At 58.8% G+C, this 54896-nt stretch carries 58 protein-coding genes and 3 tRNA genes (1 of these 61 running past the window's edge); 43 read left to right on the top strand and 18 right to left on the bottom strand.

The features are described 5' to 3' along the window. Window positions 1–178 carry the 3' portion of a 2-C-methyl-D-erythritol 4-phosphate cytidylyltransferase gene (gene ispD / locus KGB03_RS18090; RefSeq protein WP_111451000.1) on the top strand. The gene continues 530 nt to the left of window position 1, outside the view, so 178 of the gene's 708 nt are visible here — the last part of the coding sequence; its start codon lies off the left edge, out of view; it ends in the stop codon at window positions 176–178. Window positions 179–335: 157 nt separating this feature from the next. On the opposite strand, the gene KGB03_RS18085 is transcribed toward ispD, so the two are convergent. Then, entirely contained in the window at window positions 336–1232 is an 897-nt protein-coding gene (locus KGB03_RS18085; RefSeq protein ID WP_111450999.1) for a LysR substrate-binding domain-containing protein, read from the bottom strand. A 107-nt stretch (window positions 1233–1339) separates the two neighbouring features. On the opposite strand from KGB03_RS18085, the gene KGB03_RS18080 reads away from it, so the two are divergent. From KGB03_RS18080 to rpoS, 8 genes are all read left to right on the top strand, one after another. Next, window positions 1340–2452: an S-(hydroxymethyl)glutathione dehydrogenase/class III alcohol dehydrogenase gene (locus tag KGB03_RS18080; protein ID WP_008154027.1), complete on the top strand. Its 1113-nt coding sequence runs from the start codon at window positions 1340–1342 to the stop codon at window positions 2450–2452. 8 nt (window positions 2453–2460) lie between these two features. Next, window positions 2461–3306 carry an S-formylglutathione hydrolase gene (gene fghA / locus KGB03_RS18075; RefSeq protein ID WP_008154025.1) on the top strand — a complete coding sequence of 282 codons (846 nt, stop codon included), beginning with the start codon at window positions 2461–2463 and terminating at the stop codon, window positions 3304–3306. A gap of 43 nt (window positions 3307–3349) precedes the next feature. Then, complete coding sequence (gene ispF, locus KGB03_RS18070; RefSeq protein WP_008154023.1) at window positions 3350–3823, top strand: 2-C-methyl-D-erythritol 2,4-cyclodiphosphate synthase; 474 nt, start codon at window positions 3350–3352, stop codon at window positions 3821–3823. Next, a complete protein-coding gene (gene truD / locus KGB03_RS18065) occupies window positions 3820–4878 on the top strand; it encodes a tRNA pseudouridine(13) synthase TruD (protein ID WP_223527986.1) in 1059 nt (352 codons plus the stop codon). Before ispF ends, truD begins: the two co-directional genes overlap by 4 nt. Next, a complete protein-coding gene (surE, locus tag KGB03_RS18060; protein WP_008154019.1) occupies window positions 4866–5615 on the top strand; it encodes a 5'/3'-nucleotidase SurE in 750 nt (249 codons plus the stop codon). Before truD ends, surE begins: the two co-directional genes overlap by 13 nt. Before the next feature lie 41 nt (window positions 5616–5656). Beyond that, entirely contained in the window at window positions 5657–6292 is a 636-nt protein-coding gene (locus KGB03_RS18055; protein WP_177327881.1) for a protein-L-isoaspartate(D-aspartate) O-methyltransferase, read from the top strand. A gap of 211 nt (window positions 6293–6503) precedes the next feature. Continuing rightward, entirely contained in the window at window positions 6504–7361 is an 858-nt protein-coding gene (locus tag KGB03_RS18050) for a peptidoglycan DD-metalloendopeptidase family protein (RefSeq protein WP_192406403.1), read from the top strand. A gap of 105 nt (window positions 7362–7466) precedes the next feature. Next, window positions 7467–8474, top strand: a complete 1008-nt coding sequence (rpoS, locus tag KGB03_RS18045; RefSeq protein WP_008154012.1) for an RNA polymerase sigma factor RpoS — start codon at window positions 7467–7469, stop codon at window positions 8472–8474. 482 nt (window positions 8475–8956) lie between these two features. Here rpoS and fdxA read toward each other — a convergent pair whose 3' ends face one another. Together fdxA and mutS are read right to left on the bottom strand one after the other, a co-directional pair. Continuing rightward, entirely contained in the window at window positions 8957–9280 is a 324-nt protein-coding gene (fdxA, locus tag KGB03_RS18040) for a ferredoxin FdxA (RefSeq protein WP_008154011.1), read from the bottom strand. Between the two features lie 142 nt (window positions 9281–9422). After that, window positions 9423–12002 carry a DNA mismatch repair protein MutS gene (gene mutS, locus KGB03_RS18035; RefSeq protein ID WP_218536294.1) on the bottom strand — a complete coding sequence of 860 codons (2580 nt, stop codon included), beginning with the start codon at window positions 12000–12002 and terminating at the stop codon, window positions 9423–9425. A 211-nt stretch (window positions 12003–12213) separates the two neighbouring features. Between mutS and KGB03_RS18030 the strand changes: the two genes are divergently transcribed. The 25 genes from KGB03_RS18030 to recX all read left to right on the top strand — a co-directional run bounded on the left by KGB03_RS18030 (window position 12214) and on the right by recX (window position 31738). Next, window positions 12214–12948 (top strand): helix-turn-helix transcriptional regulator, encoded by a 735-nt coding sequence (locus tag KGB03_RS18030; RefSeq protein WP_033053549.1) that lies wholly within the window; start codon window positions 12214–12216, stop codon window positions 12946–12948. A 504-nt stretch (window positions 12949–13452) separates the two neighbouring features. Further along, window positions 13453–13800, top strand: a complete 348-nt coding sequence (locus KGB03_RS18025) for a phage holin family protein (protein WP_046046281.1) — start codon at window positions 13453–13455, stop codon at window positions 13798–13800. Between the two features lie 134 nt (window positions 13801–13934). Further along, on the top strand, window positions 13935–14519 hold the full coding sequence (locus KGB03_RS18020) for a hypothetical protein (RefSeq protein WP_192406407.1): 585 nt from the start codon (window positions 13935–13937) through the stop codon (window positions 14517–14519). Further along, window positions 14516–14698, top strand: coding sequence for a DUF2635 domain-containing protein (locus KGB03_RS18015; RefSeq protein WP_003198311.1), 183 nt, complete (start codon window positions 14516–14518; stop codon window positions 14696–14698). The genes KGB03_RS18020 and KGB03_RS18015 overlap by 4 nt, the downstream gene beginning before the upstream one ends. Next, window positions 14698–16194: a phage tail sheath subtilisin-like domain-containing protein gene (locus tag KGB03_RS18010; RefSeq protein ID WP_192406409.1), complete on the top strand. Its 1497-nt coding sequence runs from the start codon at window positions 14698–14700 to the stop codon at window positions 16192–16194. Before KGB03_RS18015 ends, KGB03_RS18010 begins: the two co-directional genes overlap by 1 nt. Before the next feature lie 67 nt (window positions 16195–16261). After that, entirely contained in the window at window positions 16262–16609 is a 348-nt protein-coding gene (locus KGB03_RS18005) for a phage tail tube protein (protein WP_056739184.1), read from the top strand. Further along, complete coding sequence (locus tag KGB03_RS18000) at window positions 16606–16902, top strand: phage tail assembly protein (protein ID WP_192406411.1); 297 nt, start codon at window positions 16606–16608, stop codon at window positions 16900–16902. Before KGB03_RS18005 ends, KGB03_RS18000 begins: the two co-directional genes overlap by 4 nt. 130 nt (window positions 16903–17032) lie before the next feature. Then, window positions 17033–18595, top strand: coding sequence for a phage tail protein (locus KGB03_RS17995; protein WP_223527982.1), 1563 nt, complete (start codon window positions 17033–17035; stop codon window positions 18593–18595). After that, entirely contained in the window at window positions 18582–19820 is a 1239-nt protein-coding gene (locus tag KGB03_RS17990; RefSeq protein ID WP_223527979.1) for a DNA circularization protein, read from the top strand. The genes KGB03_RS17995 and KGB03_RS17990 overlap by 14 nt, the downstream gene beginning before the upstream one ends. 3 nt (window positions 19821–19823) lie before the next feature. Next, entirely contained in the window at window positions 19824–20867 is a 1044-nt protein-coding gene (locus KGB03_RS17985; protein ID WP_223527975.1) for a phage baseplate assembly protein, read from the top strand. Between the two features lie 154 nt (window positions 20868–21021). Continuing rightward, window positions 21022–21531, top strand: a complete 510-nt coding sequence (locus KGB03_RS17980; RefSeq protein ID WP_223527973.1) for a phage baseplate assembly protein V — start codon at window positions 21022–21024, stop codon at window positions 21529–21531. After that, the gene (locus tag KGB03_RS17975) at window positions 21531–21929 is read left to right on the top strand and encodes a phage GP46 family protein (RefSeq protein ID WP_038979177.1); all 399 of its coding nucleotides are present in this window, start codon (window positions 21531–21533) and stop codon (window positions 21927–21929) included. The genes KGB03_RS17980 and KGB03_RS17975 overlap by 1 nt, the downstream gene beginning before the upstream one ends. Next, complete coding sequence (locus KGB03_RS17970) at window positions 21919–22959, top strand: baseplate J/gp47 family protein (RefSeq protein WP_223527970.1); 1041 nt, start codon at window positions 21919–21921, stop codon at window positions 22957–22959. Before KGB03_RS17975 ends, KGB03_RS17970 begins: the two co-directional genes overlap by 11 nt. After that, a complete protein-coding gene (locus KGB03_RS17965) occupies window positions 22950–23549 on the top strand; it encodes a YmfQ family protein (RefSeq protein ID WP_218536301.1) in 600 nt (199 codons plus the stop codon). The genes KGB03_RS17970 and KGB03_RS17965 overlap by 10 nt, the downstream gene beginning before the upstream one ends. A gap of 11 nt (window positions 23550–23560) precedes the next feature. Then, window positions 23561–24415 (top strand): hypothetical protein, encoded by an 855-nt coding sequence (locus KGB03_RS17960; RefSeq protein ID WP_218536302.1) that lies wholly within the window; start codon window positions 23561–23563, stop codon window positions 24413–24415. A 4-nt stretch (window positions 24416–24419) separates the two neighbouring features. Further along, on the top strand, window positions 24420–25070 hold the full coding sequence (locus tag KGB03_RS17955; RefSeq protein WP_218536303.1) for a hypothetical protein: 651 nt from the start codon (window positions 24420–24422) through the stop codon (window positions 25068–25070). Window positions 25071–25197: 127 nt separating this feature from the next. Next, on the top strand, window positions 25198–26220 hold the full coding sequence (locus KGB03_RS17950) for a phage tail protein (protein ID WP_223527968.1): 1023 nt from the start codon (window positions 25198–25200) through the stop codon (window positions 26218–26220). A 7-nt stretch (window positions 26221–26227) separates the two neighbouring features. Then, a complete protein-coding gene (locus KGB03_RS17945; RefSeq protein ID WP_218536304.1) occupies window positions 26228–26788 on the top strand; it encodes a tail fiber assembly protein in 561 nt (186 codons plus the stop codon). A 42-nt stretch (window positions 26789–26830) separates the two neighbouring features. Next, on the top strand, window positions 26831–28042 hold the full coding sequence (locus tag KGB03_RS17940) for a carbohydrate-binding protein CenC (RefSeq protein ID WP_223527965.1): 1212 nt from the start codon (window positions 26831–26833) through the stop codon (window positions 28040–28042). A gap of 13 nt (window positions 28043–28055) precedes the next feature. After that, a complete protein-coding gene (locus KGB03_RS17935) occupies window positions 28056–28460 on the top strand; it encodes a phage tail assembly chaperone (protein ID WP_223527961.1) in 405 nt (134 codons plus the stop codon). A gap of 3 nt (window positions 28461–28463) precedes the next feature. Continuing rightward, window positions 28464–29027 (top strand): glycoside hydrolase family 19 protein, encoded by a 564-nt coding sequence (locus KGB03_RS17930; RefSeq protein WP_223527958.1) that lies wholly within the window; start codon window positions 28464–28466, stop codon window positions 29025–29027. Next, entirely contained in the window at window positions 29009–29545 is a 537-nt protein-coding gene (locus KGB03_RS17925; protein WP_223527955.1) for a lysis system i-spanin subunit Rz, read from the top strand. The genes KGB03_RS17930 and KGB03_RS17925 overlap by 19 nt, the downstream gene beginning before the upstream one ends. Window positions 29546–29625: 80 nt before the next feature. Next, window positions 29626–30126: a CinA family protein gene (locus tag KGB03_RS17920; protein ID WP_223527952.1), complete on the top strand. Its 501-nt coding sequence runs from the start codon at window positions 29626–29628 to the stop codon at window positions 30124–30126. Window positions 30127–30209: 83 nt separating this feature from the next. Continuing rightward, entirely contained in the window at window positions 30210–31262 is a 1053-nt protein-coding gene (recA, locus tag KGB03_RS17915) for a recombinase RecA (protein WP_007907270.1), read from the top strand. Window positions 31263–31270: 8 nt separating this feature from the next. Then, on the top strand, window positions 31271–31738 hold the full coding sequence (gene recX / locus KGB03_RS17910) for a recombination regulator RecX (protein WP_046046277.1): 468 nt from the start codon (window positions 31271–31273) through the stop codon (window positions 31736–31738). 43 nt (window positions 31739–31781) lie between these two features. Here recX and KGB03_RS17905 read toward each other — a convergent pair whose 3' ends face one another. Beyond that, window positions 31782–32900: a TIGR00730 family Rossman fold protein gene (locus KGB03_RS17905; protein ID WP_111450984.1), complete on the bottom strand. Its 1119-nt coding sequence runs from the start codon at window positions 32898–32900 to the stop codon at window positions 31782–31784. 366 nt (window positions 32901–33266) lie between these two features. On the opposite strand from KGB03_RS17905, the gene KGB03_RS17900 reads away from it, so the two are divergent. Continuing rightward, on the top strand, window positions 33267–33461 hold the full coding sequence (locus tag KGB03_RS17900; protein WP_192406438.1) for a hypothetical protein: 195 nt from the start codon (window positions 33267–33269) through the stop codon (window positions 33459–33461). On the opposite strand, the gene KGB03_RS17895 is transcribed toward KGB03_RS17900, so the two are convergent. Beyond that, entirely contained in the window at window positions 33462–33887 is a 426-nt protein-coding gene (locus KGB03_RS17895) for a PA3611 family quorum-sensing-regulated virulence factor (protein WP_111450982.1), read from the bottom strand. Window positions 33888–34076: 189 nt separating this feature from the next. On the opposite strand from KGB03_RS17895, the gene KGB03_RS17890 reads away from it, so the two are divergent. The 3 genes from KGB03_RS17890 to KGB03_RS17880 all read left to right on the top strand — a co-directional run bounded on the left by KGB03_RS17890 (window position 34077) and on the right by KGB03_RS17880 (window position 36135). Beyond that, the gene (locus tag KGB03_RS17890) at window positions 34077–34811 is read left to right on the top strand and encodes a tRNA-uridine aminocarboxypropyltransferase (protein WP_223527949.1); all 735 of its coding nucleotides are present in this window, start codon (window positions 34077–34079) and stop codon (window positions 34809–34811) included. Between the two features lie 234 nt (window positions 34812–35045). Then, window positions 35046–35693 carry a response regulator transcription factor ErdR gene (gene erdR, locus KGB03_RS17885; protein ID WP_033053926.1) on the top strand — a complete coding sequence of 216 codons (648 nt, stop codon included), beginning with the start codon at window positions 35046–35048 and terminating at the stop codon, window positions 35691–35693. Between the two features lie 79 nt (window positions 35694–35772). Continuing rightward, window positions 35773–36135 (top strand): diacylglycerol kinase, encoded by a 363-nt coding sequence (locus KGB03_RS17880; RefSeq protein ID WP_008153979.1) that lies wholly within the window; start codon window positions 35773–35775, stop codon window positions 36133–36135. Here the strand turns inward: KGB03_RS17880 and KGB03_RS17875 are convergent. Continuing rightward, a complete protein-coding gene (locus KGB03_RS17875; RefSeq protein WP_008153977.1) occupies window positions 36132–37058 on the bottom strand; it encodes a LysR family transcriptional regulator in 927 nt (308 codons plus the stop codon). The genes KGB03_RS17880 and KGB03_RS17875 overlap by 4 nt on opposite strands. Before the next feature lie 150 nt (window positions 37059–37208). On the opposite strand from KGB03_RS17875, the gene fpr reads away from it, so the two are divergent. Continuing rightward, the gene (gene fpr, locus KGB03_RS17870; RefSeq protein WP_003443014.1) at window positions 37209–37988 is read left to right on the top strand and encodes a ferredoxin-NADP reductase; all 780 of its coding nucleotides are present in this window, start codon (window positions 37209–37211) and stop codon (window positions 37986–37988) included. A gap of 183 nt (window positions 37989–38171) precedes the next feature. Here the strand turns inward: fpr and tsaA are convergent, their stop codons facing one another. The 6 genes from tsaA to rimO all read right to left on the bottom strand — a co-directional run bounded on the left by tsaA (window position 38172) and on the right by rimO (window position 43385). Beyond that, window positions 38172–38870 (bottom strand): tRNA (N6-threonylcarbamoyladenosine(37)-N6)-methyltransferase TrmO, encoded by a 699-nt coding sequence (gene tsaA / locus KGB03_RS17865; protein WP_218536524.1) that lies wholly within the window; start codon window positions 38868–38870, stop codon window positions 38172–38174. 184 nt (window positions 38871–39054) lie between these two features. Beyond that, window positions 39055–39825, bottom strand: a complete 771-nt coding sequence (locus KGB03_RS17860; RefSeq protein WP_218536310.1) for an SDR family oxidoreductase — start codon at window positions 39823–39825, stop codon at window positions 39055–39057. 192 nt (window positions 39826–40017) lie between these two features. After that, a complete protein-coding gene (locus tag KGB03_RS17855; protein WP_008153972.1) occupies window positions 40018–40488 on the bottom strand; it encodes a DUF1456 family protein in 471 nt (156 codons plus the stop codon). 75 nt (window positions 40489–40563) lie between these two features. After that, on the bottom strand, window positions 40564–41274 hold the full coding sequence (locus tag KGB03_RS17850) for an rRNA pseudouridine synthase (RefSeq protein ID WP_218536311.1): 711 nt from the start codon (window positions 41272–41274) through the stop codon (window positions 40564–40566). A 187-nt stretch (window positions 41275–41461) separates the two neighbouring features. Then, entirely contained in the window at window positions 41462–41935 is a 474-nt protein-coding gene (locus KGB03_RS17845; protein WP_134101705.1) for a GNAT family N-acetyltransferase, read from the bottom strand. Between the two features lie 112 nt (window positions 41936–42047). Further along, a complete protein-coding gene (gene rimO / locus KGB03_RS17840) occupies window positions 42048–43385 on the bottom strand; it encodes a 30S ribosomal protein S12 methylthiotransferase RimO (protein ID WP_008153968.1) in 1338 nt (445 codons plus the stop codon). A gap of 288 nt (window positions 43386–43673) precedes the next feature. Between rimO and KGB03_RS17835 the strand changes: the two genes are divergently transcribed. Continuing rightward, a complete protein-coding gene (locus tag KGB03_RS17835) occupies window positions 43674–45575 on the top strand; it encodes a potassium transporter Kup (protein ID WP_218536312.1) in 1902 nt (633 codons plus the stop codon). Window positions 45576–45665: 90 nt separating this feature from the next. Here the strand turns inward: KGB03_RS17835 and KGB03_RS17830 are convergent, their stop codons facing one another. Beyond that, window positions 45666–45980, bottom strand: a complete 315-nt coding sequence (locus KGB03_RS17830; protein WP_218536313.1) for a DUF3077 domain-containing protein — start codon at window positions 45978–45980, stop codon at window positions 45666–45668. 484 nt (window positions 45981–46464) lie between these two features. Here KGB03_RS17830 and KGB03_RS17825 point away from each other — a divergent pair, with 484 nt between their 5' ends. Both KGB03_RS17825 and KGB03_RS17820 read left to right on the top strand, forming a co-directional pair. Then, window positions 46465–47232, top strand: coding sequence for a MarR family transcriptional regulator (locus KGB03_RS17825; RefSeq protein ID WP_223527945.1), 768 nt, complete (start codon window positions 46465–46467; stop codon window positions 47230–47232). A 1-nt stretch (window position 47233) separates the two neighbouring features. After that, window positions 47234–47932 carry a hypothetical protein gene (locus KGB03_RS17820; protein ID WP_008153959.1) on the top strand — a complete coding sequence of 233 codons (699 nt, stop codon included), beginning with the start codon at window positions 47234–47236 and terminating at the stop codon, window positions 47930–47932. A 789-nt stretch (window positions 47933–48721) separates the two neighbouring features. On the opposite strand, the gene KGB03_RS17815 is transcribed toward KGB03_RS17820, so the two are convergent. The 5 genes from KGB03_RS17815 to KGB03_RS17795 all read right to left on the bottom strand — a co-directional run bounded on the left by KGB03_RS17815 (window position 48722) and on the right by KGB03_RS17795 (window position 53633). Then, the gene (locus KGB03_RS17815) at window positions 48722–50017 is read right to left on the bottom strand and encodes a virulence factor family protein (protein WP_111450973.1); all 1296 of its coding nucleotides are present in this window, start codon (window positions 50015–50017) and stop codon (window positions 48722–48724) included. Continuing rightward, window positions 50017–52659, bottom strand: coding sequence for a bifunctional lysylphosphatidylglycerol flippase/synthetase MprF (mprF, locus tag KGB03_RS17810; RefSeq protein ID WP_223527942.1), 2643 nt, complete (start codon window positions 52657–52659; stop codon window positions 50017–50019). The genes KGB03_RS17815 and mprF overlap by 1 nt, the downstream gene beginning before the upstream one ends. Window positions 52660–52939: 280 nt before the next feature. Further along, window positions 52940–53016 (bottom strand) — tRNA-Met (locus KGB03_RS17805). A gap of 232 nt (window positions 53017–53248) precedes the next feature. Further along, a tRNA-Met gene (locus KGB03_RS17800) sits at window positions 53249–53325 on the bottom strand. Between the two features lie 231 nt (window positions 53326–53556). After that, a tRNA-Met gene (locus KGB03_RS17795) sits at window positions 53557–53633 on the bottom strand. 300 nt (window positions 53634–53933) lie between these two features. On the opposite strand from KGB03_RS17795, the gene dinB reads away from it, so the two are divergent. Further along, window positions 53934–54896 (top strand): DNA polymerase IV (gene dinB, locus KGB03_RS17790; protein WP_223527939.1); only part of this gene is annotated, 963 nt, incomplete at its 3' end.

The raw sequence follows: 54896 nt of genomic DNA, 5'->3' as shown, positions 1-54896 counted from the left end.
GTTGCATCGGGCGTTGGCCGACAGTCTGGTGGCCGATGCGGTCATCACTGACGAAGCTTCGGCGATGGAGTGGGCGGGTCTGGCGCCGCGCCTGATCGAAGGCCGGTCCGACAACCTCAAGGTTACGCGCCCCGAAGACCTGGAATGGTTGCGCCAGCGTTGGGCTAATCGCCGCTGAATGATTCGTTGACTGTTCTGCCGCCATCGCGAGCAGGCTCGCTCCCACAGTGTTTTGCGTTGCCCGGCTTTTCGGTGTTCGCCAGCGCCCCCTGTGGGAGCGGGCTTGCTCGCGAAAGCGGTATCTCAGCCAATAAAACTGGCACTGAAAACATACTTTAGCTCCGATACTCCGGCCGCTCAGCCAATCCTTCCTTCAAATAATCCACCAGCTTGCGCACCTTCGGCGACAAATGTCGCTGCTGTGGATAAAGCGCCCACACGGCGGTGTTCGGCGGTTGGTGAGCTTCCAGCAGCGAAATCAATTCGCCGTTTTTCAGATGCTCCAGCACGTAGTAGTCCGGCAGCTGACACAAGCCCACCCCCTGTAACGCCGCATCCAGCACCGCTTGCCCACTGTTGCAGCGCCAGTTTCCCTGTACTCGCTGGGAAAATTCCCGCCCGTTCTGTTCCAGTTGCCAGATGTCCGAGCTACCGATGAGGCAGTTGTGGCGGCTCAGTTCCGACAAACTATGCGGGCGACCATACCGTTCCAGGTAAGACGGCGATGCGCACAGGTACATGCGTCGTGGCGCCAGGCGTGTCGCTACCAGCCGCGAGTCCTGCAGGCGACCGAGACGGATCGCCAGGTCCAGCCCTTCGTGCACGAGGTCGAGTTGACGATTGCTCAGTTCGATGTCGATGCGCAGTTGCGGATAGAGCCCCATGAAACGGGTTACCAGCGGCACGATGAATCGTTCGCCGTACGCCACGGCGCAGGTCATGCGCAGCATGCCTTTGGGTTCACTGGTCAGGTCACCCACCGCTCGCAGTGCTTCTTCGCGTCCATCCTGCAGGCGCTGGCAATGTTGCAGAAAGGTTTGCCCGGCTTCGGTCAGAGTGACCCGGCGGGTGCTGCGATAAAGCAGTCGCGTCTGAAGGCGCTCTTCGAGGCGTACTATTTGTCGACTGATGTGGGAGGAAGAAACCCCGAGGCGTTCCGCGGCAGCCGTGAACTGACTGCACTCGGCCACGGCGACGAACTCGTCGATACCTTCCCAGCGGTTTTCGGACATCAAGGATTATCCCTGTATGGCAATAATGTTTTGCTTTTGTCCGGATTATTCACCGTCAGGCGGTGTATTACACTCACTGTCTCGTTTTAATTCACTGGAGAATCCACATGATCAAGTCGCGCGCTGCCGTTGCCTTCGAGGCCAAGAAACCCCTCGAGATCGTTGAAGTCGATGTCGCCATGCCCAAGGCCGGCGAAGTCCTGCTGCGTGTGGTTGCCTCCGGTGTCTGCCATACCGACGCCTACACGCTGTCGGGGGCGGACCCGGAAGGTATCTTCCCGTCGATCCTCGGTCACGAAGGTGGCGCGGTGGTCGAGGCTATCGGTGAGGGCGTGACCTCCGTCGCAGTCGGCGATCATGTGATCCCGCTGTACACCCCGGAATGTCGCCAGTGCAAATTCTGTCTGTCGGGTAAAACCAACCTGTGCCAGGCGATTCGCGCGACTCAGGGTAAAGGCCTGATGCCGGATGGCACTTCGCGTTTTTCCTACAAAGGCCAACCCATTTTCCACTACATGGGGACGTCGACGTTCTCCGAGTACACCGTGCTGCCGGAAATCTCCGTCGCCAAAATTCAAAAAGAAGCGCCGCTGGAAAAAGTCTGCCTGCTGGGCTGCGGTGTCACCACCGGCATCGGTGCCGTTCTTAATACCGCCAAGGTAAAACCAGGTGATACCGTCGCCATTTTCGGCCTCGGCGGCATCGGTCTGTCGGCAGTGATAGGCGCCGTCAAAGCCAAGGCTGCGCGGATCATCGCCATCGACATCAACCCGGCCAAGTTCGAGATCGCCAAGCAGTTGGGTGCAACCGATTGTGTGAACCCGAAAGATTTCGATCGTCCGATCCAGGAAGTCATCGTCGACATGACCGATGGCGGCGTCGACTTTTCCTTTGAATGCATCGGTAATGTGCAATTGATGCGTGCCGCACTCGAGTGCTGCCACAAGGGGTGGGGCGAGTCGGTAATCATCGGCGTCGCCGGTGCTGGCCAGGAAATCTCCACGCGTCCATTCCAGCTGGTAACCGGTCGCGTCTGGCGCGGTTCGGCGTTCGGCGGCGTGCGTGGCCGTACCGAGTTGCCAAGCTATGTCGAGATGGCTGAAACCGGCGAAATCCCGCTGGATACGTTCATCACCCACACCATGGGCCTGGAAGATATCAACAAGGCGTTCGACCTGATGCATGAAGGCAAGAGCATCCGTTCCGTCATCCATTTCTGAGGTCGGTCATGAGCCTGGAAAATATCTCCTGCCAGAAAAGCTTCGGCGGCTGGCACAAACGCTATCGGCACCGCTCCGATGTGCTCGGCTGCGACATGGTGTTTGCCGTGTACCTGCCGCCGCAAGCGGAGCAGGGCGGCAAGTTGCCGGTGCTGTACTGGTTGTCCGGCCTGACCTGCACCGACGAAAACTTCATGCAAAAGGCCGGCGCCATGCGCATGGCCGCCGAGCTGGGGCTGATCATCGTTGCTCCGGACACCAGCCCTCGCGGTCCTGATGTGCCGGGTGATCCGGATGGCGCCTGGGACTTCGGTCTCGGCGCCGGGTTTTATCTGAATGCCACGCAGGAACCCTGGTCGCGGCATTATCGGATGCATGACTATGTCGTGCAGGAATTGCCCGCATTGGTCGAAGCCCATTTCCCGGCCTCGGACAAGCGCGGCATCAGCGGTCATTCCATGGGCGGCCACGGCGCGCTGGTCTGCGCGTTGCGTAATCCGGGACGCTATCAGTCGGTCTCGGCGTTCTCGCCGATCAACAATCCGATGGACTGCCCTTGGGGGCAGAAAGCCTTTTCCCGCTACCTGGGGGAAGACCGATCGAAATGGCGCGAGTGGGATGCCTGCGTCCTGATTGCCGAGGCGAACGAAAAGCTGCCGCTGCTGGTTGACCAAGGTGATCGCGACGATTTCCTGGCCACCCAGCTCAAGCCTGAAGCCTTGCAACAGGCCGCCAAACTGGCCGGTCATCCGCTGACGTTGCGCCTGCAACCCGGCTACGACCACAGCTATTTCTTCATCGCCAGCTTCATAGACGATCACTTACAGCATCACGCGCGCGCCCTAGGCGTGTAATGCAGGTAGAATCACGCCCTGACAAAAATCGGGGCGTTTTTTTATGCGTATTGGCCACGGCTATGATGTGCACCGTTTCGCTGAAGGCGATTTCATTACTCTGGGCGGCGTGCGCATTGCACACGGCTTCGGGCTGCTCGCTCATTCCGACGGTGACGTCCTGCTGCACGCCTTGAGCGATGCCTTGCTCGGCGCCGCTGCGTTGGGTGATATCGGCAAACATTTTCCGGACACCGACCCGACATACAAGGGCGCCGACAGCCGAGTGCTGTTGCGTCACGTCGTCGCACTGATCCACGCCAAGGGCTGGAAAGTCGGCAACGTCGATAACACCATCGTCGCCCAAGCGCCGAAAATGGCCCCGCATATCGAATCGATGCGCGCGCTGATTGCCGCGGATCTTCAAGTTGAGTTGGATCAAGTGAACGTGAAAGCTACCACCACCGAAAAGCTCGGCTTTGTCGGTCGCGAAGAGGGCATAGCCGTGCACTCCGTTGCCTTGTTGCTGCGCGCATGAACGAACTGCAATTGCTCGGCCCGCGGGCCTATGGCGAAGCCCTCGGCACCGCAGTACTGAAAGCCACGGCGGAAGATTTTCAGGTCGATGAAGTCCTCAACATTCCCCTCAGTGGCGACGGCGAGCACTTGTGGATCTGGGTGGAAAAACGCGGTCTGAATACCGAAGAAGCGGCACGACGGATCGCCAAGGCGGCGGGCGTGCCGTTGCGCACCGTCAGTTATGCGGGCCTCAAGGATCGTCAGGCGCTGACTCGCCAGTGGTTCAGCGTGCAGCTGCCGGGCAAGGCTGATCCTGATCTGTCGGTGGCGGAAAACGATACGCTGAAGATCCTCAAGACCGGCCGGCACAAACGCAAGCTGCAACGCGGTGCTCACTCGGCCAATGGCTTCACGTTGCGACTGACGCAATTCGCTGGCGACAAAGCGGCGATCGACGAGCGTCTGCAACTGATCGCCAAGCAAGGTATTCCCAATTATTTCGGCGCCCAGCGTTTTGGGTTTGACGGCGGTAACGTGGTCGATGCCCGTGCCTGGGCGGCGCGTAAAGCGTTGCCGGAGCAGCGCAACGTGCGTTCGCGTCTGCTCTCCACGGCGCGCAGTTTTCTGTTTAATCAGGTGTTGGCGGCACGTGTCGCCGATGGCAGCTGGCAGCGTGCCCTGGTTGGCGATCTGCTGGCCTTCACCGACAGTCGCAGCTTCTTTCCGGCAGGTGAGGCCGAGTGCAGCGACCCGCGTCTGGCGATTCTCGATCTGCACCCGACCGGTCCGCAGTGGGGCGAAGGTGACTCGCCGACCACTGGCGCTGTCCATGAACTGGAGCAGGCAATCGCCACTCGCGAAGCGGACTTGCGCGATTGGTTGATTAACGCCGGTATGAGCCACGAACGTCGCATCCTGCGGCTGCCCATTAGTGGGTTGACGTGGCATTATCCCGAGCCTGACATTCTGCAACTGGAATTCGTCCTCCCGGCCGGATGCTTCGCCACCGTTTTGGTGCGCGAGCTTGTTGATCTGGTGCCGGTGGGGCAGACGGACAGCCCATGCGTATTCTGATTTCTAACGACGATGGGGTAACCGCACCCGGTCTCGCCGCGCTTTATGCTGCGCTGGCGGATTACACCGAGTGCGTGGTTATCGCCCCGGACCAAGACAAAAGCGGCGCCAGCAGCTCGCTGACGCTCGACCGTCCGTTACACCCGCAAACCCTGGCCAACGGCTTTATCAGCCTCAATGGCACACCGACCGATTGCGTGCACCTGGGCCTCAATGGCTTGCTGGAACGCGAGGCGGACATGGTGGTTTCAGGCATCAACCTGGGCGCCAACCTGGGTGATGACGTGTTGTATTCCGGCACCGTGGCGGCGGCCCTTGAGGGACGTTTCCTGGCGCGTCCTTCGTTTGCCTTTTCGTTGGTCTCACGGCAAGTGGAGAACCTTCCCACAGCCGCGTACTTTGCGCGCAAACTGGTAGAGGCTCACGCGGACCTTGAACTGCCACCGCGTACGGTACTGAACGTGAACATTCCCAATTTGCCGCTGGACCACATCCGCGGTATTCAGCTGACCCGCCTCGGACATCGCGCACGTGCTGCGGCGCCGATGAAAGTGGTCGATCCGCGCGGTAAATCCGGTTACTGGATTGCGGCGGCGGGGGATGCCGAAGACGGCGGCCCGGGCACCGATTTTCATGCGGTGATGCAAGGCTATGTTTCAATCACCCCACTGCAACTGGATCGCACCTTTAATGATGCCTTCAGAAGTCTCGATGGCTGGCTGGAGGGGCTGAACTAATGGCTCGTGAACAAGACGATATTCTGCGTCGTGGCATCGGGATGACCTCACAACGGACCCGTGAGCGCCTTATTCAGCGCCTGTATGAAGAGGGGATTTGCAACGCCAAGGTGCTGGAAGTCATTCGCCGTACACCGCGTCACCTGTTCGTCGACGAGGCGCTGGCTCACCGTGCCTACGAAGACACGGCGTTGCCAATCGGCAATAACCAGACCATCTCCCAGCCTTATATGGTGGCTCGCATGAGCGAGCTGCTGCTGGAGGCAGGTCCTCTCGACAAGGTGATGGAAATCGGCACCGGCTCGGGCTATCAGACGGCGGTGTTGTCGCAATTGGTCGAGCGGGTATTTTCCGTCGAGCGCATCAAGGTTCTGCAAGACCGGGCCAAGGAACGCCTGGTGGAACTGAACCTGCGCAACGTGGTGTTCCGTTGGGGCGATGGTTGGGAAGGCTGGCCGGCGCTGGCGCCTTACAACGGCATTATCGTGACCGCGGTGGCGACCGATGTACCTCAGGCGCTGCTTGATCAATTGGCACCGGGAGGGCGGCTGGTGATCCCGGTCGGATCGGGTGAGGTTCAACAATTGATGCTGATCATCCGGGAAGAACAGGGCTTTTCCAGGCGTGTTCTGGGGGCTGTACGCTTCGTCCCGTTACTCAATGGGCCACTTGCCTGAGCATTTGTTTCAGGGCGCTGAATTCTCTTCGATCGCTCCTGTCTTACAGCGGCATCGATCAGTTAAACGGGATTCATCGTCAGGCAGCAAACGTGTGCGCGAAGCCATTTCGCTTCATTAAAGGTAAAGGCTGCACGGCCCGTTATACTTGCGACATTTTATGCCGGAACACGGCAATCCACATTTTCAGCCACCACAAAGGGAGCGGCGGGTGAGTCTCACAGTCATTGCGCAGCGAATGGGTAAAACGAGCTTTCAGCGCCTGGTGACTGGCCTTGTCTTGAGCACCTTGCTGGTCGGTTGCTCCAGCAACAAGTCGAGTGATGCACGCGTCGTCGATCGCAACAACGCCGTCGCCCAGCGTCCGGCAGTGACCACGGGTCAATACGTCGTCCGACCTAAAGACACCTTGTTCTCCATTGCCTTTCGCTACGGTTGGGACTACAAAGCCCTCGCGGCACGCAACAACATTCCTACGCCTTATACGATCCATCCGGGTCAGACGATTCGCTTTGACGGTCGCACCGGTTCAACGCCGACGCCGGTGGCCAGCACCACCGATTCAACGCCTTCTTCGTCGCTGAAAACCACGGTTATCCGGCGCCAGGCGAATGGCGCAACCACCAGCACAGCGGTGGTTACACCGTCCGTCGGCAGCAAGCCGACCCCGGCTCCGATGCCTCCTGCCGGTCCGGCCCCGACCGGCTGGGGGTGGCCATCTAATGGCATTCTTATTGGAAAATTCTCTTCAAACGGGAGTTTGAATAAAGGAATTGATATCGCCGGGGATTTGGGACAGCCTGTTTTAGCTGCGTCTGATGGGACGGTGGTATACGCCGGGAGTGGCTTAAGGGGCTACGGCGAATTAGTCATCATCAAACACAGCGATACCTACGTTAGCGCCTACGGACATAACCGCAGGCTGTTGGTTCGGGAGGGGCAGCAGGTCAAGGTCGGACAGACAATTGCCGAAATGGGGTCAACGGGTACAGACCGGGTGAAGCTGCATTTTGAGATTCGCCGACAAGGTAAACCAGTAGATCCGCTGCAATTCCTGCCGCGTCGTTGATCGCTTTCCAGCCTGTTCCGTCGCGTAGAGGGAACAGGTTCCAGCGTTGCCAAGGATAAAGGCGCCGCTTGAGCCTGAGGTCGAACTCACCAAAGGACTATAACAATGGCTCTCAGTAAAGAAGTGCCGGAGTTTGACATCGACGATGAGGTTCTCCTTATGGAGACCGGCATCGGTACGGATTCGATGTCGAATGATGAAGGGGCTGCTCCACCTTCCGTTCGTGCCAAATCCAAACACTCCGCCTCGTTAAAGCAACACAAGTACATTGACTACACGCGTGCGCTCGATGCCACGCAGCTGTACCTCAATGAGATTGGTTTTTCCCCTCTGCTATCCCCCGAAGAAGAAGTTCATTTTGCGCGCTTGTCGCAAAGTGGAGATCCGGCCGGGCGCAAACGCATGATTGAAAGTAACCTGCGGCTGGTGGTGAAAATCGCCCGGCGTTACGTCAATCGTGGTCTGTCGCTACTTGACCTGATCGAAGAGGGCAACCTCGGTCTTATCCGGGCGGTAGAGAAGTTCGACCCCGAACGCGGCTTCCGCTTTTCGACCTACGCGACCTGGTGGATTCGTCAGACCATCGAGCGCGCGATCATGAATCAGACCCGTACCATCCGGTTGCCGATTCATGTGGTCAAAGAGCTCAACGTGTACCTGCGGGCTGCACGGGAGCTGACGCAAAAACTCGATCACGAACCCTCACCCGAAGAAATTGCCAACCTGCTGGAAAAACCAGTGGGCGAGGTCAAGCGCATGCTCGGCCTGAACGAGCGGGTTTCTTCGGTCGACGTCTCGCTGGGTCCGGATTCGGATAAAACCCTGCTGGACACCCTTACCGATGACCGTCCAACCGATCCATGTGAACTGTTGCAGGATGACGACCTGTCCCAGAGCATCGATCAATGGCTCTCGGAGCTGACCGACAAGCAACGTGAAGTGGTGATACGCCGCTTCGGCCTGCGCGGTCACGAGAGCAGCACGCTTGAAGATGTGGGCCTGGAGATTGGCCTGACCCGTGAGCGGGTCAGACAGATTCAGGTTGAAGGCTTGAAGCGTCTTCGGGAAATTCTCGAGAAGAATGGCCTGTCGAGCGAGTCGCTGTTTCAATAAGTAATTTGCTGGCTGGCATAAAAAACCCCCGACTGGTTCGGGGTTTTTTATTGCCCGGGAAACAGGCTGGGAGTTCCCTCCGTCATCCCTCTGGTTTGTAGTCTCTCGCTGTAAGTTTTTGCTTACTCTTTCGTAAGTGTTCGCTAATTCAATGGGTAGCAGTCGTACATATTCTTACGTGAGATAGAATTAACTAATTGATTTATATGATTATTTTTTCAGGTTAATAACTTGTGACAGGTCATTTCAGCTGTCGGGGGCGATTGCTCTTGGTAGGGAATTCTCTAGTATCTGAACTGTGTCGACGGACAGACACACCCTTCAAGGATGGGGGGGAAGGACATCGCAGGAAGCGATTCATCAGGACGATGAAAAGGAACACAGGGAATAGGGAAAAATGTGGGCGGGTCAAACCGCCCCTTTTTTTGCCTGCAGAAAAGCAAAAAGGCCCGCGAGGGGCCTTTTCGAGAACGCGGGGGTAATCAGCGTTCGAGGTCTTTGATCTTGCCTTTGACGCCATCCCACTCTTCGGCATCGGGCAACGATTCTTTCTTCTCGGTGATGTTGGGCCAGATTTCCGCCAGCTCAACGTTCAGCTGAATGAATTGCTGCATGTCTTCCGGGACTTCATCTTCGGAGAAGATGGCCACGGCAGGGCATTCTGGTTCGCACAGTGCGCAGTCGATGCACTCATCCGGGTGAATCACCAGGAAGTTCGGGCCTTCGTAAAAGCAGTCCACCGGACACACTTCTACGCAGTCGGTGTACTTGCACTTGATGCAGTTGTCGGTGACGACGAAGGTCATTTCTATTTTTCTCCTCAGGCGGCGGCAGCGGAGCCCCTTCACGTTGGGGTCGCCAGGTTTGGGAGCGATAGTCTGCTGGTCAGGCTATAAGCCAGCAGCATCCCAAACCGCGCGAGATTCTAACAGCTTGCAGGCAAGTGCGTTAGATCCGTGTCTTTAGTGTATAGAGCATTTCGAGTGCACGACGCGGTGTCATGTCGTCCAGATCAAGTTTTGCCAGATCATCCAGCACCGGATGCGGCAGGCTGGCGAACATGTCGCTTTGCTGCGGTGCAGCCGGTTTGCCTTTGGCGGTCTTGGGAACCTCATGAGGCAGGGCGGTCGCTTCCAGCCGGCCCAGGTGTTCGCGAGCGCGCACGATCACTTCGCTCGGCACACCGGCCAACTGCGCAACCGCAAGGCCGTAGCTCTGGCTGGCAGGCCCTGGCAGCACGTGGTGCAGGAACACGATGCGTTCGTTGTGCTCGGTGGCGTTAAGGTGAACGTTGGCCACCAGCGGCTGGGCTTCCGGCAACACGGTCAGTTCAAAGTAGTGGGTAGCAAACAGCGTATAAGCCCGCAGATGTGCCAGGCGTTCGGCTGCAGCCCACGCCAGGGAGAGACCGTCAAAGGTGCTGGTGCCGCGACCGACTTCGTCCATCAGTACCAGGCTGCGCTCGGTGGCGTTGTGCAGGATGTTCGCGGTTTCGCTCATTTCGACCATGAAGGTCGAGCGCCCGCCGGCCAGGTCATCGCTGGAGCCTATCCGGGTAAAGATCCGGTCCACCAGAGACAGCTCGCAACTGGCTGCCGGCACGAAGCTGCCGATGTGTGCCAGCAGCACGATCAGAGCGGTCTGGCGCATGTAGGTGGATTTACCGCCCATGTTCGGACCGGTGATCACCAGCATGCGGGTGTTGTCGTCGAGGCTCAGGTCGTTGGCCACGAACGGCGTGGTCAGTACTTGCTCGACCACCGGGTGACGACCCTGGCTGATGCGCATGCACGGCTCACTGACGAAGCGAGGGCAGTTCAGATCGAGGTTCAGCGCGCGTTCGGCAAGGTTGCTCAGCACGTCCAGCTCGGCCAGTGCCGCCGCGGTGTCCTGCAACGGCGGCAACTGGGCGATCAAATCTTCGAGCAGTGCTTCGTAGAGCATCTTCTCGCGCGCCAGGGCGCGGCTCTTCGCCGACAGGGCCTTGTCTTCGAACGCCTTCAGTTCCGGCGTAATGAAGCGCTCGGCACCTTTTAACGTCTGGCGACGGATATAGTCTGCCGGCGCCGATTCGGCCTGCTTGCTTGGCAACTCGATGAAGTAGCCATGAATGCGGTTGTAACCGACTTTCAGGTGCGACAGACCGGTACGGGCTTTCTCGCGTGCTTCGAGGTCGATCAGGAACTGCCCGGCGTTTTCGCTGAGCGATTGCAAGTCGTCCAACTCGGCGTCGTAACCGGTTTTCAACACGCCGCCGTCACGGATCACGGCGGGCGGGTTGTCGATGATAGCTTTTGCCAGCAGCGCCGCCAGTTCCGGGTAGGTGCTGGTGGTCTTCGCCAGTTGGATGATGTGCGGAGCTTCCAGCTCAGTCATCGCCACTTGCAACTCAGGCAATGCACCGAGCGCATCGCGCAGGCGAGCCAGGTCGCGAGGGCGGGCATTACGCAGGCCGATCCGCGCCAGGATTCGCTCGATGTCGCCAATTTCCTTGAGCTGCGGTTGCAGCTTTTCGAAACGGTAACCGTCGAGCAGGCAGGTAATCGAGGTCTGGCGCGCCAGCAATACGGTCAGATCCCGCAGCGGACGGTTCAGCCAACGGGTCAGCAGGCGGCTGCCCATGGCGGTCTGGCAGCGATCGACCACCGATTGCAACGTGTTGTCGCGACCGCCGGCCAGGTTGGTGTCCAGTTCCAGGTTGCGACGGCTCGCGCCGTCCAGCACCACGGTGTCGTCCAGGCGTTCGTGGCGCAGGCTGCGCAAATGGGGCAGGGCGGTGCGCTGGGTTTCCTTGGCGTAGCTGAGCAGGCAACCGGCGGCGCCGATGGCCAGGGTCAGGTTCTCGCAGCCGAAACCTTTCAGGTCCTGGGTGGAAAACTGCTGGCAAAGACTTTTCAGCGCCGAATCACGTTCGAAATCCCACGGCGCACGGCGACGAACCCCACGACGTTTTTCCGCCGGCAGGTCTTTCGGCCAATCATCCGGGATCATCAGCTCCACTGGATTGACGCGCTCCAGTTCTGCCAGCAGGTTTTCCCAGCCCTTGATCTCCAGCACGGTGAAGTTGCCGCTGGTGATATCCAGCACCGCCAGGCCAAACAGACGTTCGTCACCCAGCACCGCTGCGATCAGGTTGTCCCGACGCTCATCCAGCAGCGCTTCGTCACTGACCGTACCCGGCGTGATGATCCGCACCACCTGACGATCCACCGGCCCTTTGCTGGTCGCCGGGTCGCCGACCTGCTCGCAGATCACCACCGACTCGCCGAGCTTGACCAGTTTCGCCAGGTAACCTTCCGCGGCGTGGTAAGGAATCCCACACATCGGAATCGCCTGACCCGCCGACTGCCCACGGGCGGTCAGGGTGATGTCCAGCAATTTGGCGGCCTTCTTCGCGTCTTCATAGAAGATTTCGTAGAAGTCGCCCATGCGGTAGAACATCAGCTGGTCAGGGTGCTGGTTTTTCAGGCGCCAGTACTGCTGCATCATTGGCGTGTGGGAGGACAGATCAGAGAGCGCTTTATTCATCGGATAATCAGGCAAATTCGTTGAAAGGTGTAGGGCAAAGGAGGGGCATCGGCCCGGCTTTTCCGCGATGGGCGCAAGGTTAACATGGGCGGTCCACTCGACGCAGGCATGAAAGCCCCGCGATACATTTCTTCTGTCTATGCACGACATATGCGCCATTTATGCAATTTGGCATTTGTCTTCCGCGAAAAGAACAAGCACTATGCGCTTTATGCAAAAACGCAATGTTTCTACCGTCTTAAGAGCGCTGCTCGATCAGCACGGGATCTCCCCCACGGAGCTTCACCGTCGCACCGGCGTGCCTCAATCCACTCTCTCGCGGATCCTCAGCGGGAAGATCGTCGATCCCTCGGATAAACACATCTCGAAGATTGCCGAGTACTTCGCCGTGAGCACCGACCAGTTGCGGGGCCGTGCGGATGTCGCGCCGGCAGCCAGCACCGGGCGCGATCAATTGCATTCGGAACTCAAGGACATAAGTCTGTGGGATGACGATACGCCCGTCGATGATGACGAGGTATCGGTCCCCTTTCTTCGCGAGGTTGAATTGGCTGCAGGATCAGGAAGGTTCGTCATCGAAGAGAGCGAGCGCTCTAGCCTGCGCTTCGGCAAGCGGAGTCTGCGCCACAACGGCGTTCAGTTCGACCAGGCCAAATGCGTGACGGTGCGCGGCAACAGTATGTTGCCGGTACTGCGCGACGGCGCCACCGTCGGCGTTAATGCCGGCAAGTGCGGGATCGGTGATATCGTGGATGGCGACCTTTATGCCATCAACCATAACGGCCAGCTGCGGGTGAAACAGCTTTATCGCCTGCCTACCGGGATACGTCTGCGCAGCTTCAATCGCGATGAACATCCGGACGAGGACTACACCTTCCAGGAAATCCAGGAGGAGCAGATTGTCATCCTCGGTCATGTCTTCTGGTGGGGCATGTACGCCCGTTAACTTCACCGCTGTCAGATAAAACCCGCCATCGAGCGGGTTTTTTTTCGCCTGCCAAAAACCACCAGCGCCTTTGTCTGCGGGGCTTTCATGCGTCTGTGCATTTCTAATGCATAAATAAATGCATCAATGCATTGACTGTATATGCATCCATGCATATTCTTTGTCTCAAGCAGCTCAAAAGCAGCTCGAAGCAAAGCTCTTTAGTTCCACCACAAAGGCAGCGATGAACCGGCCTCAACGGTTCAGAGGGTTGGCAACTGACCCGGGTGTGCAGCGTAAAGCACCACAAGCAGTTATCCGGCGGGCAGGGACCGCGGTCGGAAAAACAATATGAATGGACCCGTACCGCGCCAGTAGCGCCGAAAGGTCAATGCGAAGGATCGCATTCTGAAAAGCCCGGTTAGCGCCGGGCTTTTTGGAATGCCTACCTACCGTCAGGCAACTCACGAGACACCGTTTGAAAGACACACACATCACTCATCAATCACCCCCAGGAGGCGTGACATGACAAACGAGCAACAAGCGTTGCTGGACATGCCGATCTGGCTCGTCATCGTCCTCGCCCTGGTGGGCGGGGTGTCCGGCGAAATGTGGCGCGCCGATAAGGAGGGCGCCCGCGGCTGGTCATTGCTGCGGCGCCTGGCCTTGCGATCCGGGGCCTGCATGGTCTGCGGGGTCTCGGCCATCATGCTGCTGTATGCCGCCGGCGTGTCGATATGGACGGCTTGCGCGTTCGGTTGCCTGACGGCGATGGCCGGGGCAGACGTTGCCATTGGCCTTTATGAGCGCTGGGCGGCCAAGCGGATTGGCGTTTGCGAAGTGCCGCCGCGAGATCCTCGCCAGGATCACTGATCACAAAGCCCAATGGAATGGCGAGCAGCGGTGCCGACCGGCATCCGACCCACAAGGACGCGGGTTTCCCAAGGCCAGTACCTTTCACTCAAACCCGCCAACAAGCGGGTTTTTTATTGCCCGGTGAAAACACCATGAAGATCAGCCCCCTGATTGCCCAACTGCGCGATCACTGCCCAACCCTCGCCGGTCGCGTGGCTGCCGGCATCGACCTCGAAACGCTGCAAGCCAATACCCCGCTTTCAACTCCTTGTGCCTACGTGGTGCCGATGGCCGATCCGGCGGGCGCAAACGTGGCGCAAAACGTTACGAGGCAGACCATTCGCGACCGCTTCGAAGTGACCCTGGTGCTCGACACCACCGACGCTACAAAAGCGCTGGATCTGTTGCACGACCTGCGGGCCGAACTGTGGCGGGCGCTGGTGGGGTTCAAGCCCGGCAGTGATTACGACGCCATCACCTACGACGGCGGCGAATTGGTTTCCATCAACAGCAGCCGTGCGCTGTATCGCCTGCGTTTTTATGCCGAGTTCCAGCTCGGCCGCAATCTGCCTGGTCAGCCTGCGGAGAGCTGGCACGAACGTGAACTGGACGGTTTGTCGTCCTTTACCGGGGTCACCGTGCGGGTCGATGCGATCGATCCGGCGGACCCCAATCTGCAACGGCCAGGCCCCGACGGACGCCTGGAACTGACTTTCTCTGGAGACGTAACCCCATGAGCAAACGCATCACCGTGCTGCCGGCCCCAGGCCGTGCCGTGCCCGACCCGGAAGCGGGCGATCTGTTGCCCCTCGAGGGCCGTGAAGTGCCGGACAACGCCTGGTGGCGTCGACGTCTGGCCGATGGCGATATCACTACCAAAGCCGTGAAAGCGGCAAAACCACAGGGAGCCAAATAATGGCGATCGGATTCAGCAACATCCCCGCGGACATTCGTGTGCCGTTGTTTTACGCCGAGATGGACAATTCGGCTGCCAATAGTGCGTCGTCGGCCATGCGTCGTTTGATCGTCGCTCAGGTCAACGACAACATTGCGCCGGCCGAGGTTGGCAAACTGGTGTTGGTGTCCAGCGTGGCGCTGGCCAAAAGCATTGGCGGCCAGGGCTCGATGCTCGCTTCGATGTATGAAACCTGGCGCAAGACCGACCCGATCGGCGAAATCTGGTGCCTACCGCTGCATAACACCGAAGGCAGCATCGCCAAAGGCGTGTTGACCCTGACCGGGGCGGCCACTCAAAGCGGTGTGCTCAACCTGTACGTTGGCGGCGTTCGTGTTCAAGCAGCCATCGTCAATGGCGTCACGGCAGCTCAGGCCGCCACCGCGCTGGCGCTGAAAATCAACGCCTCGGCAGATCTGCCGGTCAGCGCGGCAGCCGTTGAAGGCATCGTGACCCTGAGCGCCAAATGGACGGGCGACAGCGGTAACGACATCAGCCTGCAATTCAATCGCCTGGGCAAGAGCAATGGCGAAGAAACCCCGGCCGGCCTGACCACGGCCATCACCGCCATGACCGGCGGTGCCGGTGTGCCGGATCAGGTCGCTGCGGTAGCGGCGCTGGGCGATGAACCGTTCGAGTTCATCTGCATGCCATTCTCGGACCTGTCGACCCTCAACACCTGGCAAGCCGTCATGGATGACAGCACCGGTCGTTGGTCGTGGGCCAAGCAATTGTTCGGTCATGTCTACAGCGCCAAGCGCGGCACCATCGGTACTTTGGTGGCGGCCGGTCAGATGCGTAACGACCAGCACATGACCCTCCAGGCACTGGAACCGGGCGTACCGCAACCGTTCTGGGTTCAGGCCGCTGCACTCGCTGCGCGCACATCGGTGTTCATCTCCGCCGATGCCAGCCGTCCGACCCAAAGCGGCAGCCTGCCAGGCCTAGACCCGGCGCCGGCCAGCGAGCGTTTCACCCTGACCGAGCGTCAGTCGCTGCTCAATTACGGCATCGCCACCGCGTACTACGAAGGCGGCTACGTGCGCATTCAGCGTTCGATTACCACCTATCAGAAGAACGCCTACGGCCAGGCAGACAATTCCTACCTGGACAGCGAAACCATGCACCAGTCGGCGTTTATCGTGCGTCGTCTGCAAAGCGTGATCACCAGCAAATACGGTCGCCACAAACTGGCTTCTGACGGCACCCGTTTCGGCGCCGGCCAGCCGATCGTGACCCCGAGCACTATTCGCGGTGAGCTGATTGCCCAGTACGCCAAGCTCGAACTGGAAGGCCACGTCGAAAACGCCGAGCTGTTCGCCGAACACCTGATTGTCGAGCGGGATGTGCAGGACCCGAGCCGGGTCAACGTGCTGTTCCCGCCGGATTACATCAACGGCCTGCGCGTGTTCGCGCTGCTCAACCAATTCCGTCTGCAGTACGACGACGCAGCCTGATCGCTGCCTTTGACTGTGTGATTTCAGCCCACTTCGCGTGGGCTTTTTATTTGAAGGGAGAAACACCATGGGTCAACTGATTGCGGGCACCTGCTACGTCAAAGTGGACGGCGCTCAACTGACTATCAATGGCGGCTGCGAAGCGCCGTTGCTGGCTGTGAAACGGGAAACCGTCGTACCGGGTTTCTACAAGGAAACCGACATCGCCCCGTCGTTCAAAGTGACAGCGCTGCACACCGCTGACTTCCCGCTCAAGCAACTGATCGCAGGCACCGACATGACCGTCACCTGCGAATTCAGCAACGGCAAAGTCTACGTACTGGCCGGCGCTTACCTGGTGGAAGAGCCTGTCTCCAAGGGCGACGACGCCACCATCGAATTGAAATTCGAAGGCATCAAGGGGACCTGGCAATGACTGGCGCCGTGAAGCTTCACGTTGCGATCGAAGCTCACGGCGAGCCCTTGACCGAACTCAACCTGCGCCGCCCGACGGTGCAGGAAGTTCGAGCGATCAAGGCGCTGCCGTACAAGATCGACAAGAGCGAAGAAGTCAGCCTCGACATGGACGTCGCGGCCAAATACATCGCGGTGTGCGCCGGCATCCCGCCGTCGTCGGTCAATCAGTTGGATCTGGCTGACCTCAACGCGCTGAGCTGGGCCGTCGCGAGTTTTTTCATGAGTGCGGCGTCGGAGCCATCACCGACCTGATTTCAGTCGCCTATGACCTGGCCTGGTTCTGGAAGGTTGACCCCGAACAGATGATGGCCAGGCCTTTGGATGTGCTCCGCGAATCGCTGGAGCACGCGCAACGGATCAATGCGATGCAGCAGGTGCAGTGATGGCAGACATGGAAAAGGAAGATAAAACACCGGTCCAGCTGACGGGGGGCGATGAAGTGCCCTCCAAGCTGGCCCGCCTTCGAGCGAAGGTTGAGGGCTTCAGAACACACCTTGAACAGACGGGGCTGGGCAAGCTGGACATCAGCGGTCTGTTCAAGGGTGGCAGCGTGATCACGCCCTTCGTGGACGGGATCAAGGCGTCCGCTGCGTTCAAGGGCGAATTGACCGAGGTCAATGAGGCCGCCAAAGGTGTCGATGTGCCGAGCGTACCGACCAGCGCCGCGCAAACCCTGAATGTGTTCAGTCGGTCGATGGAGCAGGTGTCGGTTGCCGCAAACACCGCGTTACAACCTGCCGTCGCGACCGTCACGGCAGGGATTCAGCCGCTGCTCATTGGCTTTGGCAGTCTGCTCAATGACAACCCGAAGCTGGTCGAGGGACTTGCGGCCGGTGCCATTGCGTTTTCGGCAATGCAAACCGCCGTGACCGGCGCGACCCAGGTTTTCGATCTGATGAACATGGTGCTCAAGACCCATCCCATCGTGTTGATTGCTACGGGCATCGCCCTGGCAGCCGGTTTGATTGTGGCCAACTGGAAACCCATATCGGCGTTCTTCGCCGGGCTCTGGCAAAAGATTGCTCCGGTCGTGATGCCCATGGTCGAGTTCTTCAAGACGATGTTCGCCTTCACGCCGCTGGGACAAATCATCAGCCATTGGGGACCGATCACCGCCGTGTTCGCGGCGATCTGGGACGTCATCAAAGCGGTGGCGACACCGATCATTGGTTTTTTCCAGACGCTTTTTTCCTGGTCACCACTGGGTTTGATCATCAGCAACTGGACGCCGTTGACGGGCCTGTTTTCGGCGATCTGGGATTTGCTCAGAGCGCTGTCGGTGCCGGTCATGGACTTTCTGCACGGCTTGTTCGACTGGTCGCCGCGGGAGTTGATCATCGCCGGCTGGGGCGCGGTCACCGAACTGTTTTCCGGGATCTGGGACGGCATCAAGGCCCCTGCTCTGGTGATGTACGGCACGTTGCGCAGCCTGTTTGACTGGTTTCCGCTGGAAGAGATCAAACAGCGTTGGGAGCCGATCACCGAATGGTTCAGCCAATGGTGGGACAAGCTGCAAGGCGTCGTCGCGCCGATCAAGGAATTCTTTGCCGGTGGTTTCGGCAGCCTTGTCACCCGTGTGACCGGCAAGGTCGAAGGCTTGACCGAGGCTCAAGAAAAAACCAATGCCGAAGGCCAAGGTAAGTTTGCGCCGGCGTTTTTTGGCGCCGATACCGAGCAACCACAAAGCCTGTCAGTGCTGCCCGGCAATCTGCCGCACAAACCCTCGATGCAGCCTGGTTCCCTGACACAAAACTCCAGCGCCCTGATTCAACAAAGCGCCGCCAACAGCCGCACGCAACTCGAAGGCGGCCTGACCGTGCGCTTCGAAAATGCGCCGGCCGGCATGCGCACCGATCAGCCGCAAACCAATCAACCGGCGCTGGCGCTCAATTCGCGCATCGGCTACCGCACACTGTCCCTTGGAGGTTCCAATGAGCTGGCGTGATCGTTTGATGCCGGCATCGTTTCGCGGCGTCCAGTTCTGGGTCGATCAGGCGAAAAACCCGGTCGGCCAAAAAGGCCAGTTGCACGAGTATCCGCAGCGGGATCTGCCGTATTTCGAGGGCCTTGGCCTGCAGGCGAAGATTCACGATTTGACCGCATTTATCGTCGGCCCCGACTGCCTGGAGCAGCGCGACAAACTGCTCAAGGCGCTGGAGCAGGGCAGTGGTGAGCTGGTTCACCCTTGGCTGGGGCGTCTGCAGGTCAAGGTCGGCGAATGCGACATGACCCACACCCGCCAGGACGGCGGGCTGGTGACCTTTACCCTGAAGTTTTACCCCGATCAACCGGTGCCGTTTCCCACGGCGGCGGTCAGCACGCAGACGCTATTGCTGGTGTCGGCCGACAGCTTGCTGGGCTCTGCAGTGAAGCGTTTCGAAGACGCGATGACTTTGATCAAGGCTGCGCGGATCGGCATTGCCAACCTGCGCAACAGCATCAAGGAGGCTTACGAGGTGATTGAGCAGCACCTTCAGCCGTTGATTGATGAGTACCAGCAGATCAGCGATCTGGTCAAAGCCGTCAAGGAACTGCCCAAGGATGTGGCAGCGCAATTCAAGGGATTGATCGGCGACATCAACGAACTGAAGGACTTCGCCCGTGAAGGTTATCGTGGCGTGATTGCCAACGTCTCCCAGCAGGTCGAAGCCATCAAGAAGGCTGATGCGCCGAAGCTCACCACCGGCAAGGACACCAACGCTGCGGCCCAGGCGCTGACCAACCTGGTGCAGGACACTTTGATTGTGCAAGTGGCCCAGTGGGTCGCGTCAATGCCGGTGGCTTCGCAGGCCGTCAAGCGGGTCACCAACCTGCCGGTCGGGCATCAGGCTGTGCGACCGACCACGCACCAGGACGTTCCGGTGGTCGACGATTTGGAGGCCTTGCGTGCGGCACTTGAGGAAGTGTTCAAGCTGCCCGAGGCCAAGGCGGACCCCGCGCACTATCTGGCGATGAGCAATCTGCGTCAGGCCCTCCGGGCGCATTTGAAGGCGGTCGCGTCGTCGGGCGTTCGACTGGTCAGCAAGTCTTTCAAGCAAAGCCTTCCAGGGCTGGTCGTGATCTATCAGCAAAGTGGAGACGCCACGCGAATCGCTGAAGTGCTACAGCGCAACGGCATTATTCATCCGGGGTTTCTCCCGCTGGACGACGTAAAAGTCCTGGGGGAATAGACCATGAATGAACTCGATAACAGCGTGTTGCTGACCGTTGACGGTCTGGAGTACGGCGGCTGGAAAAGCGTTGAAATCACTGCGGACCTGGAGCGTCAGTTCCGCACCTTCAAACTCGACATCACCTGGCAATGGCCGGGGCAGACGGTCGACCGACCCATCCGCCCGGGTGCGCCCTGCCAAGTGCGAATCGGCTGCGATCTGGTGCTCAGTGGGTATGTGTTCAAGGCGCCGATCAGCTATGACGGGCGGCAGATCAGCCTGAGTATCGAAGGCAGTTCAAAGACTCAGGACCTGGTGGACTGTGCGGCGATCAACACGCCCAACCAATGGCATCAGCAATCGTTGCTCAGCATCGTTCAGGCGTTGGCCTCGCCTTATGCCGGGAAAGTGGTCAGTGAAATCCCCGACACCGCGCGACTCGGCAGTCACACGATCGTGCCGGGGGAAACGGTCTTTCAGTCGATCGACCGCTTGCTCACGCTGTTTCGGGTGTTTTCCACCGATGATGCCGAAGGTCGGGTGGTACTGGCCCGACCGGGTAGCGGTGGGCGAGCCAGTGACGTGCTTGAGCTGGGCAAGAACATTCTGTCGGCCAACGCGCCGATGGACTTCAGCCAGGTGTTCTCCGAGTACCGGGTGATCGGTCAGCACAAGGGCGGCGACGAGAAGAGCGGTGCGGCCGTGAGCGAAGTGTCCGGGGTTTCCACCGACCCGATTATCGGGCGCAAGCGGATCACCGTGATCAACGAAAGCGCGCAATTGACCCCGGAACTGGCGCAGCAACGTGCCGATTGGGAAAGCGGTACTCGCGTCGGCAAGGCTGGCACCACGACCTATCGGGTACAAGGCTGGCGGCAGTCCAACGGTGATTTGTGGAAGCACAACACCTTGGTGCGGGTGATCGACAAGGTGTTGGGTTTCGACCACGACATGCTGATCTCCAAGGTGACTTACTCGCTGTCCGAACAGGGCTCGGTCACCACGCTGCAAGTGGCGCCGCCTTACACCTTCGATGCGAATCCGGTGCCTCCCAAGAAAACCTGAGGTTGACACTAAAACTGTGGGAGCGGGCTTGCCCGCGAAGACGGCGGTTGATTCGACATCTATCTGACAGATCCACCGCCATCGTCGGAACGCCGCCCGGGGCAAGCCCGCTTCCACAGTGTTCTGTGTTCGGCCCGACTCCAGAGGAAAACCAATGAGCTTACTGACACGCCTCCTGGCGCGCGGCACTGTCGTGCTCGCCAACTCGGCCACCAAGCTTCAATCGCTGCAAATGCGCCTCACCGCCGGCGAAGTGAACGACGACATGGAGCACTTCGAACCCTACGGTTTCACCAGCAATCCGCTGGCTGGCGCTGAAGGCATCGCCACGTTTCTGGGCGGTGATCGTTCTCACGCCGTCGTGCTGGTGGTCGCCGACCGCCGCTATCGCCTCAAGGCACTGGCCCAGGGCGAAGTCGCGATCTACACCGACGAAGGCGACAAGATCCACTTCAAGCGTGGACGGATCATCGACATCGAAACCGCCACCCTGAACATCCGCGCCAGCACCGCCGTGAACATCGACACCCCGGCCCTGACCCAGACCGGCAAGATCGTCTCTCAGGGCGATCAGATTGCCGCTGGCATCAGCCAGATCAAGCACGTGCACGTCGGCGTGCAGGTGGGCAACGGCCAGACCGGCGTGCCGGCGGGAGGCCAGTGATGTTTATCAGCCAGAACCTCCACGCCGCACTGACCCGTTCAGTGCTGATCAGCCTGTTCACCTGGCGCCGCGCCGCCGATGACGATGCCCTCGATGACGAAGAACGTTTCGGCTGGTGGGGCGACACCTTTCCTACGGTCGCGGACGACCGTATCGGCTCACGCCTGTGGCTGCTGCGCCGGGTCAAGCTGACCCGACAGACCCAGATGGACGCCGAGTTCTATGCCCGCGAAGCCTTGCAATGGCTGATCGACGACGGTCATTGCAGCGCCATCGACATCATCAGCGAACGCCTCGACGCCCAGCGCCTGAACCTGCGCACGGTCCTGACCCTGGCCGATGGCGAGCGCCTGGACATCAATCCTGATAACAGTTGGCAGGTGATCTATGCCGTTTGAAACCCCTTCGCTGCCGGTGCTGATCAAACGCACCCAAAGCGACCTGGCCAGCGATTCGCTGCGCCAGTCCGATGCGCAAGTGCTGGCCCGTACCCTCGGTGGCGCCGCCTATGGCCTGTATGGCTATCTGAACTGGATCGCCGAGCAGATCCTCCCGGACAAGGCCGATGAGTCGACCCTGGAAAGGATCGCCGCACTGCGTCTGAACCAGCCGCGCAAAGCCGCACAATCGGCCAGTGGCAGCGTCGGCTTTACCGCCAGCGCTGGCGCTGTGCTGGATGTCGATACGCTGCTGCAATCGAACGACGGTCGCACCTACAAAGTGACCGCTTCGCGCACCACCAGCAACGGCCTCAACAGCACCACCATCGCCGCCCTCGACGCCGGCAGCCTCGGGAATGCCGACGCCGGCATGACGCTGATTCCGGTGCAGCCGATTCTGGGCATTATCGGCAACAGCTTCACGGTGCTGGCGCCGGGGTTGACCGGCGGAATCGCTCGGGAAAGTCTGGAGTCCCTGCGGTCTCGGGTGATTCGTTCTTACCGGATCATTCCTCACGGCGGTTCGGCACAAGACTACGAAACCTGGGCGCTCGAATGTCCGGGGGTGACCCGTGCCTGGTGTCGCGGCAGCTATCCTGGCCCCGGCATTGTCAGTCTGTACATCATGCGTGACGACGATGCACAACCCGTCCCCAATCCCGAGCAACTGGCTGAAGTCCAGGCCTACATCGAACCTCTGCGGCCAGTCACCGCTGAGTTGCGTGTGCTGCCGCCGGTACAAGTGCCGGTGACCTACCGACTCAGCCTGAAGCCCGACACCACGGCCGTACGCGCCGCCGTTGAGGCGCAACTGCGCGATCTGCATAACCGCGAAGGCGGCCTGGGCGACACTCTGCTGGTGAGTCACATCCGTGAAGCCATCAGCAGCGCGACCGGCGAAAGTGATCACGATCTCAAATCACCTACCGCCGACGTCGAAGCCCAGAGCAACCAGTTGCTGACCTTCGGAGGTTGCGTATGGCAGTGATCAGAACCGCCGCGCAATACCAGGCCCAACTGCGCAGCCTGCTACCCAGCGGTCCGGCGTGGGACCCGGAGCAGGTCCCGGAACTCGAAAAAGTCCTTGAAGGCGTCGCCCAGGAACTGGCCCGACTCGACGCTCGCGCCGCTGACCTGCTCAACGAAATGGACCCGGCTGGCGTCAGTGAACTGGTGCCGGACTGGGAGCGGGTGATGAACCTGCCCGACCCGTGCCTGGGCGCGACGCCACTGTTCGACGACCGCCGACTCGCCGTACGCCGGCGACTGCTCGCTGTTGGCAGCCAGGCCATCAGCTACTACGTCGAGATCGCCAAGAGCCAAGGTTATCCGAACGCCACCATCACCGAGCTTGAAGTCCCGCGAATGGGGCGGGCCCGGTTTGGCCAGGCGCACTTCGGAACATGGCAGGCGCATTTCATGTGGACGCTCAACACCGGTGGCCGCCTGCTGCTGGGCCGACGTTTCGGCGCGAGTTACTGGGGTGAGCGGTTTGGCACGAACCCGGGCTCGGCCCTGGAATGCCTGATCCATCGCAGCGCACCGGCGCATACCAAGGTGCACATCAATTATGACTAGGGGGTAGAGGAATGGATTATCCGAACAGTGTGCCCAGCGCCGGGTTGGTAAATGGGAAGTTTGTCGATGAAAATCCGTTGACTGGGACGCCGGGGTCGTTGATTCCGGCGAGCTGGGGTAATGGTGTCACGAGTGAAGTCCTTGAGGTAATCACCGCTGCCGGCCTGACACCCAGTGAGTTCAATCTGACCCAGCTTTTGGGGGCGATTCGTAGTATCAGTCGTTCGTCTGCGGGTCTCGGCATCCAGCGATTCACTGCAAATGGCAGTTTCACTGTCCCGGCGGGCGTGACGAAGATTTGGCTCAGCGGTTGTGCCGGCGGTGCCGGTGGAGGTGCTTGTCCTGGTGGCACCAGCGCAATTGCTTCAGGAGGAGGTGGCGGCGGTGCCGGTCAACCGGTCATCAAACTATTGGTAGCGGTGACACCTGGACAGGTGATTCCGATTGTTATCGGCGCTGCGGGAGCTGGAGGAAGCGCTGGTGTGGCTGCAACGGCTGGTGGCAATACGCTCGTGGGAGCATCAGGTGCTCTGCTTGTGTTATCCGGCGGTAGTCCAGGCCTTCCAGGTGTCAACGCCGCCGGGTTTGTTCCAGGCCCCGCTGGGGGGCAAGGCTTTCCTGCTGGAGCGGACGCGACAGATAGCGTATCCAGCGTAGCAGCTGGTTATGGGGGATTTGGGGCAAGCGGGCCTTTCGGCACCGGCGGAAGCTCCGCTCGTTCCGGCACGACTTCAGGGTATCCCGGCAAACCGGCCTATGGCTTTGGCGCCGGTGGCGGTGGTGCGGGTGGTTACTACATTCCGGGATTAGGCAGCGCCCAGTCCGGTGCTCAGGGAGCGCCCGGCCTCATGATTGTTGAATGGTGAAAACATGACAAAACAAGTTCTTTATTGCCGTCGCTCAGGCGTGGTAATTGAATGGCAAGACACCGAATTGTTCGCCTTTGCTGCGCCCGCGACGGATGCGGGCGTGTTGAAAATTACCGCTGAGCAATGGGTCAGGAAAGAGTTGCCGCATCTGGTTTATAAGGGCGAGCTGACGAACGTAGTAGTACCTCAACCCTCTCCAGGGCATTGCTGGGATGGAAGTCAGTGGGTACCGGATCCCGCCGATGCGTTGAGGCTGGAATATATGGAGATTGATCAGCTTTGTGCACGGGTGGACGAGGCGGCTGACAATGCTCGCCAGGTCATTGTCGGCGATCCGCTTCGCTTGATGGAGTATGCAAATGCTGCTGCTCAGGCACAGGTTTTCAAGGAGGAGGGCTACCCCAAAAAGTCTGTACCACTGGCCGTGTCCGCCTGGGTTGTTAAAGGTCGGACTGCCCGGCAGGCTGCGGACCAGATTCTCGCTAAAGCCGCTCAATTCAATGAAAGCCTGCTGACACTTCGAACCCTTCGGTTGAAAGCTAAAGAACAAATCAAAGTTCATATCGCCAAAGGCAAAACCGATCTCGCCAATCAAGTCAGTGATGAGGCGATTGCCGCTATCCGTAATGTGGTGAGCGACCTGGCTGGCTAGTTCATTCGAAATATCCGCTGTACCCAACGCCCACTTATCCGTGGGCGTTTTTGTTTTTATTCAAACACAGCCTGCTGCGCTGTTGTGCCAATAGCCATGCAGGGCTTTATTACAGGGAGCACAAACAATGGATTATCCAAAAAGCGTCCCCAGTGTCGGACTGGTCAACGGACGGTTTGTCGATGAAAACCCCGTGGCTGGTACGCCTGGATCGTTGATTCCGGCGGTGTGGGGCAATGCCGTTACGCAGGAGATTTTGAGTGTGGTGGCTGGCGCCGGGATGGCGCCGTTGGAGGCGGACACGGGGCAGTTGTTGAAGGCGATTCAGGCGATTATCGGTGTGAGCAGTCCGATGCGTCCGGTGGTGACCCGGCTAGCGGCATCGAAGCTGCTGGCGCCGGAAGAGCTCGGTCTGGTGCTGATTGATGCAAACCCTGGGGCCATCACCGTTACCCTGCCAGTGGCCAACACCGGTTTGGGGATTCGTGATGTGATCGTGCGACGGGTGGATAACACTGCTAATCGGTTGGTCGTTCGCTGTTCGGACACAGATTCCATCAAGTTTCACACCCATCTGAGAGCGGGTGGCTATCCGTTTTTGGTGTTGATGGGGGCGGGCGATTGGTGGCATCTGCGCAGTGATGCCTCGGGTAATTGGTGGCCTGTTGGGCGGTATGACGGTACGACGCTGGGACGGGTAGTTTTTGAGACCTCTTCGACGGTGATGCCGGGTGGATATGGTGTGCTCAATGGATATCTGTTCAATCGTACCGAGTGGCCGTGGGTTTGGGATCACGCGCAGGCGTCGGGGATGCTCACCACCGAAGCGTTGCGCGCGGGTAAAGAGGGTATGTGGACCTCGGGCGACGGCGCCACGACCTTCCGTAGCCCAGAGGCCCGTGGTGAGTTTGTGCGAGTTCTTGATGAGTTGCGTGCGGTAGATGCAAGCCGTGCGGCGGGTAGCTGGCAGGCCGGCCAAATCGAGTCTCACAACCACTCAACGCCGGGTGCCGGTTCCTTCGGCACACAGATGATGGGCGGCGGCTCCAACAACTACTCACTTTGGCAAGCCGGTGCTACCGGATTTTCCGGCGGATCAGAGACTCGCCCACGCAACATCGCCTTTCCCGGCCGTATCAAACTTATCTGAGGTGTCCATGTTTAATTATCTGATTGATAACTCGGGCGCCTTGTCGGGGCCGGTGGAGTTCTTCGTGACGCCGGGGATCGGCATTCAACTGCCCAGTAATGCTGTTGAACTCTCATTTGAATTACCTCCACCAGAAAGCGGCCGTACATGGGCGCTGGTCAACAACGTTCCGCGCGAAGTGATCGACCGACGCGGTCTGGTGTATCGCAAAGAGGGTGGGGCGCAGCAGATGTGGGGTGAACTTGGGGAATTGCCCGAGACCTTTACTACTGCTCCATGGCCGGGGGAGTTTTATGTCTGGCGTGATAATGCCTGGGAGTTCGACGACCAAGCGCGGTTAGCGGATACCAGGAATCAGGTGCTGACCAAACGAGACGCGCTACTTCGTGACGCCGTCCTGCGTATAGCCCCGCTTCAATACGCCGAAGATATCGGCGACGCCACTCACGATGAGCAATTGGCATTGATGGAGTGGAAGCTCTACAGCGTTGAGTTGAATCGCCTTGAACGGCAAGTAACCTTTCCAGCAGAGATCCACTGGCCTCAGGTTCCAGGCTCGACCGAGTAACTGCATTGCCTGTTTTTATGCCCTTCAACTTGAGTAGGTCAAATGGACTATCCAAAAAGCGTCCCCAGTGCAGGACTGGTCAACGGTAGATTTGCCGATGAAAATCCGATAGCAGGAACTCCCGGCTCCCTGATTCCAGCCAGCTGGGGTAATAGCGTCACCCAGGAAATTCTCAACGCCATCACCGCCGCGGGGCTGATGCCTTCCGAGAATCAAACGGATCAACTGAGCCTGGCCATTAAAGAGTTGGCCAAACTCGACCCGCAACAGAATTTTCCGGTGCAGGTTTATCGCAAGAATCTGATGATTAACGGCAATTTCGATATCTGGCAGCGCGGCGCGGTCAACTTGGGGCCTTACACCGGTGCCTATATCGCTGACCGTTTTCGTTGCGACTGGAACGGAAACGCCGGGGTGAATATTTCCCGGCAGAGCTTTGCGCTGGGGCAGGGCGAGGTGCCCAATGAACCCCGTTACTTTATGCGTTGGCAGCAAATCACCGCGGGCGTTGGCGCCAGCGTGCATAAAATTTCCCAGGCAATCGAGTCGGTCAGGACCTTGGCGGGGAAAACCGCGACGCTGACGTTCTGGGCCAAAGCCGACACGGCGCGTCAGATCAATGTGACTGTCGCGCAGTATTTCGGAGCGGGCGGTAGTGTGGATACAGTGACGCCGGTTGGCAGCTTTCAACTCAAAACTTCCTGGACCCGATACAGCGCGACGATTCAAATACCGTCCCTGGCAGGCAAAACGTTGGGAAGTAGCGGCAATGACTTTCTGCGGCTCTCCTTCGACCTGCCTTTGAATGTTTTGCAGGTGATAGACCTGGCACAGATCCAGTTGGAAGAGGGGCGGGTGTCGACGCCGTTCGAACTCCGTAGTCCTGGCGATGAGTTGATGTTGTGCCAGCGTTATTACGAAAAAACCTATAGCCAGGATCTGCCGCCTGGAAGCGTGACAGGTCCCTACGGTGCACTGTTGTCCACCGTGAGACAGGGCCAGACGGGGTTTGCTTCACAGCCCATGGCTCAGTGGACTTTCAAGGTTGAGAAGAGAACTATTCCAAGTCTCAGTTTGTTTGCCACTACTTCGAAGGGAGTCGCTGGGCAATGGCGTTCGGGGAGCGATGACGTTTCATCGGCTAATGCTCGACCTTTTGGGGTGTCGACTCGCGGCATCTGGGTAGATAACTCCGATATTGGGCTGGTTACTCAGACTTATTACATTCACGCCACTGCCGATGCCGAACTTTAAGGAGGTTTTCCCTATGCACTATCAACTCACTAAAGACCCGGCCACTGTCATTCGTCTGCCTGACGGAGCAACCGTGCCTCGGCATCACCGTTTCTGGGATGAATACCAGCAATGGTTGGCGAGTGGTGGTGTGCCATTGCTCGCCATGCTGGAAGACGATCCGGAGGCAGAACCTGAACCAGCCACAGTAGCCCGAGCCTGGCGGAACCAGGAACTGGCCGCCAGCCAATGGCTGGTCGACCGTGATCGCGATGAGCAAGCTGCCGGCACTCCGTTGACTTTGAGCAGCGATCAATATGATGAGCTGTTGGATTACCGGCAGGATCTGCGCGACTGGCCCTCGCTAGCCAACTTTCCAAAAGACTTCAGCAAACCCCTGGCGCCGGTCTGGTTTAAAAAAACGGCAAATGGAACATGAACCATGTCTCTTACTTCAACGCAGTTGCAACAAATTTTCCCCAACGCCCGCTCTCAAGCGGGCGTTTTCATTTCCGCCCTCAACAGCGCCATGGCCCACCGCAATATCAATTCCCTCAAACGCATCGCCGCTTTCCTCGCCCAAGTCGGCCATGAATCTGGACAATTGCAGTACGTGCGTGAAGTGGGCAATGACCAATACCTGAGCAAATATGACACTGGCACCCTTGCGGCTCGTTTGGGCAACACTCCAAAGGCGGACGGTGACGGCCAGAAGTACCGAGGCCGTGGACTGATCCAGATCACCGGGCGCAACAACTACCGTCAATGCAGCCTCGGGCTATTCGGTGATGATCGTTTACTGTTTTTGCCGGAACTACTGGAACAACCGCAATGGGCCGCCGAGTCAGCCGCGTGGTTCTGGGAGCAAAATGGCTTCAATGAACTGGCCGACCGCGACCAGTTCAACAGCATCACCCGTCGCATCAACGGCGGCCTGAACGGTTTGCAGGATCGCTTGCAACTCTGGGCACGGGCGAGGGCGGTGTTATGCCAGCCTTCGGTTTGATCCCGGTGCCTTACCGCATCATTGGCGTTGTTGTGTTTCTGGCTGTGTTGGCCGGCGGCTCGGCGGCGCTGGCCTGGCGCTTTCAGGATTGGCGTTATGGCCGGCAACTGGCGGAACAGTCCAGAGTGCACGCCGAGGCACTGAATCAACTGACGCTGGCCGCCGCAACCCGGCAACAGACCGAGCAGGACAAGCGTCTGGCCCTGGAGCAGCGTCTTTCGACCAGCGAACAAACCCATTACCGAGCGCTTAGCGATGCCCAACGTGATCAAGGTCGCCTGCGCGATCGTCTTGCCACTGCTGATGTGCGCCTGTCAGTCCTCCTCGATGCCCGTGACGCGGCCTCTGTCTGTGCAGTGCCAACCACCTCCGGAGCCAGCCGCGTGGATCATGGAATCGCGCGCGCCCGACTTGACCCTGCGCATGCTCAGCGAATTATCGCCATCACCGACGCCGGGGATCGCGGATTGATCGCCTTGCAGGCCTGTCAGGCTTATATCAGAGCCCTCGCTCGTTAACATTTTGATCGATCCTGCGCCTTGCAAGCGCGTTACGCTCGTGTACGGTAGTTCTCATTCCGCTTGCTCAGGAGATGACCGTGAAAGAAATCACCCAACTGGCCGCTGAACTTGGCAGGCGTTTGCAGGCTCTCAATGCCCACGTCACCGCCGCAGAGTCCTGCACCGGCGGCGGGATCAGCGAGGCGATCACCCGGGTTCCGGGGAGTTCGGCGTGGTTTGAGGCTGGTTACGTGACGTACTCCAACCGTCAAAAAATCTTGCAACTGAATGTGCCCGAGGCGTTGTTCAAGACGGTGGGAGCGGTCAGTCGCGAGGTCGTCGAGGCCATGGTCCGAGGCGCGCAGGAGAAAAGTCTTGCACATTTTGCCGTCGCGGTCAGCGGTGTTGCAGGGCCGGACGGCGGTACCGCGAGCAAACCGGTGGGCACCGTCTGGCTAGCCTGGGGCGTCGGGGAGGCGGTGTTCAGTGAGGTCCGGCACTTCCCCGGAAACCGCGACGAGGTCCGCCGACAAACGGTCAAGGCCGCGCTAGAGGGGCTGCTGCGCCATACCGCTGGAGAAATCTCAAATCAGGGGTAGGCGATCCTGAAACGCTGTGGAATAATACTGGCTACTTATACAGGTGTTGGCCGTCAGGCCTTATTGATTACGTGAGGACTTTAATGGACGACAACAAGAAGAAAGCCTTGGCTGCGGCCCTGGGTCAGATCGAACGTCAATTCGGCAAGGGTGCCGTAATGCGTATGGGCGATCAGGACCGTCAGGCGATCCCGGCTATCTCCACTGGCTCTCTGGGTCTGGACATCGCGCTCGGCATTGGCGGTCTGCCAAAAGGTCGTATCGTTGAAATCTACGGTCCTGAATCCTCCGGTAAAACCACGCTGACACTGTCGGTGATCGCCCAGGCTCAAAAAGCCGGCGCGACCTGTGCCTTCGTCGATGCTGAACACGCCCTTGACCCTGAATACGCCGGCAAACTGGGCGTCAACGTCGACGACCTGCTGGTTTCGCAGCCGGACACCGGCGAGCAAGCCCTGGAAATCACCGACATGCTGGTGCGTTCCAATGCGGTTGACGTGATCATCGTCGACTCCGTGGCGGCTCTGGTTCCAAAGGCTGAAATCGAAGGCGAAATGGGTGACATGCACGTGGGCCTGCAAGCCCGTCTGATGTCCCAGGCGCTGCGTAAAATCACCGGTAACATCAAGAACGCCAACTGCCTGGTTATCTTCATCAACCAGATCCGTATGAAAATCGGTGTGATGTTCGGCAGCCCGGAAACCACCACCGGTGGTAACGCGCTGAAGTTCTACGCTTCGGTTCGTCTGGACATCCGCCGTACTGGCGCGGTGAAAGAAGGTGATGAAGTCGTCGGTAGCGAAACCCGCGTCAAGGTTGTGAAGAACAAAGTGGCTTCGCCGTTCCGTCAGGCTGAGTTCCAGATTCTTTACGGCAAGGGCATCTACCTCAACGGTGAGATGATCGACCTGGGCGTGCTGCACGGTTTCGTTGAAAAGTCCGGCGCCTGGTATGCCTATGAAGGCACCAAGATCGGTCAGGGCAAGGCTAACTCGGCGAAGTTCCTGGCAGACAATCCGGAAATCGCCGCCAAGCTCGAGAAGCAACTGCGCGACAAGTTGCTGACTCCAGCGCCGGACGTTAAAGCATCGCCAGTCAAAGAGACTGCTGATGACCTGGCTGACGCTGATATCTGATTGATCCGATGACCGCCGTACTCGATACACTCGTCGCGGTGCGGCGAACCGCAATGGACCTGCTCGCGCGACGCGAGCACGGTCGAGTCGAGTTGACGCGTAAACTGCGTCAACGCGGCGCCCTCCCTGAAATGATCGACACGGCACTCGACCGCTTGACGGAAGAAGGCCTGCTGTCCGAATCCCGTTATCTCGAAAGCTTTGTTTCCTACCGTTCCCGTTCCGGTTATGGCCCTTTGCGTATTCGCGAAGAGTTGAGCCAGCGCGGCCTGCAACGTACCGACATCGAACTTGCTTTACGCGAGAGCGGTATCAACTGGCAGGAGCAACTGGAAGACACCTGGCGGCGAAAGTTTTCCGGGCATTTACCGATAGACGCCCGGGAACGTGCCAAACAAGGCAGGTTCCTGAGTTATCGGGGATATTCCATGGAAATGATCAGCCGCTTGTTCAGCGGTCGAGGGATGGACGATTGACTGAAACGGCTCGCTATTTCGATAGCGGGCCGTTTTTTTTTGCTTACGTAACCTTGGATGGTTCCCGCGAGCGCTGTTGCGCCTGGGGTTGGGATTGCGCCAGGTTTTCTGGCAGGTTGATGTAGTCCACCAGTTCCCGCAGGCGTCCATGATCACGGGCGTTGAAGGTGAAAGCGAGTCGCGCCAGGTGGCTGAACTGCGGTTCGTCGTGTTCCTCTCCGCTGTAAGCATGTTGATGGAAATGATCGCTCAGACACAGGTCGGCAAATGCCTCCTGCATGTGTTCGAGCGCCTGGTCGCTGAGCTTGTGATTCATACGGATCACGAATTGATGCTTGAGCCAGCGGCTGGAGTGGAAGTTGCTGTAGAACTGGTTGATCTGCTCCACAGCTTCTTCCACGCTGTAGACCAGACTGACGAGTTTCATATCGGTCGGCAGGATGTAGCGATTTTCCTCCAGTTGATGGTGAATGAAGTCCAATGCGCCTTGCCAGAACTTGCCGCCGGGAGCGTCCAGCAATATCACGGGCACCAGCGGGCTTTTGCCAGTCTGGATCAATGTCAATACTTCCAGCGCTTCATCCAGGGTACCGAAACCGCCAGGGCACAGGACCAGCGCATCGGCTTCCTTGACGAAGAACAGCTTGCGGGTGAAGAAGAAGTGGAAAGGCAGCAGGTTGGTGGTGCCATTCACGGTGGGATTGGCATGCTGCTCGAAGGGCAGGGTGATATTGAATCCCAAGCTGTGTGCCAGGCCAGCACCTTCGTGAGCAGCCGCCATGATGCCACCACCGGCACCGGTGATGACCATCAGGTCTGAGCGCGCCAGCGCCGCGCCTAGCTCTCGGGCCAGACCGTACAGCGGATGTTCTATCGGCGTTCGGGCAGAGCCGAAAACGGTGACTTTGCGCCGCCCCTTGAACTGTTCCAGCACACGGAAAGCATGTTCCAGTTCGCGTAGGGTTTGCAGGGTGATCTTGGCATTCCAGCGGTTGTGATCTTCCTGGGCCATGCGTAGCACGGTCAGGATCATGTCGCGGTAGATCGGGATGTTCGGACTGTTGGGTGAAACCAGGTTGAGTTGCTCTTCGACCTTGCTGATGAGGTCGTGGCCGCTTTCTTCAAAATGACGGCTCAGGAGGTCATTCGGTTGGTAAGGCATCAACTTCTCCTTCCATACAGGCTCTGTTTTTCCCTTGGATGAAGGAAACATTCGCACAACAAGACGCGCAATGGGCAGCCCCTTTCCTGCCCGGAAATGTAAACGTGAACACTATGAATCTAGACCGTCATAGCGTTTTTCGCTGACTTGATCATTGCGCTGCAAAGTCTTTCCTGGCAACCGCTTATTGTCGATTTGCAAGGTGCTTTCACCGCTCGTCTGAACGCAAGGCGAGAGTCCGACAGTCTGATTTACTAAATTACAGGCACGACACGACAACTTTGCGTCAAAGGCAGGACGCACGTTACAAGCGGTTCAAGGAATTTATCGCTCAAGTAAGGGCGAGGTGCAGGGAGGCGGGAAGGTATGGCCAGAGTTATTCTGGAGATCGATACGCAACTGTATCGATTACTGAAATCATCCGCCGAGGCTAATCATTTGAGTCTCGAAGAAGAGTGCTGCCGGCGTTTGGAGGGTGCCGACCGACGCTCGCGTTATTTGCAAGCGCTGTTGGCAGAACTGCGCGCCGAGGATGAACAGCGGCGCGCCAATTCCCGTTGATTACTTCTTCTTGGTCGGAGCCGCTTTCGGGCAGTCCGATTCCTGATAACTGGCGGAGCCGACTGAGCGGTTGGTCTTCACCTCAGTGAAGTCGTAACGCATGACCGCGCCCTTGGCCATCAGTTTGCGGAACGATGGGTTGTTGCATACAGAGGCGCCAAGCTGGAAATACACGGCTTTCGGGTCGGCACGCATCTTGTTGGCGTGGCTGCTTTGCACGCTCAAATGGTTGATCAGCGTGTTGCCTTCGACGGTGTAGCCCTGATCAAGAATGTCTTCGTTGATCGCCCGTGGAGTACCAACACTGCTTTGTATGGCGACGTTTCGCAGCTCTCTGTTGAGATTCTGCTCACTCAAGGAAGCAGCCTGAGCGCTGAAGGACGACGCCAGCAAAATGGCAGCGGTGGGAACGATAAGGCGCAGCATGAAACTCTCCTGGTTCAGTGACTGGTGGTTCGACCCGTCACATGACTGTGCGTTCAGTGGCGGCGAATTATAGGGGACGAGGCCTGGACGGTACAGGCTTGCGCCGGCTGCTCTGATAAACTGCCGCCACTTTCTGCCCTGCCGAGTGTTTTTCGTGTCGATTTTCTTCCCCTGCCGGCGTTGCCTGCGATGAACCCTGCAATCCCACGCTTTGCTGCAAACGCAGTAGCCCGCTTGCGCGATGAGCGAGAGGAAGAGGGCATCAAGCCGATTCAGGCCCGAGGCTGGAGGGCGCCGCGTTGCCGAGCCTGCCGTGTGATCGAGAGCCACTGCCTGTGCGCCTGGCGCCCGCAGGTGGAGGCCCGCTCTGGCGTGTGCCTGATCATGACCAACAAGGAAGTGTTCAAACCGAGCAACACCGGTTGGCTGATCGCCGATGTGGTGCGCGACAACCATGCGTTCATCTGGTCGCGTACGGAAGTTGATGAGCAACTGCGGGCGCTGCTGGCCGATCCGCAATGGCAGCCGTACCTGGTGTTTCCGGGTGAGTACGTCGAACCCGAGCGTGTCACAAACAGCGTTGATGCCGATAGTTCGAAGCGTCCGCTGTTCATTCTGCTGGATGCCACCTGGACAGAAGCCCGGAAGATTTTCCGCAAAAGCCCCTACTTTGATCGGCTGCCGATCCTGAGCCTGTTGCCCGAGAAGTTGTCGCGGTACAGGTTGCGTCGATCGACCCGCAGCGAGCATTTATGCACAGCCGAAGTGGCGGCGCTGTGTCTCGATCTGGCGGGTGATACCGAGGCAGCGTCGGCACTGGACGCTTATTTTGACGTGTTCAGCCAACATTACCTTGATGCCAAACATCAGCTTGAAATGGATGTTTCAACACCGGCACACGCCGAACTGATGCCTTTTGTGTAAAACGGCGCACCTGTCACGCGCTGATTGTCGCCCATACTGCAAAGAACTGTACTGGCCATGCACCTTGACCACCCCGGCTTCGCTGGGCATGCTTGGCGCCGATTAGGGCGCGGCCAAAGTTTGATACGCCGTATTCTTTACGTGGATAGCCACGTGATTGGCGTTGAACGTGCCCTGTTGGTACAGCTCCGTGGCTGTACCTCGAGTTGTTTGAAAAACAGGATCATTTGAAAAATGGCCACATACGAAATCCTGATTGCCGATGACCACCCTCTTTTTCGTAGCGCCCTGCATCAAGCGTTGACCCTGGGCCTGGGCCCGGAAGTCCGTCTGGTGGAAGTGGCAAGCATTGCCGAGCTGGAAACCCGTCTGGACGAGAAGTCCGACTGGGATCTGGTGCTGCTGGACCTGAACATGCCGGGGGCCTACGGTTTTTCAGGGCTAGTGCTGTTGCGCGGTCAGTATCCGCAGATTCCGGTGGTCATGGTATCGGCCCAGGAAGAAGCCTCGATCATGGTGAAGTCCCGTGAATTCGGCGCCAGCGGCTTCATCCCAAAATCCAGTGATCTGAGCGTCATCCAGAAAGCCGTACGCGCGGTGCTCGATGGTGATGTGTTCTGGCCGCCCCAGGCGTTTGAGGCGGTCAGCGTTTCCGCCGAAGCCAAGGCCGCCAGCGAGGGCCTTGCGAGCCTGACGCCGCAGCAGTTTCGTGTTCTGACCATGGTCTGTGAAGGCTTATTGAACAAGCAGATTGCCTACGAGCTGAGCGTTTCCGAAGCGACGATCAAGGCCCACGTGACGGCGATTTTTCGCAAGCTGAATGTGCGGACCCGGACCCAGGCGGCGTTGCTTCTGCAACAACTTGAGTCAATTTCGAACTAACCAGGCGCGACGCGTTCACGCTTTTTTGACTGTGCTTAATCTAGCTTTCCCACTTCCTTTTTGGTCAGTTGCCTACTTTATGTCACCTTTCAAAGGCCAAACCGGCCTCAAACGCATCCTCAACGCTTCCGGTTATTCGCTGGACGGTCTGCGCGCAGCCTTCACCGGCGAAGCGGCCTTTCGGCAACTGGTGCTGCTCAACGTCATATTGATCCCGCTGTCGTTCTTCCTGAACGTCAGTCGCGTCGAGCAGGCGTTGCTGATTGCAGTCTGCCTGTTGGCGTTGATTGTCGAATTGCTCAATTCGGCGGTGGAAGCGGCCATCGACCGTATTTCCCTTGAATTGCACCCATTGTCCAAGAACGCCAAGGACATGGGCAGCGCCGCTCAGCTCGTAGCCTTGAGCATGATCGCGCTGGTCTGGGCGGTCATCCTGCTCTAAGCGATGGTGGGCAGAACGATCTCGTCGCTGCGCTGAACCCCAGCGGTGAAAGCGCGGCACAGGTCGAGGAATTCACGCATCGCCGACGTCTGATATTTCTGTTTGTGCCAGATGAAATAGAACTGCCGCGCCAGGTCCAGATCTGGCGTCTCCACCGGCACCAGGCTGCCGCGACGGAATGCATCGCGCAGTGCCAGGCGAGAAATGCAGCCAATCCCCAACCCGGACTCCACCGCACGCTTGATCGCTTCGGTGTGTTCCAGTTCCAGCCGGATATTCAGCGAGCTGCGATGGTGACGCATGGCCTGGTCAAAGGTCAGTCGCGTGCCGGAGCCCTGTTCCCGCAGAATCCAGGCCTCGTGGGTCAGCTCTTCCATGGTCGCTGTGCCGCGCTTGGCCAGTGGATGCTGGGGCGCACAGAACACCACCAGCTCATCCTCGACCCAGCTCTGCACTTCGATGTCCGGATGACTGCAGTCGCCTTCGATTAGACCCAGATCAATTTCATAGTGGGCAACTTGCTGCACAATGTTGGCAGTGTTCTGTACGTGCAGCTTCACCTGGCTTTCCGGATGGCGCTGCATGAAGCTGCCGATCAGCAAGGTGGCCAGGTAGTTGCCGATGGTCAGGGTCGCGCCGACCGCCAGAGAACCGAATCCTGACTTGCCATTGAGCAAGTCTTCGATTTCTTTGGACTGGTCGAGCAGCGCCACCGCTTGCGGCAACAGCTGTTTGCCGAGGGCGTTGAGGCTCAGCCGTTTGCCGGCGCGATCGAACAGCTGACAGCTGGACTGACGCTCTAGCTCGGTGATCGAGGTGCTCGCCGCCGATTGCGAGAGGTTGAGCAGACCCGCAGCACGGGATACGCTTTCCTGCTGGGCGACGGCGACGAATACTTGAAGTTGACGGAGAGTAAATCGCATATCGATATAACCGATAACCCTTATCTTAATAATCCAGTTAACAGATATTGTCGCTGCCATTAGAATGCGATGCAATTGCGCACAGCAGCTCATTTTTTGCAGAGCAGGCGCAGAGCACGCGCAGACCAAATCTCCAGGAGTCCCACGTACATGAGCAACATGAACCACGAGCGTGTCCTCAGTGTTCATCACTGGAACGACACTCTGTTCAGCTTCAAGTGCACCCGTGATCCGGGCCTGCGCTTCGAGAACGGTCAGTTCGTGATGATCGGCCTGCAACAGCCCAACGGCCGGCCGCTCATGCGCGCTTACTCGATTGCCAGCCCGAACTGGGAAGAGCATCTCGAGTTCTTCAGCATCAAGGTGCCTGATGGCCCGCTGACTTCCCAGCTGCAGCATCTGAAGGAAGGCGACGAGATCATCATCAGCAAGAAGCCTACCGGCACGCTGGTGCTGGATGACTTGAAGCCTGGCAAACATTTGTACCTGCTCAGCACCGGTACCGGTCTGGCGCCGTTCATGAGCGTCATCCAGGACCCGGAAACCTACGAGCGTTTCGAAAAAGTGATCCTGTGCCACGGCGTACGTTACGTCAACGAAGTCGCTTACCGCGAGTTCATCACCGAGCACTTGCCGCAGAACGAGTTCTTCGGCGAGGCCCTGCGTGACAAGTTGATCTACTACCCGACCGTCACCCGCGAGCCGTTCGAGAACGAAGGTCGCCTGACCGACCTGATGCGTAGCGGCAAGCTGTTCAGCGACATCGGTCTGCCACCGATCAACCCGCAAGACGACCGCGCCATGCTGTGCGGCAGCCCGAGCATGCTCGACGAGACCAGCGAAGTGTTGAACAGCTTCGGCCTGAAAGTGTCGCCGCGGATGCGCGAGCCGGGTGATTACCTGATCGAGCGAGCGTTCGTCGAGAAGTAATAAGCCGCTGCACTGCTCTGCCTGTGGGAGTGAGCCTGCTCGCGATAGCGGACCGTCAGTCAACGTCATCGTTGAATGTTACGCCGCCATTGCGAGCAGGCTCGCTCCCACATTGGTTTGGTGGTGACCAAAAAAAGCCCGCGTTGCCTGTAAAGGCAGCGCGGGCTTTTTCGTTATTGGCGTTCAGACGTTCGCGGGAATGACTTCGAGAACGCGGATCAGGTCAGGCGTGGGGTAATGCCATCGCACATCCAGGTCCCAGAACTGCGCGCCGTATTCCCGTTCGGGTGTAGGAATCTGGTACGCCGGACGTGGGTCTTGTGCCAGACATTGCTCGATCAGCTCCACTAACGGTTCTTCGAGGCGCTGAGCATGGCCGTGAGCCTGTTGCAGCGCTGAATCCGCCCACTGCACGGGAATCAGCTGCGGCGCAGCGCTGGCGATGCGGTTGGAGGCTGTATCGATGATATCGGCGTAAGGTACGTAGGGTTTGATGTCGAGAATCGGCGTGCCGTCCAGCAGGTCAATGCCGGATATCCACAGGCGATTGGCTTCAACCTTGTCCAGCTTCACCACGGATTGGCCGATGCCATTGGGTCGATGCGTCGCGCGGGTGGCGAACACACCCATGGATTTGTTACCGCCGAGACGAGGAGGGCGCACTTTCAGTCGTGGCTTTTCTTCCAGGGCCTGGTGAAACAGGAACAGCAGCCACACGTGGCTGACCTGTTCCAGACCTTGCACCGCATCGCCCTGATCGAACGGCGCCACCAGTTCCAGCACGCCGCGAGCGGCCGGGGCCAGTTGTGGCTGGCGCGGAATGGCGAACTTCTCCTTGAAACAGGAGCGCACGAAGCCGATGGGGGAAACGCTGTAGGTCATGGTCTGGGGTCGAGGCGGGGTGAGGGTGGGCATGATACCCGATTGATCCTCGGGTCTGCGGTGACTGACAGGTCGCCTTCGCGAGCAAGCCCGCTCCCACACTGGATTGATGCTGGCCACAAATGGCGCGGCCACAGGAGATCCAGTGTGGGAGCGGGCTTGCTCGCGAAGGCCGCACCACGGATTAAAGGCTGAACCCACCATCCAAAGGAATAATATTCCCAGTCATATACGCCCCAGCCGTACTCGCCAGACTGATCGCCAGCGCCGCCATCTCTTCCTCCCGGCCCCAGCGTTTCATTGGAATCAACGCCGTGTCGTCGGCCAGCGCCTGCTCATCATTGCCGATGTGCTGAGTCATCTTGCTCGGAAAACGCCCCGGCGCGATGACGTTGACGTTGATGTGCTGGCTCACCAGCTCCCGCGCGAGAATCCGCGACAGTTGATGCAGGGCCGCTTTACTCGGCCCGTAGGCATAAGCCTGCTCGCCGAAGGACGAAATGCCCGCCACTGAACCGATATTGATAATTCGCGCAGGATTCGCTGCCGAACCGGCGTTGCGCAGCAGTGGCAAAAACTGCTGAATGCAGTTGAACACCGAGGTCACGTTCAGCTGCATGACCTTTTCCCAGCCCTTGACTGGGTAGCTCTCCAGCGGCGCGCCCCACGTGGTGCCGGCATTGTTCACCAGAATATCCAGATGAGTGATCTGTTCGCCCAGTCGCGTAGCCAGTTGAAGCACGCCTTCTTCGGTGGCCAGGTTGGCCGCCACTGCGTGGCAACGACCGAATGCGCTCAATTCATCAGCCGTTTGCTGACAGGCTTCGGCATCCCGGGCGCAGACGTACACGGTGGCGCCGGCCTCGACATAAGCCTTGGCGATCATTTTGCCGATACCACGGGTGCCGCCGGTCACCAGGGCGGTGCGGCCTTGCAGGGAAAAGTACGGGTGCATGGCGAATCCTGAGAGCTGAGGGTCAATACACCCTAGTCGTCAGCCGCCGGAAGCGGAGCCACTATTTTTGCGAGGAATGAAGCGCTATACAGCTTTGCGACGCCGTCCCTTGTAGGAGCACAGCTTGCTGGCGATGGCGATCTCGAAAACGCTATCGCGAGCAAGCTTTGCTCCTACAGAGGGTGGGACGATTTACTGCGGACGCACGCGCAGGGTCAGGCCCTTGAGGAAGTTGCGCAGCAACTGGTCGCCGCACGGGCGATAGTTGGTGTGGCCGAACTTGCGAAACAGCGCGCTCAGCTCAGGCTTGGACACCGGGAACTCGGAAGCCTTGAGGATGGCGTGCATGTCGTCTTCTTTCAGTTCGAAAGCCACACGCAGTTTCTTCAGGATGATGTTGTTGGTCACCGGTACTTCGATCGGCTGTGGTGGACGGCTTTCGTCCTTGCCACGCTTGAAAATCACCAGGCCATCGAGGAAATGCGCAATGACTTCATCCGGGCAGCGTACGAAGCCTTCCTCGTCTTCCTCTTTCTTGTCGAGGTACGTCACCAGGTCTTCCAGGGCCACGTCCATGCCGCCGAGCTTGATGATCTCGATGACTTTCTTGTCGCTGATGTCGAGCATGTAGCGCACGCTGCGCAGTACGTCGTTATGAATCATGGTGTGCAGTCCTGATATTCAGCAGTGGGCGCCGCATAAACAGCGGCGCCAAAATGTATGGCGGCGTGAAAAGTCTTAGAACTTCTCTTTGCCGGACAGGTAACGCCATTGCCCCAACGGCACTTTGCCAATGGACACGCCGCCAATGCGGATGCGGCGGATGGCGACAACCTTCAGGCCGACGGCCTGGCAGAACAGGGCGATGACGCCCGGTTGTGGGTTCTTCATCGCAAAACGCAGGCGGTTTTCGTTCTGCCAGCTGGCTTTGACCGGCGGCAGTTCCTTGCCCTTATAGGTCAGGCCGTGGTTCAGGCGGTTGAGGCCGTGAGCCACCATGTCGCCTTCAACTTCGACCACATACTCTTGCTCGATCTTGGCGGAGTCGGCCGTGAGTTTGCGCAGGATCTTCCAGTCCTGGGTGAACACCAAAAGACCGCTGGCGTTGGCCTGCAGGTCGGTGCTGGCGGTCAGGCGCAGGAAGTGGCCCTTGAGCGGACGTTTGCTGAAGCGGTGTTCTTCGCTCAAGGTCTCGGCGCTGATCGTTGCCATGGCCGTTTCCGCATCCATGCCCGCAGGTACGTTGAACAGGATGGTCACCGGATCCGGCGCAGTGGCCTTGGCTTCGGGATCAAGCTCGACTTTCTGGTTCTCGACCTTGAACTGCGGCTCGTCGATGACTTCACCGTCCACGGTGACCCAGCCGCCCTCGATGAACAGCTCAGCCTCCCGACGGGAACAGCCGACGAGTTCGATGAGGCGTTTGGAGAGACGAATCGGGTCAGTCATGACAGGGCCGTAACAAAAAAGGGGTGGGCATTGTACCTGCCTGGCGCCGGTTAATCCCGGCTCCATTTGCGCCGTGTGGCTTTTTGTGGGAGCGGGCTTGCTCGCGAAAGCGGTAGATCAGTCAATTTCTCTGCTGAATGACCCACCGCATTCGCGAGCAAGCCCGCTCCCACAGTTGTTCTGTGTGTCAGCCGTTGCGCGTACGTTGTTGTGCCTGACGCAAACGCATATGCAGCAACGGATAAGGCTGCCCCATGCCATCGACTTCCGAACGGCCGATCACCTCGAAGCCCTGTTTGAAGTAAAAGCCCAAGGCCTGCGGATTCTGCTCATTGACGTCCAGTTCATCGGCGTTCAAATGTTCCATCGCATAGCGCAGTAATTGCTTGCCCAGGCCCTGGCCGCGGTGAGCCGGGTCGATGAAGAGCATTTCGATCTTGCCCGCCGCAACCCCGGCGAACCCGGTGATGCGCTGGCGCGGGTCTTTGGTGCAGATCAGCATCACCGCATCGAGGTAGCGCGTCAGCACCAGGTTCTTCAACAATTCGATGTAGCTGTCCGGCAGAAAGTCATGGGTGGCGCGCACCGAGGCTTCCCAGACCTGAGTGAGCTCTTCGTAGTCGCTCTGTTTCGGCGTGTGGATGACCGAATGTTGGCGCATGGCCGGCTGCCCCTTTTCCTGTGAATGTCGAGAATCCTTTCCTCACAAAACGATAGACGTAAAAAAGCCCCGCATCTCGTCAAGAGAGCGGGGCTTTTCGTATTTTTTGCGTTTAGATCTGTTCAGCCCACAGGTCGTATTCGTCGGCGTCAGTCACTTTGCACCAGACTTTATCGCCTGGTTTCAGGTTGCTGCCGTTGTCGATGAACACGTTGCCGTCGATTTCCGGAGCATCGAAGAAGCAGCGGCCAACCGCGCCTTGCTCGTCGACTTCATCGACCAGCACTTCGATTTCACGGCCGACGCGCATTTGCAGGCGTGCCGAGCTGATGGCTTGCTGGTGCGCCATGAAGCGGTCCCAGCGGTCTTGCTTGACGTCGTCCGGCACGATGGCCGCGTCCAGCAGGTTGGCCGGTGCGCCTTCGACCGGCGAATACTGGAAGCAGCCGACGCGATCGAGCTGCGCTTCGGTCAGCCAGTTCAGCAGGTACTGGAAGTCTTCTTCGGTTTCGCCGGGGAAGCCGACGATGAAGGTCGAACGGATGATCAGGTCCGGGCAGATTTCGCGCCAGTTCTTGATACGCGCCAGGGTCTTGTCTTCGAAGGCCGGGCGTTTCATCGCTTTCAGGATTTTCGGGCTGGCGTGCTGGAACGGGATGTCCAGGTACGGCAGGATTTTCCCGGCGGCCATCAGCGGAATCAGCTCGTCGACGTGCGGGTACGGGTAAACGTAGTGCAGACGAACCCAGACGCCGAGGGTGCTCAAGGCTTCACAGAGTTCGGTCATGCGGGTTTTCACCGGCGCGCCGTTCCAGAAACCGGTGCGGTATTTCACGTCGACGCCGTAAGCGCTGGTGTCTTGCGAAATCACCAGCAGCTCTTTGACGCCGGCCTTGACCAGGCGCTGAGCCTCGTCCAGTACATCACCGACCGGGCGGCTGACCAGTTTGCCGCGCATCGACGGGATGATGCAGAAGCTGCAGCTGTGGTTGCAGCCTTCGGAAATCTTCAGGTAGGCGTAGTGGCGCGGGGTCAGCTTGATGCCTTGCGGCGGCACCAGGTCGATCAGTGGGTTGTGATCCTGGCGCGGCGGCACGGCGTCGTGCACGGCGTTGACCACCTGCTCGTACTGCTGCGGACCGGTCACGGCCAACACGCTTGGGTGCACCTTGCGAATGTTGCCTTCTTCGACGCCCATGCAGCCGGTCACGATGACCTTGCCGTTTTCCTTGATGGCTTCGCCGATCACTTCCAAAGATTCAGCCTTGGCCGAGTCGATGAAGCCGCAGGTGTTGACCACCACGACATCGGCGTCCTCGTAAGTGGACACAACGTCATAGCCTTCCATGCGCAGCTGGGTAAGGATGCGCTCGGAGTCGACCAGTGCTTTGGGGCAACCCAGGGATACGAAGCCAACCTTTGGATTGGCCGGCGCAGGAGTGGTGGACATGTCTAACCTCGGTATTTGTGACGCCTCCAGCCGAAGACGGCAAGGCGACAGACGGGCACTTGGCGTGCCTCTGATCAAAAAGTGCGCAATTCTAGCGATGAGAGGCGCACTTGACCAGCTTTATGCAGGGAAATACGACGAGTGCTGCGCTATGCTTCGCGCCGTTACGCTTTACCGAATTTTTACAGTCAATAAATCGTCTGTAACCTTAAGTAAAACGGTGCATGCTGCACGGCAAAGCATAGTGCTTCTTATAAGAAGTCCGGATCTGGGTAGTAGGAGTTTTGGATGGGGCAGGCAAGTAGTCAGGCGGCGGGCGCTGAGCATTCGGCGGCAAAACCGATCGGCATGCTGGTCGCGGCGGTTGGGGTGGTTTATGGCGATATCGGCACGAGCCCGCTGTACACCCTCAAAGAAGTGTTTTCCGGTGGCTATGGCGTGCCTGTCAATCATGACGGCGTGTTGGGCATCCTGGCGCTGATCTTCTGGTCGCTGATCTGGGTTGTGTCGATCAAGTACATGATGTTCGTGTTGCGCGCCGACAACCAGGGCGAAGGCGGGATCATGGCCTTGACCGCCCTCGCTCGGCGGGCGGCGGCGGGGCATCCGAAGTTGCGTAGTTTGCTGGTGGTCTGCGGGCTGATCGGCGCGGCGTTGTTCTACGGCGACAGCATGATCACGCCGGCGATCTCTGTGCTCTCGGCGATTGAGGGCCTGGGACTGGCATTCGAGGGCATTGACCATTGGGTCGTCCCGTTGTCGTTGGTCGTGCTGGTGGCGCTGTTCCTGATTCAGAGTCACGGTACCGCGCGGATCGGCATCCTGTTCGGCCCAATCATGGTCACCTGGTTCTTGGTACTGGGGGCGCTGGGCGCCTACGGCATCATGCAGCACCCGGAAGTGTTGAAAGCGTTGAACCCGGTGTGGGGCGTGCGCTTCTTCACCCAGCATCCGGGCATGGGTGTGGCGATCCTCGGCGCGGTGGTGCTGGCGTTGACCGGTGCCGAAGCGCTGTACGCCGACATGGGCCACTTCGGTCGCAAGCCGATCGCTCGCGCATGGTTCATCCTTGTGCTGCCGGCACTGGTGCTGAACTACTTCGGCCAAGGGGCGCTGCTGCTCGGTGACCCGGAAGCCGCTCGTAACCCGTTCTACCTGTTGGCACCGAGCTGGGCGCTGATTCCATTGGTGGGGTTGTCGACCCTTGCCACCGTGATCGCCTCCCAGGCGGTGATTTCCGGTGCGTTCTCTCTGACCCGTCAGGCGATCCAGCTCGGTTACATTCCGCGCATGCACATTCGCCACACCTCCAGCGCCGAACAAGGCCAGATCTACATCGGCGCGGTGAACTGGGCGCTGATGGTCGGCGTCATCCTGTTGGTGCTGGGCTTCGAGTCCTCCGGCGCGCTGGCCTCGGCCTATGGTGTGGCGGTGACTGGCACCATGCTGATGACCACCATTCTGGTGGCGGCGGTGATATTGCTGCTGTGGAAATGGCCGCCGATCCTCGCGGTTCCATTGCTGTTCGGCTTCCTGTTGGTGGACGGCCTGTACTTCGCCGCCAACGTGCCGAAAATCGTTCAGGGTGGTGCATTCCCGGTGATCGCCGGTATCGTGCTGTTTGTCCTGATGACCACCTGGAAACGCGGCAAGCAACTGCTGGTCGATCGTCTCGACGAAGGTGGATTGCCGCTGCCGATTTTCATCAGCAGCATCGCCGTGCAACCGCCGCATCGCGTTCAGGGCACCGCCGTGTTTCTGACCGCGCGCCCGGACGCTGTACCCCATGCGCTGTTGCACAACCTGCTGCATAACCAGGTGCTGCACGAGCAAGTGGTGCTGCTGACGGTGGTGTACGAAGACATCCCGCGGGTGCCGGCATCACGGCGTTTCGAGGTCGATTCCTACGGCGAAGGTTTCTTCCGGGTAATCCTGCACTTTGGCTTCGTCGACGAGCCGGATGTGCCTCAAGCGCTGAAACTGTGTCATCTCGAAGACCTGGACTTCAGTCCGATGCGCACCACTTACTTCCTCAGCCGCGAGACGGTGATCGCTTCCAAACTCGAAGGCATGGCCCGCTGGCGTGAGGGGTTGTTCGCCTTCATGTTGCAGAACGCCAACGGCAATTTGCGCTTCTTCAATCTGCCGCTGAACCGGGTAATTGAACTGGGGACGCAGGTAGAGATGTAACCCACAACAAAAAGCCCCCGTTGCCATGAAGGCAGCGGGGGCTTTTTTGTGGGCGGCGCATTTCCCTGAAGGCAATGCGCGTTCAGGCCGCTATTTTTTAGATTCAGCTTTTGTCCGGGCAGGTGGCGGTGGCGGCGTCAGTACCTTCACCACATCATCAATCACGGCCTTGCTCATTGCAGTCAGATAATGCGCGGCCCAGGCATGTCGGTCGGTGTCTCGGGCGTAGGCAGCGTCTTTAGTCAGCTCCTTGGCAAGGAACAGAAAATCAGAAGCCATGGCTAGCGCATCGCCGAGGGGAACGCCGTGACTGACATGGAACAGCGCTTTGTTGGAGCAGTAGATGAGGGGGGTGAAGCCGATGGTTTTCAGTTCGTCAGGTTCTGACGGATTTGTTTTGGTCATGGTTTTTCTCCTGGGTTCAAGGAGCTGCCATTTTCGTTACCACACGAAAGGGAGGCAGCTGTACGCAGGGTGGTAAACCGGGAACCAAGGAAACCGGCACGCCCGAGGGCGTCCCACGCACAGCCGCCATAACTCGAAATCGCAGACATAAAAATGCCTGTGTTCGGGATGAAGGCGCTGTTGCGCTGGTTTCGCCGGGTTACCACACCCGATCGCTGAATGGTCAGCGACGGCCGGAGAGTATCCCGTCGAAGAAAAGCGCAACAAGGCATCAAAGTGCCCAAACGCGAGATTCGGAGTTTGCCTACAAGGTCTGCGGGTGTCATCCGATATTGCGACACCTTGAAGTAAACAAAACTAAACGCGGCGGGGCAGGTTTCTCAGTGAAACCTGATATGTATCGGAAGGGCTTGACGGTTCGACATTTTCAATGAGACAAGTGTCCACGTTTTATGGAATGTGGACACTTGGAGTTTCTAGCTTCATGAAGAGTCAAGATGTTTTGCTTTTGTTCAAGATGGCCAGCCTGCACGCCCAGGAAGAAAACCTCTTTGGGAAGATGGAATCTGAGTCGAATTCGAACAGGGTTGAGGAATTGTTGAAGCCCCAGCAGATAAATCGAATGCCGGCAGGGGGGCGAGTGGGGGAGTCGCTAGCCACCTACCTTACTGGTGGTGAAGACGTGGTATTCCACCGCCGGGAGTTCGACTCACCCTTGGGCGAGGAGGATGGATGGGAGGGGTGGTCGGAATCCGTCCCTTCTGCGTCGCTGACGGGCTGGAGTGAAGCTTACTCGTTGCGTGCGTTGTCAGCGTCTCTTGGGCTAAGCAAAAGTGAGATTTCCAACTCCATGGCAAGATGTCGCGAGTCTGGATTGCTGACCAATGACTACGACACCGGGCTTGCGAAAGTTAATCGGCGAGAGCTGCTGAAAATCACCGAGCACGCTCTGAAATACTTTTTCCCCGTGAAGCCGGGCGCAATGGTTCGCGGTATTCCAACCGGCTTCGCCGCACCCGCGCTGTCCAAAAGCATCAAGAGCGCTGGCGGGCTGATTCCGGTTTGGCCTGATGCACTCGGAACTGAGCGTGGTCAGGCGATAGAGCCGCTCTACAAAACTGTGCCGGAAGCGGTGAAGAAGGACAGAATCCTTTATCACTATCTAGCGCTTGTTGATGCGATCCGTCTTGGCGGCCCGCGAGAGTGTGGTGTGGCGGTTGGCATTCTAAAAGCAGGGATGGGGCTGAAATAACATGTCATCAAATGCTGATCACAACTATGAGCTCATAGAGTTTGTTGCAGACGGCTTGGGGGAGGAGTTTCTCGCTGAGGTTGCCTTCGTCGGCGGTTGCACCACGGCCATGCTGGTTACTGACGCTTCAGTGCTGGACGACATTCGTTTCACCGATGATGTTGACTTGGTGATCGAACTGGCAGGTATTAGCGCCTGGCAACGCCTCACAGAAAGGCTGGCGGCCAAGAACTTCAAGATCACCGGTGAGGATGAAGTTAACTGTCGTTTCCGCTTCAACGACGTCGTCGTTGATGTGATGCCTTCTGATCCTGCAGTTCTCGGATATGCCAATCGTTGGTTCGTGGAGGGGCTGTCGAGGGCTGATAAATTTACGTTGCCCAGCGGTACGGTCATCCAGATATTTAAACCGACCTACTTTCTTGCGACGAAGCTAGAGGCCTTTAGCGGTCGCGGTGAGGGTGATCCGTACCACAAAGACGTCGAAGACATCATTATCTTGATTGATGGTCGTACAGAACTTTTGGAAGAAGTTCGCCAGGCTGAGCCTGAGCTCAAGGGCTTCATTACGACTGGAATTCGAAAGCTCACGGCGCTCAGTGGTATCGACTACGTGATTGAAAGCTCGGGCTCGGTGCAGGCGAATCCAGGTAGAGGGCGAATCATCCACATGCGCATGAAGGATCTGGGCAGCGCATGAGATACACGAGCAGGTCAGTCATCGGACGGAACAGGAAAGCCAATCATGACTGTGCTGGAGCGCTGTGCGACGGCGACAGAGGGCTGTTCGTCATCACGGACGGTACGTCGAAGCCCGGCAGTGGCCAACTGGCTGAATGTTTCGTAAGAGGTGTTTTAGCGGCCTACCCGAAACACATGGATCGGGAGGGTGATATCACTGAGCATGGAGCAGTTGAGCAAGTACTTGGTTCAGTGCTGGCCGAGCTTCACCCCACTTTGTATGCGGACCAGACAGGGACCACATGTTACCTGATCGGTTTCGCTGCTCATGGGAAGCTCACGCTTGCGTATGAGGGTGACTGTTCGTGCGGTGTAGTGACACCGGCAGGCACGATCGAGTGGATTACGCCGCCCCACTGCAAGGCCAATTGGAGGCGCGACCGTTCGCACTGCGAGCTGGCGCAAGATCCGGCTCGAAACAGGGTAACCCGATGCCTGAAGGTTAATCGTGCCCCAGACCCTGACTTTGTCTTTCACCCATTGACCGTCGGCGAGCGACTGGTATTCGTAACCGATGGCTTCTGGGCGGAGTTAACGAAGTCTCAGCAAAGCAGCTTGCTGGCTGCTCCAGATAGCGACTTTATCGCTGTTGAAGACGACGTAACGTGGATAGATGTTCAGCTTTAGCCTTGGAATCACAGAGCATCTACATGAAGTCAGGCTCGCTGGTAGCGCTTCATGTTTGTTCATGTAAAAAAGCCCCCGCAACCTTAAGGTTGCGGGGGCTTTTTCATAGGCGGGACTCAGATCACTCCTGAGCCGCCGTTTCCTTCGCTTGGCGCTTCTCAATGATGTCCACCAACCGCTGCGCCAGTTTCGGGTAGTTCTCGTCGAAGTGATGACCGCCAGGCAGTTTCATCGCCTCTCCAACCGCAGTCTTGTCGGTACAGCCGCTCTCGTCGACTTCCTCTTCACCGTAGATGCACACCACTTTCTCCGGCGGCAGCTTGGCCATTTCCGGGCCGGTGGCGGCTTCTTTGCCGGCGTTGCCGAGCCAGCCTTCGACTTCGATTTCGAAGCTGCCGGTGCGGGCGAAGGCCAGCAGGATAATTGCGTCGACGCGTTGCTGCTCCGATGGCTCCAGGCGGTTGTAGATCGCCGGCAGGACGTCGGCGCCGAACGAGTAACCGGTCAGGATGAAGCGCTTGGTGCCCCATTTCTGCCGGTAGTGCTGCATCAGTTCGGCGAGGTCCAGGGCGCTTTGCTCCGGGCTCTTGTGTTGCCAGTAGTAGCGCAGGGTGTCGATGCCGACGACCGGGTAGCCGATCTTCGCCATCTCGCCCGCTACGTCGCGGTCAAGGTCGCGCCAGCCACCGTCACCGGACAGGAACAGGGTCACGGTGTCCTTGGCTTGGCCGGCGGGCACTTCGACGACCGGGATCTGCAGGCCGCCGGCGGCTTTATCGCCGCCAACGAGGATCTTGCGCAGTTCGTTGTTCAGCACTTGCGGCAGGTTGATGTCGTAGTCGCTGATGCTGGTTTCGGCGTTGGGTTGGTCGCGCACGAAGCCGGCGCTGGTGTCGTCCGGGTTGTCGTTCCAGGCCACCAGCCAGTGCCCGTGAGCGGCGCTTTTCGGTAGCAGGTGGGTGCAGCCTGGTTTTTCCAGGGCCAGGTCCACCGAGACGGCTTGAGCCTTGTCGTTCTTCTGCTCGGACAACCAGCGCCACGCCAGCACGGCACCAGGGCCGATGCCGCTGACCAGGGTCGCCGGGCCTTTGAGTTCTCTGAGGGCCGATTGCAGGGCGCGACTTTGCAGCAGGCAGTCTTTGGGCAGGATCACCTGAACAATCTGCGCCGAACCGGTGCGGCTCAAGGTCATCAACTGTTTGTTGCTGAGCTTCTGGTCTTCATTGACCGCCACCAGCACCTGGGCGCGTGGCGTGTTGCCGGGGATGACACGGGTCATCGCGGCGCCATCGGCCGGCGTCAGCTGTTCGAGGGTCGGTTCGGGTGCCGGGCGTTTCAGGTACCAGTAGCCGCCACCGAGAATCAGGGCCAGCACTACCAGTGTGGCCAGTACGTACCGCAGGGAGCGTTGAATCATCAGCGTTTCACCAATCCAGTCAAGCCGCCCGCAATCAGGGCAGCAGTGTCGGCCAGGGCAACCAGCGGATCGAGTCCGGCGGGCACGGCCATATAACGGGGTTCCCAGTCAGGCTGGAATTTGTCTTTGAAACGGCGCAAGCCTTGAAAGTTGTAGAGCTGCTCACCACGGCGGAAAACCATCGAGCCCAGACGCTGGGTCAGGGGGGCTCCACGACGGGGTTGCAACCCCGACAACGGCACCATGCCCAGGCTAAAGCGTGCGTATCCATGATTTTTATAATGTTGAATCAGGCCGACCATCATGAACTCCATGGTCAGCTTGGGGGCATCCGGGTGCGCGCGCATCAGGTCGAGGCTGGCCAGGTCATGACCATAAGTCTCGAGCAGGTTGGCGAACGCCACTGGGCGCCCTTCGAAACGAATCACCGCGACGCGGAAATGTTTGAGGTAATCATCGCTGAAACGACCGAGGGAGAAGCCTTTCTCGCGCACGTTCTTGCCGGTCAGCCAGGCATCTGAAATTACCTTGAGTTCTTCCATCGGTGCTTGCCCTGGATCAAAGATCTCCAGCGACAGGCCATCGCGAGTGCCGCGGTTCCAGGTGTAGCGCAGGTCTTTCATCTCTTTGCCTTTGGCCTCGAGATCAAAGCGATGCAGATCGACACGGGCTTCTTCGCCGAGTTTGATCGCGGTCAGGCCGATGTCCATGTAGTACGGCAGGTTCTCGGCGCGCACTTGATAGAACACAGGGCGGGCGTGGTGGATGTCGCAGAGGTCGCGGAACTGCCAGATCATTTCCGCCCGTTGCTGGGTCGGGCCGATCGGGTCATACAAGGCCACCAGGCTGCGACCACGACGCGCGTACATCAGGAACGCCTCGTCATTGGGATGAAACAGCAACGCCTTGTCACCGGTCAGGGCGAGGCCTCCATCCGGTTGTGCGGAGGCCATCAGGATCTTTACCGCGCGGTCCAGTTCATCGGCCGTTGGCAGATGGATCACCGGGCGTGCGGTGCGCAGCAGCCAAGTCAGGGACACCACCACCAGCAGCACCGCGGCGCCGAGCAGCGAGCGCAAGCCGCGCGGGGCATCGGCGTCGAGGGTGAACTGCCACCAGAGCTGATGACTGTACGGGACGTCCTGATAGGCGAACAGCAACAGCCAGATCGACGCCCCGAGTACGCACAGGCTCGCCACCAGATACAGCGGCGAGAACGGCACCTCGGTCAGGCGGCTGGGGCGATAGAACGAGCTGCGGAAAACCCCCAGCAAGCTCGCAGTCAGCGTCAGCAAGCAGGCTTCTTCCCAATCGAAGCCCTTGAGCAGAGAGAGCAGGGCAGCGACCAGCAACAAGATGGTGGTCAGCATCCAGGCGGCGGATAGGCGGCGGCGCAGCCCTTGAGCCAACAGCAAGCAAAGCACGCCGATCAGGCTGGCACCGAAGTGCGAAGCGTCGACCAGTCGATGCGGGATCAGAAAGCCGATGTGTTCCAGGCGTGTATCGATTTCCGGGGTGGCGCCGGAGAACAGCAGCACCACGCCGGACAGAAACACCAGCACCGCCAGAATCGGCGCGGCCAGACCGGATGCAACCCTTAAGGACTGGCGCGATTGAAACAGGCGCTGCCCTTCGTTGATCAGCAGGAATACGCAGGCCACCAGCAATGGCAACACCACGTAGATCAGGCGATAGAGCAGCAGGGCGGCAGCGAGTGGCGCAGCGCCGAGGGTGTTGGAGAAGGCGGCCAGCAGAATCGCTTCGAATACCCCGACGCCGCCGGGAACGTGGCTGAGCACTCCGGCGGCCAGGGCCAGCAGGTACACCAGCAGGAATGCGCCGAAGGGCGGCGCTTCTGGCAGCAACAGATAGAGCACGGTTGCCGCGGCGGCAACGTCCAGGGCCGTGATGATCAGTTGCAGGAACGTCAGGCGTCGGCCCGGCAGGCGCAAGGTGCGGCGTCCGACCTTGACCAGCAGGTTGTCCGGGTAAGGTTGCTCTGGCAGGCGGCGGCGGTAGATGCCGATGGCCAGTACGCTGAAGAGCAGCAAAACGGCCAGGGCGATGACACCCAGCAACATCTCGGACAGGCCCAGGGCGGCAGAGGCGCCAGGCAGGTTGCTGAGGGTGGCGAGGGCTGCCAGTGGGGGCAGGGCGCAGCCGAGCGAGAGGCTGGCGAACAGCGTCATGTGAGCGACTTCAGAAGCGCCCAGGCCATGGCGTGCATATAAACGGTAACGAACCGAGCCCCCCGAGAGCATCGAAAGACCGATTGCATTGCCGATGGCGAAGGCGGTGAAGCCTCCCAGGGCCAGGATTCGTGGCGCCAGTGCCACGCCCGCGTAGCGGCTGGCCGACCATTCGTAGCCCAGCAGAATGATGAAGCCGACCACGGTCGCGCCCAGCGCACCCAACAATGCCGGTTTCGGAACGTCGAGAATCGAGTCGTGCAGAGCGTACAGATCGAGTTCGCTCAGCAGGTGGCGACAGGCAATCAGCGCGATAGCGAACAACAGCAAAGTGACGGCCAGGCCGATGGGCTGACGGTATTTGCTGATTCGATCAAGCAAGCGCACACGCTCGGCCTTGAGCGGTTGTGTCGCTGTGACGGTGTCTTGTGAATCAGACGAGTTGGCGCGCATCAATCACCTCTTGGATTGTGCGCGACAGGATGGGGGTATCCAGCCAAGTTACCAATCCCTGTAGAAAAAAATAATCACAAATATTAACGCCTCTCACCGGCTATCGGCGATGGTACGTCATCAGGCGTAGAGGGTTCTGTGTCTGTGGCTCAGCATAGTCTGGGCTCAGAGCATGGGTGAACCCGAACGGCTCGCTACACAGTGGCAGATCATTGTTGCGAAAGGACTTTTTCAACGGATACAAAAAAGGCCACTCTTTCGAGTAGCCTTTTTTGATGTTTGGTTGCGGGAGCCGGATTTGAACCGACGACCTTCGGGTTATGAGCCCGACGAGCTACCAGACTGCTCCATCCCGCGTCTGTGTGGCGGCATTCTACAGGCGAACGCTGGAGTGTCAACCGTTAATCCTGAATAGGGTCAAATAAGCGTAAATGAGCGGCGAACGGTCATGGGGGAGACTTAAGTTTCGGAATCAGAACGATTTCTAATTTTCGCGCTGTCAGCCGTTACCCGCTCGTATCCATGCTCAGATTTACAAAAGAGGCGCGCACAAAAAAGGCCACTCTTTCGAGTAGCCTTTTTCGATGTTTGGTTGCGGGAGCCGGATTTGAACCGACGACCTTCGGGTTATGAGCCCGACGAGCTACCAGACTGCTCCATCCCGCGTCTGTGTGGCGGCATTCTACAGACGAACGCCGGAGTGTCTAGCGTTAATCCTGAATAGGGTCAAATAAGCGTAAATGAGCGGTGAGCGGTCATGGGGGGAGACTTAAGTTTCGGAATCAGAACGATTTTTCAATCCTGCACCGTTAGCCGTTGCCCGCTCTTGCTATCTCGCTTTTACAAAAGAGGCGCGCACAAAAAAGGCCACTCTTTCGAGTAGCCTTTCTTGATGTTTGGTTGCGGGAGCCGGATTTGAACCGACGACCTTCGGGTTATGAGCCCGACGAGCTACCAGACTGCTCCATCCCGCGTCTGTGTGTCGGCATTCTACAGAGGATCGGCAGGCTGTCAACCTTCAATCCAGAGAAAACCTCTTCCCGTTCAATCGCTTAGCTTGAAAACAGGGCTGGGTGATTGGCTGTAAGGTCGGTGTGGCAAGGCTTTAAGCTCTATCGGGTGAAGCTTGTCGATTAAGAAAATAAATTCATCGGCACTTTTCCTACAAGTAGAAAAGAACATTCAGAGTACTGGTGCTATATACAGGTGTCAGTGAGATACTGCCGATCTGACTCGCCAGTACGCCATTTCTTCACCATGAACACTGCTTTTATATGACGCAGCGAAAAATCATCCACGTCGATTGTGACTGCTTCTACGCCGCCATCGAGATGCGTGACGACCCGCGCCTGGCCGGGAAGCCTCTGGCAGTGGGCGGTTCTGCGGATCGACGTGGAGTGATCGCCACCTGCAATTATGAGGCGCGGGCTTATGGGGTGCGCTCGGCCATGTCTTCCGGACATGCCTTGAAGCTGTGCCCGGACCTGACCATCGTCAAGCCGCGCATGGATGCCTATAGAGAAGCCTCTAAGGAAATTCATACGATCTTTCGCGATTACACCGACTTGATCGAGCCGCTTTCCCTGGATGAGGCCTACCTCGACGTGTCTGACAGCGCGCATTTCGGTGGCAGCGCCACGCGGATCGCCCAGGACATTCGCCGTCGCGTCTCTAATCAACTGCACATCACCGTTTCGGCGGGCGTTGCGCCGAACAAGTTTCTGGCCAAGATCGCCAGCGACTGGAAGAAGCCCAACGGCTTGTTCGTCATTACGCCGGATCAGGTCGAGGATTTTGTCAGTGGTTTGCCGGTGAGCAAGCTGCACGGCGTTGGCAAAGTGACCGCAGACAAATTAGGCAGGCTTGGCATCGTCGATTGCTCGCATCTGCGTGAATGGGACAAGTTGGCGCTTGTGCGCGAATTCGGCAGCTTCGGCGAGCGACTCTGGAGCCTCGCCCGTGGGATCGATGACCGATTGGTGCACAACGACAGTCGTCGGCAGTCAATCAGTGTCGAAAACACCTACGACGTGGACTTGCCGGATCTGGTGAGCTGCCTTGATAAATTACCCGAGTTACTGGAAACCCTGGCTGGCCGCATGGCGCGAATCGACAGCAGCTATCGACCGGGCAAGCCGTTCGTCAAAGTGAAATTCCATGACTTCACCCAGACCACTCTGGAGCAGGCCGGGGCAGGGCGGGATTTGGGGAGCTATCAGTTGTTGCTGACCCAGGCG

The organism is Pseudomonas sp. BF-B-26 (assembly GCF_019956495.1).
In the GTDB taxonomy this organism is placed as follows: Bacteria; Pseudomonadota; Gammaproteobacteria; order Pseudomonadales; family Pseudomonadaceae; genus Aquipseudomonas.
This window is presented reverse-complemented; position numbering and strand designations above follow the sequence as displayed.

Coding starts and splice junctions, on each gene's coding strand:
- KGB03_RS18030 (WP_033053549.1), top strand. CDS start 12,214: ATGCAAAAACGCAATGTTTCTACCGTCTTAAGAGCGCTGCTCGATCAG.
- KGB03_RS17815 (WP_111450973.1), bottom strand. CDS start 50,017: ATGATTCAACGCTCCCTGCGGTACGTACTGGCCACACTGGTAGTGCTG.
- KGB03_RS18005 (WP_056739184.1), top strand. CDS start 16,262: ATGGGTCAACTGATTGCGGGCACCTGCTACGTCAAAGTGGACGGCGCT.
- fghA (WP_008154025.1), top strand. CDS start 2,461: ATGAGCCTGGAAAATATCTCCTGCCAGAAAAGCTTCGGCGGCTGGCAC.
- KGB03_RS17830 (WP_218536313.1), bottom strand. CDS start 45,980: ATGACCAAAACAAATCCGTCAGAACCTGACGAACTGAAAACCATCGGC.
- mutS (WP_218536294.1), bottom strand. CDS start 12,002: ATGAATAAAGCGCTCTCTGATCTGTCCTCCCACACGCCAATGATGCAG.
- KGB03_RS17960 (WP_218536302.1), top strand. CDS start 23,561: ATGGATTATCCGAACAGTGTGCCCAGCGCCGGGTTGGTAAATGGGAAG.
- ispF (WP_008154023.1), top strand. CDS start 3,350: ATGCGTATTGGCCACGGCTATGATGTGCACCGTTTCGCTGAAGGCGAT.
- KGB03_RS18015 (WP_003198311.1), top strand. CDS start 14,516: ATGAGCAAACGCATCACCGTGCTGCCGGCCCCAGGCCGTGCCGTGCCC.
- rpoS (WP_008154012.1), top strand. CDS start 7,467: ATGGCTCTCAGTAAAGAAGTGCCGGAGTTTGACATCGACGATGAGGTT.
- truD (WP_223527986.1), top strand. CDS start 3,820: ATGAACGAACTGCAATTGCTCGGCCCGCGGGCCTATGGCGAAGCCCTC.
- KGB03_RS18020 (WP_192406407.1), top strand. CDS start 13,935: ATGAAGATCAGCCCCCTGATTGCCCAACTGCGCGATCACTGCCCAACC.
- fdxA (WP_008154011.1), bottom strand. CDS start 9,280: ATGACCTTCGTCGTCACCGACAACTGCATCAAGTGCAAGTACACCGAC.
- KGB03_RS18080 (WP_008154027.1), top strand. CDS start 1,340: ATGATCAAGTCGCGCGCTGCCGTTGCCTTCGAGGCCAAGAAACCCCTC.
- KGB03_RS17895 (WP_111450982.1), bottom strand. CDS start 33,887: ATGCTGCGCCTTATCGTTCCCACCGCTGCCATTTTGCTGGCGTCGTCC.
- KGB03_RS18055 (WP_177327881.1), top strand. CDS start 5,657: ATGACCTCACAACGGACCCGTGAGCGCCTTATTCAGCGCCTGTATGAA.
- KGB03_RS17905 (WP_111450984.1), bottom strand. CDS start 32,900: ATGCCTTACCAACCGAATGACCTCCTGAGCCGTCATTTTGAAGAAAGC.
- KGB03_RS17900 (WP_192406438.1), top strand. CDS start 33,267: ATGGCCAGAGTTATTCTGGAGATCGATACGCAACTGTATCGATTACTG.
- KGB03_RS18010 (WP_192406409.1), top strand. CDS start 14,698: ATGGCGATCGGATTCAGCAACATCCCCGCGGACATTCGTGTGCCGTTG.
- KGB03_RS17875 (WP_008153977.1), bottom strand. CDS start 37,058: ATGCGATTTACTCTCCGTCAACTTCAAGTATTCGTCGCCGTCGCCCAG.
- KGB03_RS17860 (WP_218536310.1), bottom strand. CDS start 39,825: ATGCACCCGTACTTTTCCCTGCAAGGCCGCACCGCCCTGGTGACCGGC.
- KGB03_RS17970 (WP_223527970.1), top strand. CDS start 21,919: ATGCCGTTTGAAACCCCTTCGCTGCCGGTGCTGATCAAACGCACCCAA.
- KGB03_RS17995 (WP_223527982.1), top strand. CDS start 17,033: ATGGCAGACATGGAAAAGGAAGATAAAACACCGGTCCAGCTGACGGGG.
- KGB03_RS17935 (WP_223527961.1), top strand. CDS start 28,056: ATGCACTATCAACTCACTAAAGACCCGGCCACTGTCATTCGTCTGCCT.
- KGB03_RS17945 (WP_218536304.1), top strand. CDS start 26,228: ATGTTTAATTATCTGATTGATAACTCGGGCGCCTTGTCGGGGCCGGTG.
- KGB03_RS17845 (WP_134101705.1), bottom strand. CDS start 41,935: ATGCGCCAACATTCGGTCATCCACACGCCGAAACAGAGCGACTACGAA.
- KGB03_RS18000 (WP_192406411.1), top strand. CDS start 16,606: ATGACTGGCGCCGTGAAGCTTCACGTTGCGATCGAAGCTCACGGCGAG.
- KGB03_RS17985 (WP_223527975.1), top strand. CDS start 19,824: ATGAATGAACTCGATAACAGCGTGTTGCTGACCGTTGACGGTCTGGAG.
- recA (WP_007907270.1), top strand. CDS start 30,210: ATGGACGACAACAAGAAGAAAGCCTTGGCTGCGGCCCTGGGTCAGATC.
- surE (WP_008154019.1), top strand. CDS start 4,866: ATGCGTATTCTGATTTCTAACGACGATGGGGTAACCGCACCCGGTCTC.
- mprF (WP_223527942.1), bottom strand. CDS start 52,659: ATGCGCGCCAACTCGTCTGATTCACAAGACACCGTCACAGCGACACAA.
- rimO (WP_008153968.1), bottom strand. CDS start 43,385: ATGTCCACCACTCCTGCGCCGGCCAATCCAAAGGTTGGCTTCGTATCC.
- KGB03_RS17880 (WP_008153979.1), top strand. CDS start 35,773: ATGTCACCTTTCAAAGGCCAAACCGGCCTCAAACGCATCCTCAACGCT.
- KGB03_RS17980 (WP_223527973.1), top strand. CDS start 21,022: ATGAGCTTACTGACACGCCTCCTGGCGCGCGGCACTGTCGTGCTCGCC.
- KGB03_RS17955 (WP_218536303.1), top strand. CDS start 24,420: ATGACAAAACAAGTTCTTTATTGCCGTCGCTCAGGCGTGGTAATTGAA.
- KGB03_RS17925 (WP_223527955.1), top strand. CDS start 29,009: ATGCCAGCCTTCGGTTTGATCCCGGTGCCTTACCGCATCATTGGCGTT.
- recX (WP_046046277.1), top strand. CDS start 31,271: ATGACCGCCGTACTCGATACACTCGTCGCGGTGCGGCGAACCGCAATG.
- KGB03_RS17890 (WP_223527949.1), top strand. CDS start 34,077: ATGAACCCTGCAATCCCACGCTTTGCTGCAAACGCAGTAGCCCGCTTG.
- KGB03_RS17975 (WP_038979177.1), top strand. CDS start 21,531: ATGTTTATCAGCCAGAACCTCCACGCCGCACTGACCCGTTCAGTGCTG.
- KGB03_RS17940 (WP_223527965.1), top strand. CDS start 26,831: ATGGACTATCCAAAAAGCGTCCCCAGTGCAGGACTGGTCAACGGTAGA.
- KGB03_RS18025 (WP_046046281.1), top strand. CDS start 13,453: ATGACAAACGAGCAACAAGCGTTGCTGGACATGCCGATCTGGCTCGTC.
- KGB03_RS17820 (WP_008153959.1), top strand. CDS start 47,234: ATGTCATCAAATGCTGATCACAACTATGAGCTCATAGAGTTTGTTGCA.
- KGB03_RS17965 (WP_218536301.1), top strand. CDS start 22,950: ATGGCAGTGATCAGAACCGCCGCGCAATACCAGGCCCAACTGCGCAGC.
- fpr (WP_003443014.1), top strand. CDS start 37,209: ATGAGCAACATGAACCACGAGCGTGTCCTCAGTGTTCATCACTGGAAC.
- KGB03_RS18085 (WP_111450999.1), bottom strand. CDS start 1,232: ATGTCCGAAAACCGCTGGGAAGGTATCGACGAGTTCGTCGCCGTGGCC.
- tsaA (WP_218536524.1), bottom strand. CDS start 38,870: ATGACCTACAGCGTTTCCCCCATCGGCTTCGTGCGCTCCTGTTTCAAG.
- erdR (WP_033053926.1), top strand. CDS start 35,046: ATGGCCACATACGAAATCCTGATTGCCGATGACCACCCTCTTTTTCGT.
- KGB03_RS17855 (WP_008153972.1), bottom strand. CDS start 40,488: ATGATTCATAACGACGTACTGCGCAGCGTGCGCTACATGCTCGACATC.
- KGB03_RS17990 (WP_223527979.1), top strand. CDS start 18,582: ATGAGCTGGCGTGATCGTTTGATGCCGGCATCGTTTCGCGGCGTCCAG.
- KGB03_RS17850 (WP_218536311.1), bottom strand. CDS start 41,274: ATGACTGACCCGATTCGTCTCTCCAAACGCCTCATCGAACTCGTCGGC.
- KGB03_RS17930 (WP_223527958.1), top strand. CDS start 28,464: ATGTCTCTTACTTCAACGCAGTTGCAACAAATTTTCCCCAACGCCCGC.
- KGB03_RS17950 (WP_223527968.1), top strand. CDS start 25,198: ATGGATTATCCAAAAAGCGTCCCCAGTGTCGGACTGGTCAACGGACGG.
- KGB03_RS17835 (WP_218536312.1), top strand. CDS start 43,674: ATGGGGCAGGCAAGTAGTCAGGCGGCGGGCGCTGAGCATTCGGCGGCA.
- KGB03_RS17825 (WP_223527945.1), top strand. CDS start 46,465: ATGAAGAGTCAAGATGTTTTGCTTTTGTTCAAGATGGCCAGCCTGCAC.